At 26.1% G+C, this 57671-nt stretch carries 55 protein-coding genes (1 of these 55 running past the window's edge); 2 read left to right on the top strand and 53 right to left on the bottom strand.

The features are described from left to right. Nucleotides 1–123, top strand: partial view of a helix-turn-helix domain-containing protein gene (locus ACH2BC_RS01365; RefSeq protein ID WP_395052158.1) — the final stretch only. It extends 261 nt beyond the left edge of the window; only the last 123 of its 384 coding nucleotides appear in the window; the start codon falls outside the window, past its left edge; it ends in the stop codon at nt 121–123. Nucleotides 124–218: 95 nt separating this feature from the next. On the opposite strand, the gene ACH2BC_RS01360 is transcribed toward ACH2BC_RS01365, so the two are convergent. The 20 genes from ACH2BC_RS01360 to ACH2BC_RS01265 form a co-directional block, all read right to left on the bottom strand. After that, nucleotides 219–1025 carry an FkbM family methyltransferase gene (locus tag ACH2BC_RS01360; protein WP_395052156.1) on the bottom strand — a complete coding sequence of 269 codons (807 nt, stop codon included), beginning with the start codon at nt 1023–1025 and terminating at the stop codon, nt 219–221. 66 nt (nt 1026–1091) lie between these two features. Further along, nucleotides 1092–2213 (bottom strand): UDP-N-acetylglucosamine 2-epimerase, encoded by a 1122-nt coding sequence (neuC, locus tag ACH2BC_RS01355; RefSeq protein WP_395052154.1) that lies wholly within the window; start codon nt 2211–2213, stop codon nt 1092–1094. A gap of 13 nt (nt 2214–2226) precedes the next feature. After that, on the bottom strand, nt 2227–2949 hold the full coding sequence (locus tag ACH2BC_RS01350) for an FkbM family methyltransferase (RefSeq protein ID WP_395052153.1): 723 nt from the start codon (nt 2947–2949) through the stop codon (nt 2227–2229). Between the two features lie 4 nt (nt 2950–2953). Continuing rightward, nucleotides 2954–3937, bottom strand: a complete 984-nt coding sequence (locus tag ACH2BC_RS01345; protein ID WP_395052152.1) for a glycosyltransferase family 10 domain-containing protein — start codon at nt 3935–3937, stop codon at nt 2954–2956. 3 nt (nt 3938–3940) lie between these two features. Then, the gene (locus ACH2BC_RS01340; RefSeq protein WP_395052150.1) at nt 3941–4531 is read right to left on the bottom strand and encodes a hypothetical protein; all 591 of its coding nucleotides are present in this window, start codon (nt 4529–4531) and stop codon (nt 3941–3943) included. Then, entirely contained in the window at nt 4531–5574 is a 1044-nt protein-coding gene (locus ACH2BC_RS01335; protein ID WP_395052149.1) for an N-acetylneuraminate synthase family protein, read from the bottom strand. Before ACH2BC_RS01335 ends, ACH2BC_RS01340 begins: the two co-directional genes overlap by 1 nt. 48 nt (nt 5575–5622) lie before the next feature. Continuing rightward, a complete protein-coding gene (locus ACH2BC_RS01330; RefSeq protein WP_395052147.1) occupies nt 5623–6288 on the bottom strand; it encodes a cytidylyltransferase domain-containing protein in 666 nt (221 codons plus the stop codon). Next, a complete protein-coding gene (locus tag ACH2BC_RS01325; RefSeq protein WP_395052146.1) occupies nt 6278–7183 on the bottom strand; it encodes a glycosyltransferase family 2 protein in 906 nt (301 codons plus the stop codon). Before ACH2BC_RS01325 ends, ACH2BC_RS01330 begins: the two co-directional genes overlap by 11 nt. Nucleotides 7184–7212: 29 nt before the next feature. Next, nucleotides 7213–8460 carry a UDP-glycosyltransferase gene (locus tag ACH2BC_RS01320; protein WP_395052145.1) on the bottom strand — a complete coding sequence of 416 codons (1248 nt, stop codon included), beginning with the start codon at nt 8458–8460 and terminating at the stop codon, nt 7213–7215. Between the two features lie 12 nt (nt 8461–8472). Beyond that, nucleotides 8473–9423, bottom strand: a complete 951-nt coding sequence (locus ACH2BC_RS01315; RefSeq protein ID WP_395052144.1) for an NAD-dependent epimerase/dehydratase family protein — start codon at nt 9421–9423, stop codon at nt 8473–8475. Nucleotides 9424–9480: 57 nt separating this feature from the next. Continuing rightward, nucleotides 9481–10599 carry a hypothetical protein gene (locus ACH2BC_RS01310; protein WP_395052143.1) on the bottom strand — a complete coding sequence of 373 codons (1119 nt, stop codon included), beginning with the start codon at nt 10597–10599 and terminating at the stop codon, nt 9481–9483. A 15-nt stretch (nt 10600–10614) separates the two neighbouring features. Then, entirely contained in the window at nt 10615–11661 is a 1047-nt protein-coding gene (locus tag ACH2BC_RS01305) for an NAD-dependent epimerase/dehydratase family protein (RefSeq protein WP_395052142.1), read from the bottom strand. 2 nt (nt 11662–11663) lie between these two features. Next, the gene (locus ACH2BC_RS01300) at nt 11664–12815 is read right to left on the bottom strand and encodes a glycosyltransferase (RefSeq protein WP_395052141.1); all 1152 of its coding nucleotides are present in this window, start codon (nt 12813–12815) and stop codon (nt 11664–11666) included. Beyond that, nucleotides 12797–13690, bottom strand: a complete 894-nt coding sequence (locus tag ACH2BC_RS01295; RefSeq protein ID WP_395052140.1) for an NAD-dependent epimerase/dehydratase family protein — start codon at nt 13688–13690, stop codon at nt 12797–12799. The genes ACH2BC_RS01300 and ACH2BC_RS01295 overlap by 19 nt, the downstream gene beginning before the upstream one ends. A gap of 13 nt (nt 13691–13703) precedes the next feature. Next, nucleotides 13704–14798 (bottom strand): acyltransferase family protein, encoded by a 1095-nt coding sequence (locus tag ACH2BC_RS01290; RefSeq protein WP_395052139.1) that lies wholly within the window; start codon nt 14796–14798, stop codon nt 13704–13706. Continuing rightward, nucleotides 14795–15958 carry a glycosyltransferase family 4 protein gene (locus ACH2BC_RS01285; protein WP_395052138.1) on the bottom strand — a complete coding sequence of 388 codons (1164 nt, stop codon included), beginning with the start codon at nt 15956–15958 and terminating at the stop codon, nt 14795–14797. The genes ACH2BC_RS01290 and ACH2BC_RS01285 overlap by 4 nt, the downstream gene beginning before the upstream one ends. Before the next feature lie 2 nt (nt 15959–15960). Next, entirely contained in the window at nt 15961–16758 is a 798-nt protein-coding gene (locus ACH2BC_RS01280) for a TylF/MycF/NovP-related O-methyltransferase (protein WP_395052137.1), read from the bottom strand. Next, nucleotides 16755–17399: an acyltransferase gene (locus ACH2BC_RS01275; protein ID WP_395052136.1), complete on the bottom strand. Its 645-nt coding sequence runs from the start codon at nt 17397–17399 to the stop codon at nt 16755–16757. The genes ACH2BC_RS01280 and ACH2BC_RS01275 overlap by 4 nt, the downstream gene beginning before the upstream one ends. Continuing rightward, on the bottom strand, nt 17384–18670 hold the full coding sequence (locus ACH2BC_RS01270) for an ABC transporter ATP-binding protein (protein ID WP_395052135.1): 1287 nt from the start codon (nt 18668–18670) through the stop codon (nt 17384–17386). The genes ACH2BC_RS01275 and ACH2BC_RS01270 overlap by 16 nt, the downstream gene beginning before the upstream one ends. Next, the gene (locus tag ACH2BC_RS01265; protein WP_395052134.1) at nt 18670–19539 is read right to left on the bottom strand and encodes an ABC transporter permease; all 870 of its coding nucleotides are present in this window, start codon (nt 19537–19539) and stop codon (nt 18670–18672) included. Before ACH2BC_RS01265 ends, ACH2BC_RS01270 begins: the two co-directional genes overlap by 1 nt. Before the next feature lie 141 nt (nt 19540–19680). Between ACH2BC_RS01265 and ACH2BC_RS01260 the strand changes: the two genes are divergently transcribed. Beyond that, complete coding sequence (locus ACH2BC_RS01260; RefSeq protein WP_395052133.1) at nt 19681–20418, top strand: tyrosine-protein phosphatase; 738 nt, start codon at nt 19681–19683, stop codon at nt 20416–20418. A gap of 2 nt (nt 20419–20420) precedes the next feature. Here the strand turns inward: ACH2BC_RS01260 and ACH2BC_RS01255 are convergent, their stop codons facing one another. From ACH2BC_RS01255 to ACH2BC_RS01095, 33 genes are all read right to left on the bottom strand, one after another. Then, entirely contained in the window at nt 20421–22796 is a 2376-nt protein-coding gene (locus tag ACH2BC_RS01255) for a GumC family protein (RefSeq protein ID WP_395052132.1), read from the bottom strand. Nucleotides 22797–22800: 4 nt separating this feature from the next. Then, a complete protein-coding gene (locus ACH2BC_RS01250) occupies nt 22801–23562 on the bottom strand; it encodes a polysaccharide biosynthesis/export family protein (RefSeq protein ID WP_395052130.1) in 762 nt (253 codons plus the stop codon). 63 nt (nt 23563–23625) lie between these two features. After that, nucleotides 23626–25620 carry a polysaccharide biosynthesis protein gene (locus tag ACH2BC_RS01245; protein ID WP_395052129.1) on the bottom strand — a complete coding sequence of 665 codons (1995 nt, stop codon included), beginning with the start codon at nt 25618–25620 and terminating at the stop codon, nt 23626–23628. A gap of 52 nt (nt 25621–25672) precedes the next feature. Next, the gene (locus ACH2BC_RS01240) at nt 25673–26812 is read right to left on the bottom strand and encodes a DegT/DnrJ/EryC1/StrS family aminotransferase (protein ID WP_395052128.1); all 1140 of its coding nucleotides are present in this window, start codon (nt 26810–26812) and stop codon (nt 25673–25675) included. Further along, nucleotides 26805–27425 carry an acetyltransferase gene (locus ACH2BC_RS01235; RefSeq protein WP_395052127.1) on the bottom strand — a complete coding sequence of 207 codons (621 nt, stop codon included), beginning with the start codon at nt 27423–27425 and terminating at the stop codon, nt 26805–26807. The genes ACH2BC_RS01240 and ACH2BC_RS01235 overlap by 8 nt, the downstream gene beginning before the upstream one ends. After that, nucleotides 27415–28017, bottom strand: coding sequence for a sugar transferase (locus ACH2BC_RS01230; protein ID WP_395052126.1), 603 nt, complete (start codon nt 28015–28017; stop codon nt 27415–27417). The genes ACH2BC_RS01235 and ACH2BC_RS01230 overlap by 11 nt, the downstream gene beginning before the upstream one ends. After that, nucleotides 28010–29164, bottom strand: a complete 1155-nt coding sequence (locus ACH2BC_RS01225; RefSeq protein WP_395052125.1) for a glycosyltransferase family 4 protein — start codon at nt 29162–29164, stop codon at nt 28010–28012. The genes ACH2BC_RS01230 and ACH2BC_RS01225 overlap by 8 nt, the downstream gene beginning before the upstream one ends. Before the next feature lie 30 nt (nt 29165–29194). After that, complete coding sequence (locus tag ACH2BC_RS01220) at nt 29195–29869, bottom strand: class I SAM-dependent methyltransferase (RefSeq protein ID WP_395052124.1); 675 nt, start codon at nt 29867–29869, stop codon at nt 29195–29197. A 39-nt stretch (nt 29870–29908) separates the two neighbouring features. Continuing rightward, nucleotides 29909–30907 (bottom strand): glycosyltransferase family 2 protein, encoded by a 999-nt coding sequence (locus ACH2BC_RS01215; RefSeq protein WP_395052122.1) that lies wholly within the window; start codon nt 30905–30907, stop codon nt 29909–29911. Continuing rightward, on the bottom strand, nt 30885–31862 hold the full coding sequence (locus ACH2BC_RS01210; RefSeq protein WP_395052121.1) for a DUF6625 family protein: 978 nt from the start codon (nt 31860–31862) through the stop codon (nt 30885–30887). Before ACH2BC_RS01210 ends, ACH2BC_RS01215 begins: the two co-directional genes overlap by 23 nt. Further along, on the bottom strand, nt 31863–32789 hold the full coding sequence (locus ACH2BC_RS01205; protein ID WP_395052120.1) for a glycosyltransferase family 2 protein: 927 nt from the start codon (nt 32787–32789) through the stop codon (nt 31863–31865). It lies immediately after the preceding gene. Then, nucleotides 32789–33808 carry an EpsG family protein gene (locus ACH2BC_RS01200; RefSeq protein ID WP_395052119.1) on the bottom strand — a complete coding sequence of 340 codons (1020 nt, stop codon included), beginning with the start codon at nt 33806–33808 and terminating at the stop codon, nt 32789–32791. The genes ACH2BC_RS01205 and ACH2BC_RS01200 overlap by 1 nt, the downstream gene beginning before the upstream one ends. 82 nt (nt 33809–33890) lie before the next feature. After that, nucleotides 33891–34802: a hypothetical protein gene (locus ACH2BC_RS01195; RefSeq protein WP_395052118.1), complete on the bottom strand. Its 912-nt coding sequence runs from the start codon at nt 34800–34802 to the stop codon at nt 33891–33893. Further along, nucleotides 34802–36232 (bottom strand): MBOAT family O-acyltransferase, encoded by a 1431-nt coding sequence (locus ACH2BC_RS01190; protein WP_395052117.1) that lies wholly within the window; start codon nt 36230–36232, stop codon nt 34802–34804. Before ACH2BC_RS01190 ends, ACH2BC_RS01195 begins: the two co-directional genes overlap by 1 nt. Next, complete coding sequence (locus ACH2BC_RS01185) at nt 36222–37151, bottom strand: hypothetical protein (RefSeq protein ID WP_395052116.1); 930 nt, start codon at nt 37149–37151, stop codon at nt 36222–36224. The genes ACH2BC_RS01190 and ACH2BC_RS01185 overlap by 11 nt, the downstream gene beginning before the upstream one ends. A gap of 151 nt (nt 37152–37302) precedes the next feature. Next, complete coding sequence (locus tag ACH2BC_RS01180) at nt 37303–38505, bottom strand: glycosyltransferase (protein ID WP_395052115.1); 1203 nt, start codon at nt 38503–38505, stop codon at nt 37303–37305. Further along, nucleotides 38502–39602, bottom strand: coding sequence for a glycosyltransferase family 4 protein (locus tag ACH2BC_RS01175; RefSeq protein WP_395052114.1), 1101 nt, complete (start codon nt 39600–39602; stop codon nt 38502–38504). Before ACH2BC_RS01175 ends, ACH2BC_RS01180 begins: the two co-directional genes overlap by 4 nt. A gap of 23 nt (nt 39603–39625) precedes the next feature. Beyond that, a complete protein-coding gene (locus tag ACH2BC_RS01170; protein ID WP_395052113.1) occupies nt 39626–40567 on the bottom strand; it encodes a glycosyltransferase family 2 protein in 942 nt (313 codons plus the stop codon). Further along, the gene (locus ACH2BC_RS01165; RefSeq protein ID WP_395052112.1) at nt 40564–41211 is read right to left on the bottom strand and encodes an acetyltransferase; all 648 of its coding nucleotides are present in this window, start codon (nt 41209–41211) and stop codon (nt 40564–40566) included. The genes ACH2BC_RS01170 and ACH2BC_RS01165 overlap by 4 nt, the downstream gene beginning before the upstream one ends. After that, entirely contained in the window at nt 41205–42284 is a 1080-nt protein-coding gene (locus ACH2BC_RS01160; protein WP_395052111.1) for a DegT/DnrJ/EryC1/StrS family aminotransferase, read from the bottom strand. The genes ACH2BC_RS01165 and ACH2BC_RS01160 overlap by 7 nt, the downstream gene beginning before the upstream one ends. A gap of 1 nt (nt 42285) precedes the next feature. Further along, nucleotides 42286–43551 (bottom strand): ABC transporter ATP-binding protein, encoded by a 1266-nt coding sequence (locus ACH2BC_RS01155; protein WP_395052110.1) that lies wholly within the window; start codon nt 43549–43551, stop codon nt 42286–42288. A gap of 3 nt (nt 43552–43554) precedes the next feature. Further along, nucleotides 43555–44415 (bottom strand): ABC transporter permease, encoded by an 861-nt coding sequence (locus ACH2BC_RS01150; protein ID WP_395052109.1) that lies wholly within the window; start codon nt 44413–44415, stop codon nt 43555–43557. A 241-nt stretch (nt 44416–44656) separates the two neighbouring features. Continuing rightward, entirely contained in the window at nt 44657–46096 is a 1440-nt protein-coding gene (locus ACH2BC_RS01145; RefSeq protein WP_395052108.1) for a T9SS type A sorting domain-containing protein, read from the bottom strand. Between the two features lie 18 nt (nt 46097–46114). After that, nucleotides 46115–46708: a hypothetical protein gene (locus tag ACH2BC_RS01140; RefSeq protein ID WP_395052107.1), complete on the bottom strand. Its 594-nt coding sequence runs from the start codon at nt 46706–46708 to the stop codon at nt 46115–46117. Nucleotides 46709–46847: 139 nt separating this feature from the next. Then, nucleotides 46848–48245, bottom strand: a complete 1398-nt coding sequence (locus ACH2BC_RS01135; RefSeq protein WP_395052106.1) for a T9SS type A sorting domain-containing protein — start codon at nt 48243–48245, stop codon at nt 46848–46850. Nucleotides 48246–48648: 403 nt separating this feature from the next. Continuing rightward, nucleotides 48649–49602 (bottom strand): hypothetical protein, encoded by a 954-nt coding sequence (locus ACH2BC_RS01130; RefSeq protein ID WP_395052105.1) that lies wholly within the window; start codon nt 49600–49602, stop codon nt 48649–48651. Nucleotides 49603–49608: 6 nt separating this feature from the next. Next, nucleotides 49609–51045, bottom strand: a complete 1437-nt coding sequence (locus ACH2BC_RS01125) for an MBOAT family O-acyltransferase (RefSeq protein ID WP_395052104.1) — start codon at nt 51043–51045, stop codon at nt 49609–49611. Between the two features lie 114 nt (nt 51046–51159). After that, nucleotides 51160–52329 (bottom strand): glycoside hydrolase family 88 protein, encoded by a 1170-nt coding sequence (locus ACH2BC_RS01120; protein ID WP_395052103.1) that lies wholly within the window; start codon nt 52327–52329, stop codon nt 51160–51162. Between the two features lie 62 nt (nt 52330–52391). Then, nucleotides 52392–53582, bottom strand: a complete 1191-nt coding sequence (locus ACH2BC_RS01115; RefSeq protein WP_395052102.1) for a glycosyltransferase — start codon at nt 53580–53582, stop codon at nt 52392–52394. Beyond that, the gene (locus ACH2BC_RS01110) at nt 53575–54768 is read right to left on the bottom strand and encodes a glycosyltransferase (protein ID WP_395052101.1); all 1194 of its coding nucleotides are present in this window, start codon (nt 54766–54768) and stop codon (nt 53575–53577) included. The genes ACH2BC_RS01115 and ACH2BC_RS01110 overlap by 8 nt, the downstream gene beginning before the upstream one ends. Before the next feature lie 4 nt (nt 54769–54772). Continuing rightward, a complete protein-coding gene (locus ACH2BC_RS01105; protein ID WP_395052100.1) occupies nt 54773–55927 on the bottom strand; it encodes a polysaccharide pyruvyl transferase family protein in 1155 nt (384 codons plus the stop codon). Nucleotides 55928–55937: 10 nt separating this feature from the next. Then, nucleotides 55938–56960: a glycosyltransferase family 2 protein gene (locus tag ACH2BC_RS01100; RefSeq protein WP_395052099.1), complete on the bottom strand. Its 1023-nt coding sequence runs from the start codon at nt 56958–56960 to the stop codon at nt 55938–55940. A 22-nt stretch (nt 56961–56982) separates the two neighbouring features. After that, on the bottom strand, nt 56983–57671 hold a 689-nt coding region (locus ACH2BC_RS01095; RefSeq protein WP_395052098.1), incomplete at its 5' end, for a hypothetical protein.

Here is a 57671-nt window from a genome sequence, read left to right as displayed (position 1 = left end):
GTTGTAAATAATTCTACTACTCCTGAAATTATTGAAGTTATAATTGAAACTCAGAAAAAAATTTCAGATTTAATCCAAATTCAAAATAATTTCATTGTAAAATTTTTTGAAAAATCTAAATAGTAATGTTTGAAATTTATATGTGGTAAATATTTATATTTTTGAAAGAATTAAATGTAGATACTAATCCTCATAAATTATTTTATAATTTGTTAGGATTAAAAGTTCAAATTTGTACCTGCAAATGTTATTGTTTCATTTTTCTTAAAAGTAACTGTTTTGTATGAATAATTTAGTTTTTTAAAAAAATCTTCTACTTTTATATAGGTTGGCTCACCGTTTACAATATGATATGAAGCAATAGCAAAATTGGGTTTCAAAGATTTAATTGTTTCTACACAACCATCTAATGCCTCAATTTCTGCTCCTTCAATATCCATTTTAATAAAATCTAATTTTTGTATATTATTATCTTTTACCCAATTATCAATTGTAATAGTTTCTTTTTTTACAACTTTGGCGTTTCCAGAAAACCAAATTGCAGATGATCCTTCACAACCAGCTTCCTCAAAATCTATTGTTGTGTTTGAATCCCAAAGTAATAAATCTGAAATAAAAATGTTATTTTCAATATCTAAATTTAATTCCATGTTATTTTTCATATAATCTATATTAAACTTATCTGGTTCAAAGGCGAATATTTTACCATATTTTCCAACTATTTTAGAAAAAAATATACTTATTACACCAACATTAGCTCCAGCATCTATTATGTAATCATTTTTTTTAACTTTATAACAATGTTGGTATAATTTAAAATCATGAACTACAGGATATAAAGCATCCTTTGTAAACATCACAATTTCATTAAAAGTAGTTTTATGATAAACCAAACCATTTTTTTTAACTAAATTATAAGTTACATTACTGTCTTTAGTCATTCTGTAGTAAAATAATTTAATTCTTTCTTTAAGAATTCCTTTTGGTAATAAATGACTTATTATTTTTTTTATTTTCTTTTTCATGTATACTATTATAAACAAAAATACTTATTTTTTCTTAGTTAATTTAAAATTTCAAATTAGAGAAAATTAAAAATCTCTAAACTGTTTTTGATGATTTATTTGCCAAATATCATTACATTGAATTGCTTTTTCAAATAATTGGGTACTATTTCCTTCACCAAAATTTAAATTAGAAACCAAAACTTTATGCGTATTTATACTATGCAAAGCTGTTGTTATGCTTTCTTGTGAATAATCTACATTTATGATATCGGCATGAACTGCTCTATTTTGTTGGCGTGTTCCTATATTTATGATTGGTATTCCGTAATATGGTGCTTCACGAATACCTGCGCTACTGTTACCGATTATAAATTGAGCATTTTTTAATAAAGTTAAAAAATATTCAAATCTAACGGAAGGAAAAATTCTAAATCTTTTATTATTATTTAATTTTTTATATTCTTTAATGATGTATTTACTTCCCAAATCGTTATTTGGATAGATTATAATATAATTATGATTGTCTTTTTGTAATGCTTCAACAAAACTTTTGGCATAAGCTTCCATTTCATTAGCTTCGGTTGTAACAGGATGGAACATTGCTATTGCAAAATTGTCAAAATTTATTTCATAATACTTCTTAACTACTTTAATTTCTGGTAATTCATTAGAAAACATAATATCAATATCTGGCGAACCAATGGTGAAAATTGATGATTTCATTTCTCCCATTTGCAATAATCTTTTTGCAGCTTCATTATTGGAAACAAAGTGAATATGACTTAACTTAGAAACGCTGTGACGAATTAATTCATCTACAGTTCCAGATAATTCTCCACCTTCAATATGAGCAACTAAAATATTATTTAATGAACCTACAATTGCTCCAGCAAGCGTTTCAACTCTGTCGCCATGAACAATTATCATATCTGGATTTAAGGTTTTACAATAGCTTGATAAACCTTCAATGGTTTTAGCCAAAGTTAAATCCATAGTAGTTTCGTGCGTGTGATTTTCAAAAGTATGAACATTTTTAAAATTGCACCGTTCAATTTCTATTAAAGTATATCCGTATTCTTCTAGCAAGTGCATTCCTGTTACAAAAACATAAACTTCAAAGTTTGGATTTTCATCTACTATTGATATTAACGATTTTATTTTACCAAAATCGGCTCGTGTGCCTGTTAAGAATAAGATTTTTTTCATTTAAAAATTTCTTTTATTTTATTGTTCTTAAAATTTTAGAAACAACTCTTTTATAAAAATCTTTTAATTTCCATCTAAATAATCTTTCTTTTATACCAAAATTTAAATTTTGATTATTTACATAAATATCATCTGTATCTAATTTAAAAATTAATTTAAAGTTACTAGATTGCAAATAACTACTTATTCTATTATCATTATAATTGTTTTCAATGACTAAACATTTAACATTTAGCAGTTTAAAATTTATTGAAGTTACAATATCATATTCATTTCCTTCTGTGTCTATTGAAATAAAATCTATATCATTATTTTTTGCTTCTTCGATTGTGTCTAACGTTATCATATCAATCTCAATCTCAGATTTTATTCCGCCTTTTTTTGAAATTAGACTATCAATTCTCTCCACATGATTGGAATGGTAATTATCGGTTATACCACTAAGCATTTCTGAATATCCAGTAATTTGGGTAAACATTACTTTTTTATTTTCGTTACCTATACATTTATTAATGTTTATAGCTTTTCTATTTTTTACAAGTTCTTTATACACATTAGGGTTAGGTTCTATACATATTCCTTTCCAATTTCTATATCTCTCAAAAAATAATGAATTATTTATATTGACTCCATCATGCGCACCAATATCAATAAAAAAACCAAATTTTTTATTATAAAAAATAACTTCATTAATGAATTTATCTTGTTTGAATTGAGAAAAATAGTTTTCTTTCATTAGTTTATTTTTTATGTAATGTATTATGAAATTTCAATTTTACTTTTGACACTAGTTTTACAAAGTTTATATATTTTGGATAGTTGTCAAAATATTCATTTTTGCCTTTAATAAATACCAATTCTTTATTGTTTTTTTTATAGTTTCCGTTTATTGACTCTAAAGATTTTATTTGATTGTATAAAAAAGGAAAAAGTTGATATTGATTTAATATTAATTCTCTTGCTTTACAAATTTCATCCAAATTTTGTTCCCATTTATTTGAATCTATAATTTCTTTTAAAAATAAATTTATATGCTTGTCTTTGGGATCAATTTGAATAAAAGAATTTTTAGGGAAAAAATTTTCTATAGATTCACATCCAAAATATAGTGGCATTGAATAGCTTAAAAAACAATCAATTATTTTTTCTGTCCAATAATAGTCATTTTTAAAATTTTCATAAGCAATAACATATTTATACTTTTTTAATACTTCAAATTTATCTTCTATTGGATTTATTCCTCGTCCAAAACAGTTAACAAAATCTAATTCATTTATTTTGTCTAAGAAATTCATTCTATCTTTATGACCTTTTGTACCTCTTTGATTACTTGTTATCCAAGCTATTTTATTCTCTTTTATTAAATCTTTACTTTTCAGGTTTGTTAAATAATCATACTCTTTATTTAAATGCCAAGGTAAAGCTCCATGAGACAAAATATTATTGTTTTTTGTATCGAATTGATTAAAATTGATAGTAACTTTTTTATTAGCATATTGTCTATAAATAGACATTTCATTGGGTGGTTCTAAACATAAATTAATGATGTTGTCTTTATTTACTTTAATAGAAATATCTTCTTTGGGATAGTCTAATATTACTAAATAATCGCATTCATCAATATTCTCTTCTGTAAATGTAAATTCTTTCCATTGCATAGAAGAATTAGGAGTTTGTTGCTTAATGTTGGGATATTGAAAATATCTTTCAATTTTAATAATCATTATTTATTCTTTAATATTTTTTTCGCCGTTTTGTAAATTAGCAGTTACAATTGTATTGGAATTTATATTATTTGTAATTAAAACATGAGCACCTATAACTACTTTATCGCCAATAATTAATTCCCCAATTATTGATGAATTGCAGTATAATGTAACATCATTTCCAATTAAATTACCATTTCCAATACCGTTTTTTTTATGACCGATGGTACAACCTTGATGAATTTTAAAACCTTTGCCAATATTATTTCGGCTTCCAATTACAGTTCCTTGTCCGTGAATTACATAAAACCCTTCATCTATCTCATTGTTAAAATAAATTTCACAGCTACATAATTCTTTAAGTAACCAATGAATTTGAAATTTATATTGATCTAAATTATTTATGTGAAATTCATTTCCTAATCTAAATAAAAAAATTGCTAATTCGTTGTTGTTTGTAATTATTCTATTTTCAATTTCTACAATAGAAATATTAGGAAAATGATATTGAATATCTTTACAGGTTTTTAAAAAAGCATTTTCAATATAGTTTTCTGGCACTTCTATGCTTTTATAAACTTTCGATAATAGAAAAATTACAAAATCTTTCATTATTTTATATGTTCTGGTTCTAATTGTTCGTCATTATCTATATCTCTACTTGCTATTTTTCCTAATACATCATTAAATTTTTCTGAAAGAATTTTTCCAGTTCCTGGACGTTTTACCCAAATATTTTCTTTAGTAAATATATCTCCTTTTTTAATACTTGAAATTGAACATACAGTTGCAAAAGCAAAATCTATAGTTACTTGTTCTTCTTTGGCTGGTTCTTTAATTCCTCCTCGCATTTGCCATATTTCGTTGGAAGAAATTATTAACTCTGAAGTTGCTTTTTCGTCCATACTACAAATAATATCTGGACCAGAACGTTGCATTGTATCTGTAAAATGGCGTTCTAAAATACTTGCTCCAAGTGCAACAGCTCCAAGGCAAGCGTTATTATTTAATGTATGATCTGAAAGTCCGAAAACTTTATCAGGAAATGCTTCGTGAAGTTGTGTCATTGCACCAAAACGCACTAAATGAATTGGTGTTGGATATAAATTGGTTGTATGTAAAAGTGCTACAGGAATATTGTATTTATCAAAAATTGCAACTGCTTTTTTTACACTTTCTATAGTATTCATTCCTGTACTTAAAATTACTGGTTTTCCAAAAGTACAAATGTGTTCTAACAATGGGTAATTATTGCATTCTCCTGAGCCAATTTTATATGCAGGAATATCAAATTTCTTTAATCTGTTGGCAGCAGCACGAGAAAATGGTGTTGATATAAAAATCATTCCGTTGCTTTCTACGTAGTTTTTTAGTTCTAGTTCGTCAGCTTCATTTAGTGAACAACGTTCCATAATTTCGTAAATAGAAACTGTTGCATTTCCTGGAATTACTTTCTTGGCTGCACCACTCATTTCGTCTTCAACAATGTGTGTTTGATGTTTTACAACTTCTACACCAGCGCGTTTTGCAGCATCAACCATTTGTTTTGCAACTTCAAGTGAACCTTCGTGGTTGATTCCAATTTCGGCTATTACTAATGGTGGAAAATTGGGTCCAATTTTTCTTCCTGCAATTTCTATATAGTTTGATTTCATAATTAATTTAAAATAAAGCAATTTGAAAGTGCTTAGTTTAACAATAAATTAAAATTTGTTTAGTAGATATTCTGCATAATCAAAATCTTCTTGGGTATCAATATCAACTTTTGCAAAAATATGATTTACTAAATAAGGATATGCGTTTTGTGTAATAATTTTATCTTCTAATATAGATTTGGCTTTTGTAATATATAGCAAACCGTTTTCGTTGAATAAAGGTTCTAAATCTTGGCTTCTTTGACCAATTTCATAATTAAAAGGAATAAATATGTTGTCTATTATTTTACCTAATTTATGCTCATTTTTAGACACTGTAAATAAACTATCAGATTGTAAATCAATAAATTTTTTGTAACAATCTTCTAATAAATTTTTTGTTCTTAATGGATTGGTTGGTTGTAATAAAATTACATTTTCAACATTTTCTTCAATTGACAACAGCACGTGTTGCAATGATGAAATTGTTGGTTCGTTATCTCCAGATATTGATTGTGGTCTTATAATTACTTTTGCACCAAATTCTAATGCTATTTCTTTAATTTTTTCATCATCTGTAGAAACATAAATTTCATCGATAATATGAGTATTATCCTTAGCATATAAAATACTGTGTGCTATTAATGGTATTCCTCCAAATGATAGCATATTTTTATTTGGTAATCTTTTAGATCCGCCACGAGCAGGAATAATTGCAATTGTTTTACTCTTCATCTTCTGGTTTCCAATAAATTTTATTTAAGGATAATTTTAAAATTTCTTGATATTCTTCATTAGATAATCTATTACTTTGTTTGACCAATTTAGGAATATTTATTATAACATCCAAAACTGCTTTAAAAATACCTTTGGTTGCTTTAAAATCTCCTTTAAAAGTTTTAGTTTTTAATTGAATCCAAAGTGAATATATTATTTTTCTGGGAATTGTTTTTATTGGATAAAAAAGAAAATATAAATACCATCCAGATGCTAAACTTCGTCTTACTCTAATACTGTAATCATTATTACTTTTTCTAGACTTAACTTCTACTCTATGATGCACTAATACTGTTGGTAAATAATGAATTTCTTGATTAATTTTAAATAATTGGTAGGATGCAAATTCTTCTTCTCCATAAAACACAAACCATTCTGGATAATTAGGAACTTTTTTCCATGCTTCTATTTTCCAAACGTGTCCGCAACCTACAAATCCTTTTACTCTTTGAGAATTCTCTTTAGAATTTGTAGTAATTGGAAGATGTATTCCCCAAAAAATTCTAAACGAAATTAGACCACAATTTGGATTTTTAATAAAATGATTTTCTATTTCTTCTAATGGATTTTGCGATAAAAAATTAGCATCATCGTCTAGTGAAATTGCGTATTTTGCTTTGGTTTCGTTAAGCATCTTATTTCTGCAATATAGATATCCTTTAGAAATTTCGTTACGCTGAAGTATAACATTTGGAAAATTTTGCTTTACTTTTTCAAAAGTTCCATCAGTAGAACCATCATCGAAAACTACAATTTGAAGTTCATCATTAGATTTTAATTCATAACAACTTTCTAAAGTAAAAAGTAAATCTTCTACTCTGTTTTTAGTTGAAATAAGAATTGCGAATTTCAAATTGGATATATTTTCTTTAAAATTCAAAATTAAATTGAATCGAGAATTTTTTTCAAATTTTTCATTGAACAATAGTCAATTAAATCAGGTCGATTTAATTTTAAAGACTCTTTATCAATATTCCATTGATTGTATAAATTTTCTATACTTGCTGCTATTTTTTGTATATCGTCAACTTCTGACCAATATTGATAATCGTTACCCAAAAGTCGTTTTGTTTCGCTATAATATGGCGCTAACAAAAGAAGTGGTTTATTTGCTTCAACACAATGCGGAAATTTACCTGGTAAAAAAGGGCTAATTTCTGCTTTGGATTCTAAAATTATATTAACCGAAACATGTTGTTGCAATTTATATACAATTTCAAATGGTACATTGGCGTTAAGAACAAAAATTTGTGGAATTAAGTTACTATATTTTTCTAAAATTTTAGCATGAAATGTTGCTGGACCTAAAAGTATAAGTTTGGTGTTTACTATTGCTATTGGATTTCTTTTAAGAAAAAGTTTAAATCCTTCAATTAAACCTTCTGGCGATCGTTGCTTCATTAAATTACCAGCATGAAGTAAATTAAATTTAGATTCATCAAAGTAATTTGGCAAAGCAACATTTTTAATTTCTTGATTAGCATTTTGATGAGGAATTACCAAACCTGTTTGAAGAAAATGAGGAAAATAACTTCCCATCCATTCCATTAGTAACTTACTTGGAAAAGAAGCATGATGAGCTTTTTGAGAAATTGCTTGAAAGTATTTTTCTTTAATAGCATAACCTGGTTCAACCCAATTGTATGGTCTTGGATTATAATGAAATGGATATGGGTCATGAATATTAGCAATCCATTTATGATGAATTTCAGGGAATGACAACAAGGCATAATGTGGGCGAAAACTTGTTCCTTTACTAACTGTAAAAACTAAATCTGGATTAAGATTAATAACTTCTTTAACAATTTTTTTAATTGAGTTTACATCATTAAAAACAGTAAATGAAAATCCAAATATTTTTTCTAAAAAAGTATGAAATTCAACTTTGAAATTTCGTTGAATTACTCTTTGAAATCTACTTAAAAAATAATTTATACTAAACTTTATTTCTTTAATTTCTCTGCAATCGATTCCTTCAAGCAAGGGTTTTTTATGTCTTGTATAATGATAAACAATAACTTCAAACCCAGCATTTTTGGCGTTTTGGATTAAAGCAACATTGCATTTTGAACAGCTACTATCGTCCTTGTCTATTGATTCAGCAATAAATACTATTCTTTTTTTTGTCATAACAATTTTAAATTATTGTTTTAACTTTTCTTTAATCCAATTAATGGTTTTGGTAAGTCCTTCTTCAAAATCATGACTTGGCGTATAACCTAATAACTGTTTAGATTTTTGTATGTTAGAACATCTATCTTTTACATGATCCCAATCTCTAGGTTTAGTTATAACAATTTCAGATTTAGAATTAGTAAGCTTTACAATTTTTTGAGCAAGATCTAAAATTTTTAATTTTGTTCCTGTTCCACCATTAAAGACTTCGGCATTTTTAAAACTAGATGTTGCCATTTTAGATAATAGATAAACAGTATCTAGAACATAAGTAAAATCTCGAGTTTCGTTTCCAGTTCCTGTTATATTTATAATATCATTATTAAGTGCTTTTAAAATAAAGTTTGGAATAACATTTCTATAATTTCCTGGCATTTCACCAGGACCAAAACTATTAAAAATTCTAGCGCTTACTACAGGAACTTTATGAATTTCTGAATAATATTTACAATACAATTCACCAACATATTTATTAATTGCATATGGTGTATCGTATGGAGAAACGTTTAAGTCTTCTGTCATTATTTCGCTATTTCCATAGACACAACTCGAACTTGCAAAAATTATTTTTTTTAATTCTGAGTTATTTTTTTGAGTTTCAAAAAGATTTACAACACCTATAACATTAGTATTGACATCTGAAATAGGATGATCAACGGAGTTTTGATTAGCAAAATGTGCTGCTAGATGAAATATAAAATTTGGCTTGTAAGTTAAAAAAAATGAATTTACTTTTTCTGTATTTGCAATATCAATATATGAAAAAGTGACTTTATCAGAAAAATTTACATGTCCTGCGCTAAAATTATCAATAACATGAATATCACAATTATAATTTTCTAAGAGGTATTGAATTAAGTTATAACCCAAAGCACCAAAACCACCAGTTATTAATATTTTAGAATTGTTAAATGTCATAAAGCAAAGATATTATAAAAGGTTAATTTATCCTAAATGAAAATTTGATTAATTTTATTAAAATTTATTTAAAATTGTATCGTAAAAATGTTTTTGAACTATTTTTTGAGAAAATAATTTTTGTTTAGCTAACTTACAATTTTGTTGAAAATAACTGTAATTAGATTGTAGTTTTACAAATGCCTCATAAAGTTCTTCACTGTTGTTATTGTCAATTATAACTCCGACTTCATATTGATTAATTAAGTCACCAACAGTAGAGTTTTTAGGTCCATGATATACAAATGGAATTGAAGCTCCGATGTAAGTTATTATTTTGGTAGGCAAAGAAAGTTGTGCGAACTTTAGATTTTCGGGTTTTAAATCATCGCAAGCATAACCAAAATCAACTGTCTTTAAAATATTATTAAATTCATTTTCAGAAACTAAATCGTGTACTTTGATATATTCATTTTCAAATTTTCTTAATTTTGAATCAAATAAATGAAGCTTAAAACTATTAGAATTATTTAATTTTTTAATTGCCTCAATTAATGGATTTGGCCATGGTGGCGAAGCGTTTCCATAACCTCCCATTAAAATAGTTTTATAATTATTGTTAGTAAAATTATTTTGTGGAAAATCATCGGCAATACATCTTGTAATAACTATAGAATCTACGTAATACTCTTTTTTATATTGTGCTTGCATTCTAGCTGAAATAACGTCAATAGTGGCAGCTTGGCTTACTATATTTTTAAATAATGATGTTGCTTTTTTCTTTTTATCATCTTCTATTTCTAGTATTGGGTCATCGTGAATTGAAATATGATACTTTATTGAAATTGTTTCAGATAGTTTATTTATTCGATATAAATGATCATATGAAGTTCCTAAAACAATCCATACTAAATCAATTTTATTTTGTTTTATTAGTTTATTAAAATTAGTAGCAAAAATCTTAGACTCAATATTTAAAATTGTACTTGAGATTCCTCTTCCTCTAATATATTTTGTTTTAAATTTTAATACTTCTATACCGTTACAAGTCTGTTTTTGCTGATCTTTATTTACATTAAAACTTGTCCAAAAAAATTTACACTCTTCTGGATAATTTTTTGTTAAACTTCTTATAATTACGCCTCCACCCCAACCAGTATTGGGTAATGAACAAGATAAAATTAAAATATTTTTCAAGTTTTGGTTTTGATATTATTTACGTTTATCCCAGTTTTCAATAATTTCTTTAAAAACCGTTGGGATGTCTTTGGTTATTTTCCACATTGGAAAATGTTCTTTTATTTTGGTTAAATCCGAATAATAACAAATATGATCACCTTCTCTATTTTGGTTTAAATATTCATACTTCATTTCTTTACCAGAGATTGAAGAGACTAATTTAAATGCTTCAAGAATTGATATTGAATTTTCTTTTCCACCGCCAATATTATAAACTTCTCCTTTTCTAGGATTTTGAATAAAATAATCAATAAAAGTTGCTACATCATACGAATGAATATTATCTCGAACTTGCTTTCCTTGGTAGCCAAATACTTTATAGAGTTTACCGTTGAGATTGGTTTTAATTAAGTAACTTAAAAAACCATGTAATTCAACTCCTGAATGATTTGGTCCAGTTAAACATCCTCCACGTAGACAGGCAGTGTACATCCCAAAATAACGCCCATATTCTTGAACCATGATATCTGCAGAGAGCTTTGAAGCGCCAAAAACAGAATGCTTACTTTGATCTATTGTAAAGTTTTCAGAAATTCCGTTTATAAAATTATCATCATTAAAGTCCCATCGCGTTTCCAACTCTTTTAGTTGAATAGTATTTGGTGCATCGCCATATACTTTATTGGTAGACAGGTGAATAAATGGAGATTCTAAACAAAACTGTCTACATGATTCTAGTAAATTAAAAGTTCCTAAAGCGTTTACGTCAAAATCATCAAATGGTCTTTTGGCTGCTAGGTCGTGACTTGGCTGTGCGGCTGTATGAACTATAACATCTGGCTTTTGATTCTCTATAAATTGTAAAACTTGGTTTCTATTTCTTATATCAATTTCAAAATGCGTGAAATTTATATAAGACGATTCTAAACGTTTTTGATTCCATCTTGTATCTCCATCTGGACCAAAAAAATCGGCTCTCATATTATTATCTATACCAATAACATCATGATTACGTTGCGCAAAATAATTTACCACTTCGCTTCCTATTAAACCACTTGAACCTGTAACTAAAATTTTCATTTTTAACTATTTATTATGTCATTAGCAATTTTAATAAACTCATATCCAAAATTTTGAGATTTTTTTTCATAATCAAAATCTGGTTTTTCATATTTGTTTATATTAAATTTAAGTAAAATTTCAGCCAATTGATTTTCATTGCATGGATTAAAATAATATCCTTTATCTTTAAGTTGTTCTTTATGTACATTTAAATCTGACACAATACAATTTTGATTCATACTTTTTGTATCCTCTACTACTGTACTCCATCCTTCAAATAATGAAGGTTGAATTATTGCTAAAGAGTTTTTCATTAAATATAATTGTTCTTCCCTATCAATAAATCCTAAAAAAAGTATATTTTCTTGAAGATCATTTTTTATGGTAAAATCTTTTAATTCTTGAAAATATTCTGGATTTCTGTAATCATATTCTTTGCCTGAAAATGCTACTGTAAAATTTAATTTATTTTTATTTTTTAATATTACTAATGCCTTTAATATTATTATTTGATTTTTATGTTTCCAAAATTGATTAGGTGAAAAAAAATAATTTTTATTATTTAAATTATGTTTTTTTAAGATTTCTTGATTTAAATTATCATATTTTGGATGAAAAACCGAAAAATTTAAAACATAATTTTTTGTGTTGTTTTCTTTAAAAAAAAAATTATAATCATTTAATGCATCTTTACTACTGAATACAACATTTTTTTTTGATTTAGAGAAAATCTTTCTATTGGATTTTCTTTCTTCTAAATTTGCATTTGGGTAAAATTGTGGTAAATGAAGTTCTTGAAAATCGGGTATCCAAAATAATTGTTTTTTTATCCAACTTAAACTCGCATCACCATTAGAAGGAAACAATAAATCTATATTTGAATCAATATTTTTAATGATGTTTCTTTTAAAAATTATTTTTCTTGATATTTTATTAATTATTTTTGGTATTAAATTTTCCTCATGGTTTATATTTTTATAATTTATATAAGGATAATTTAATTGTTTTATTTTGAGAAAATCTTCTTCATTTTTTGAAATAATTATTAATTTAGGTAACGATTTATCTTCTAAAAGTTTCAATGATTGTATTAAATTCATAATATAGTAACTTCCACCAATCCATTTTTCGTCGTAAGAAAATAAAAGTCCAATTATAATTCTTTTATCCATTGTATGTAGTTGTTTATACCATTTTCAATACTCACTTTTGATTTATATCCCATAGATTCTAATAAATTAATATCTGCTTTCCAATTGAGTGGATCACCTTGTTTTACAATATTATTAAATACAATTTCTTTATTTGTTTGTAAGCTATTTTTAAAAATTTCAGAAATTTCACCGATTGTATATTCTTTACCATTTGCAATATTAATTTTTTCAGCTTGAAAATTACTGTTATTTATTACAAGATGAATAGCATTAATAATGTCGTTTACGTGAATAAAGTCTCGAGTTTCTTTGCCAGTTCCAAATAATTCAATAACACTTTTGGTATTAAATTTTTGGTATAAATCCCAAAATAATTGTTTTTTTAATCCGTTTCCATAAGCAGAAAAAATTCTTAATGAACAAGTTGGTATGTTGTAAAAATCATAAAATTCTTGACATATTTCTTCACTTTGCAATTTGTGAATTCCATATGGTGATAGTGGTTTTAAAAATGAATTCTCTTTTATTGGTAAACTTGCAGGATTTCCATAAACTGCTGCACTTGATAAATTAATAAATTTACAAGTTGGTTGATACATTTTTATTGCTTCGAGAATTTTAAAAACATTAACTGTATTTAAATTAAAATCTCTTAGCGGAAAATTTAATGATAATGGAACGCTTGCAGCTCCAGAACAATTTATACAAACATTTATTTGATTGTTTTCAAATAGAAAATGATAATCCGAGTTGGTTGCTTCAATTTGAAAATAGTTTTGATCTTCATAATCGGCTATAACATCACAGCCAATAACTTCAAATTTTAAAGATTTAAAATAATTATAAGTATAACTTCCAATAAAACCTTTTGAACCAACTACTAAAATTTTCATTATTTTTATAAATTTAATTATATATAAAATTACTTTTTAATTTATTTATAGGTTTTTCTATTAAAAACCAACTTAAACTAGCTATTAATATACTAATCATTACAAATAATAGAGCTTTAAATTCCATATTGAATGAAAGTTCTAATTTTCTTAAAATTAAATTACCAATGTTAAGTACAAAATAATGATATAAATATAAACCGTAACTAATTTTTCCTAGATATATTACTATTTTGTTTTCTAAAATATATTTTATAATTCCTTTGTAACTAAAAGTTATTGACCAACCTAAAATCCAAAAACTCATTATATTAAATAAAAATCTCATTATAACTCCTGAATAAAAATTGTATTTTAAATCATTATCGTAAATTGAATAACTAAATATCATAACTATTAAAAAAGCAAAAATAGAAGAAATAAACAGCATTTTATTTCCAATTATTTTTTTTAAAAAACTTTCTTTATATAAACTTAAATACCCAAGAATTCCACCAATTCCAAGAGAATCTAATGCACTAATAGTATGGAAATTCCATAAACCGATATTAAGTGGATTGGAAAAATATAAAAACATACGTCCAAATAAACCAATAAAAACAAGGCCTACTAAAAAACTTAAAATATATTTTTGTCTTATCGCAAAAATAAAAATAGGAAATAGAATATAAAATTGCTCTTCAATAGCTAAAGACCATAAATGACTGTAACTTCCTGCTATTGAAATATCGCCACTATATCCAATAAACAAATTAACTGAATATGTAATTAGCCATGTAAAAATTTCTCTGCAAGGATAGTAATTTATTAAGAAAAGAAAAAACAAAAGTATATAGTAAACTGGAAAAATTCTTAAAGAACGTCTAGTGTAAAACTGTTTTATAGAATGTGAATTTGATTTTTTATTATTTATATTTTTTATTTTGGCATTTAATAAAATTCTTGTTATTAAAAAACTACTTAAAACAAAGAAAAACATAACTCCATACCCAAGTGGTAATCTTGTAATAAATCCTGTATTAATAAAATGACATAACATTACTGAAATAATTGAGAAAAATCTAAATCCATCCAATTGATTGAAATATTTCAATTCTGTTTTATTCATAATTGATTTTTAATTTTTTTTATAAATGCCACTCCTTTTCTTACAATCTTGTAATCAAAATACATTCTAATAAAACGTTTTATGTTTAATATTCTATTTTTTTTAAGTTTTTTATAATCATAATATAAATTAAAGTATTTCTCAGCTTGTTTTGAAATGTCAAAATTTTGTTCAATACTTTTGATACATGCAATACTTCTTTTTTCTAATTCATCTCTGTTTCTTGATAAAAATTCGATTTTTTTAGCAAAAGTATTTATGTCGTTTTTATCTATTACAAATCCTATATCAATAGTGATAACATTTTTTATACCTTCACTAAAATTGTAAACCAATGGTACGCAACCAACGCTCATAGATTCTAATAATGAAACTGGCAAACCATCTAGTGATGAAGGTAAAATATATAAATCAATTTCCTTTAAAATAACCATTATATCTGCTGTTGTTTCAGGAATAAAGAAATTAAAGTTATCTCTATGCTTAACTTCATTTATAAAATTCTCTCTTTCTTCTCCATCACCTAAAATTGTCCAATCTACTTCTATATTTAATTTTTTTAATTGGTCATCAATTTTAGGTAAATCATATATACCTTTCTTTTTAACATGGCGTGCTAAAAAAACTAGTCTTAATTTTTTATTTTTATTTATTGCTTTCTCAAAATTTTGAACTGTTACTCCATGTTGTATAAAATGAATATCTTTTTTTCTATTGGGTAACATTTCACAAATTTCATTGTAAACTGCAATATTATGAGCTATAATAACATCAATAATATGACTGTATGTTTCTGCTAAATGAATATAGGCATCATCTTGACAAATAAAGAAAATTGTTTTTTTATATTTTCTATAAATTTCTAATGTTGCTAATTCTGTTTGAAAATTAGTAAGTACTGCTCCTTCTTTATTAGAAATTAGTTTTTCTAATCTTTTTGAAATTTCTTTAATGGGTTCACTAGAAAAATCAAAAACTTTATTATTCTCATCTATTATTAAATTTTCTAATCTTTTAGCTTTCCAATGTAATGGATTGAGAAATATACATTTTATGTTAAAATTATCATTTGGTCTATTGTCTATCATATTTCTATGAAAACTAGCTCCACCACCCATTAAATAAATGCTAAAAACTACTAGCTCTGGTTTTTCTGACATTATTATTTTTTTATTATAATTCCTTGTCCTGTTGGCAAACTTAAAATAGAAACATTTTTTTGTTTAGCAAATTCATCGAAAGCATACTTTTGTTCTGTATGAAGAGAAAAACCATAATCATCTAAAACCACAACACCGCCTTTAACTATTTTATCCCAAAAATAATTAATAGCAGCTATTTCTGGAGCAACAGCATTCATATCGATTGAAAAGTAAGCAATTTTAGTTGCATTACAAACCGATAAAGTTTCTGGCACTTTTCCTTTAATTATCTTTACATTATATTGGCTAAACGTTTTTTTAACTGCTTCGTAAACATCTTCATAATGAGTTTCATATACCGCAATACCAGCTTTTTTCTCTTCTAGAGTTATTTGTTCAATAGGAAATCCATCAAAGGTATCTAACAAATAAAATGTTTTATCAAGTTTTTGAAAATCAATGTAATCAATTACCGCTCTAGAATATGCACCAGTGTTTACTCCACACTCAACAAAATCTCCTTCAAGATTTTTTACCAAATCTGCAAACCAACATACAATATAAGTACGCCACTGTAAAGTAAAACCTTTCCAAGGTTTAGTATCTAAAGCTGTTTGATAAGCTTTTGCAAATCTTTCTTCTTTGATAAAATCGCAATTATTACTAGTTGTTAAACTATCAGTATCATATGTAATTGGCCCTAAATAATGAGTTGATCTAGCTCCAATATTAAGTTGACTTCTAAAATTATTAATATTTTTAAAATTAGATATAAACCATTTTATTTTACCTAATTCTTTTTTTATTTTTTTTATCATTTAGAATATTTTATAATTTTCATAGGATTTCCTACACATACGGCAAAATCTGGAACGTCTTTTGTAACTAAAGTATTTGCTCCAATAATAACAGACTTTCCAATAGTTACTCCTTTCAATATTGTTGAATTAAATCCAATCCAACAATCATCTCCAATTATAACTTGTTTCTCATTCAAATCATTTATTTTTTGCAAACCAAGATTTTTTATGTGTTTAAAATCTTCATGTCTTAAATTTTTATCCGTTGGATGAGAATTATTATCATGAATATTTACATTGTGAGAAATTAATACTCTGTTTCCAATTACTATTTTTTTTGCTGACCATATTTTGGAGTTTTCTCCAACAAAACAGTAATCACCAATTATAATTTCACCAGCATGACCAAATAACATTAATTCGCCTCTAATATCTGTATTTTCACCAATAACAATTTTAGTTCTGTCGTTAAGATGATTACAAATTTTGGCTTCTTCAAAAATTCTAGTATGTATACCTATTATTGCATTTTTATGGTTAAAATTATTGATTTCTATAATTTTATTTCCCATTAAAACCTCAGTATTTCTAACATGTAATTTATATGAAAAATCAATAACTAATTTTTTAAAAAAATTCATATTTAATTTATTTCCCATTTTGAATCAATAATTACATTTCCATAATCAATACCTTCATACTTAGAGTAAATTGTTCCTGTATCATGAATTTTTATATTGCAAACATTGTCAACAATATGGTGTATTTGAGAACCGTGTTCATATAATGCAAATATAAAATTATATACATTAGGTGCAATTATATTTTTTGGGATAGTAACTTCAATTTTAAAAGTTTCTTTTGTATTATCAATAATTATTTCATTTAAATTATTAATGAATGTACAAACTCTATTATTAAATTTATCTTGAATTCCAACACCTAAAATTACGGTTCTATAATCACCTTTTACCGATATTGTTAATCTTACTTTTATCTCTTCATCAAAACCAAATGAATCTACATTTTGATTTTTTGAGTTTAAAGTTTCTCCTTTTAAAAAAAAAAACTGCTTATTTTTGGTTAAGTTAGTATCTGATAAATAAATATTTTTTTCCAAATCATTATTTTCTGAAACAGGAGTTAAATATTTTTCAATTATTTCTGTAGATGTTCCATAAGCTGATAATTTACCATTATTTAGCAACATTCCTTTATTGCATAAACTTGCAACTGATCCTAACTGATGACTAACAAAAAGCACTGTTCTACCTTCTCCTTTAGAAATATCGCCCATTTTACCAAGACACTTCTTTTGAAATTCTGCATCACCAACGGCTAAAACTTCATCAACTATTAAAATTTCGCTTTCTAAATGAGCTGCTACTGCAAAGGCTAAACGTACATACATTCCAGAAGAATACCTTTTAACTGGAGTGTCAATATATCTTTCAACTCCAGAAAAATCTATAATTTCGTCAAGTTTTCTTGTAATTTCCTTTTTGCGCATTCCAAGAATTGCTCCGTTAAGATAAATATTTTCTCTTCCTGATAATTCTGGATGAAAACCTGTACCTACTTCTAGTAAACTTGAAATTCTACCTTTTACTTTTATACTTCCTGTGGTTGGGCTTGTAACTCTAGATAATAATTTTAATAAGGTGCTTTTTCCTGCTCCGTTTTTACCAATAATTCCAACTGCATCGCCTTGATTTATTTGAAAATTTATATCTTTTAATGACCAAACAATATTGCTATCACTTTTTGTACTTCTATCGTTTGTTTCACCTACTTTTAAAAATGGATCTTCTTTTCCAAGAATTTTCATTTGCCAAAGCCGATCAATATCTCTAGAGATTGTTCCACTACCAATTTGTCCAATTTGGTATGCTTTAGATAAATTTTCTACTTGTATAACTGTTTGACTCATTATATTGTATCTACAAAGTTTTTCTCGGTTTTATTGAAAATTATTATCCCTAAAAATAAAATTACTAAAGTTACTACTACAGAATATCCTAAACTGTAAATAGTAAACTCACCTTTTCCAAGAAATGCATATCTAAATGCTTCAATTATTCCTGTCATTGGATTTAATTCTACAATGTAATCATATCCTTTTTCTTTAGCGTAACTTAGTGGATAGGTTACTGTTGTCGCATACATTAAAAGTTGAACGCCAAAAGTTACTAAAAACGTTAAATCTCTATATTTAGTTGTCATTGCAGTAATAATCAATCCCATTCCTAATCCTAAAAGTGCCATTAAAATTACTAAAAGTGGAAATAAAAATATACCATTTGTAATTTTAAAACTAGCTCCATCTTCTGGAAACAAATAAAAGTAAATCATCATGCATACCATCAATAATAATTGTACTCCAAATCGCACTAGATTACTAACAACTATACTTAATGGCATAATTAATCTTGGAAAATATACTTTACCAAAAATACTTGCATTGTCTCTAAAAACCGTACTTGTCTTAGTTAAACAATCTGAAAAATAGGCCCAAGATGTTATTCCTGTTAAATAAAATAGATATTTAGGTAAACCATCGGTGCTTATTCCAGCAAGATTACCAAATATAAATGAAAAAACTATTGTTGTAAAAATGGGTTGTATAAAAAACCAAAGTGGTCCAAGAATTGTTTGTTTGTAAAAACTAACAAAATCTCTTTTTACAAACATTACTAGTAAATCTCTATAACGCCAAAGATCACTAAAATTTAAGTCAAATAAAGAGGTGTGTCCTTTAATTACTAAATCCCAATCATTATTTTCTTGTTCTAACTTCATTAATAAAAATAATTTTATTCGTTGTAATTTTTATAAAACTGTTTATTTTAAGGCAACAAATATAACAATTTGAGATTATTATACTTGTAATTTCTAGGTTTTAATTATTATTTGTTACTTTGTAAAAAAAAATATTTTCAATTGTATTTCTTCAAAAAAAAAAAACCTTTTTTAAGCGATTTAATCAGTAATGGCTATGTTGACATTCACTCGCATTTACTTCCAAATATTGATGATGGTTCTAGTTCTTTATTAGATACTATTTCTATGATTAAAGCTTTAAATAAATTAGGGTTTTCTCAGTTTATTACAACACCTCATATTATTAATGGCATTTGGGAAAATACTAACGAAAGTATTGCACAAACTTTAAAAAACACGTTAGTTGATTTGCCTAGTGAGTTAAAAAATATTCCATTAATTGCAGCAGCTGAATATATGATGGATACAAATTTTATTAACCAATTTAAAAATGAAAAACTTTTAACCCTAAAGGAAAACTATGTACTAGTTGAAATGTCTTATATAAATGCACCTTTAAATTTATATGATATAATTTTTGAACTTCAACTTGAAGGTTATAAACCAGTTTTAGCTCATCCAGAAAGATATAATTTTTATCATCCTAACTTTGATGAATATAAAAAATTAAATAATGCAGGATGTCATTTTCAACTTAACTTGTTATCTACAGTTGGCTATTATGGTCCAAAAATTGCAGAGATTGCAAATAATTTATTAAAAAATAATTTAATAGATTTTGTTGGTTCTGATGTTCATCATAATAAACATATTGATTTTTTTAACAAAAAAATTGTTTTGAAAAACCACGAAAATTTAAAAGTGGCAATTCAAAACAATCAATTTTTTAAAATTTAATTTTATTTATCCTTTTTAAAGAAAGAGGTTATTTTACTTTTTATAGATTTCTTTTCATTTTCAACTCCGTAACCGTAACCGTATCCATAACCATATCCATAACCGTATCCATAAGTCTTACTTTTCTCAGCATCATTTAATACTAATGCCATATTTGGCAATTTATTTTCTTTGTATAGCGCTTCTGTAAATTTTAACATTCTCTTATCTAGATAATTTGCTCTAATAACATAGATAAATGTATCTGCATTTTTAGCAATTAACAAAGTATCTGTTACCAAACTAACTGGTGCTGTATCTACAACTATATAATCAAATTGTTTTTTTAAGTCGTCAAACATTATATTTAACTTGTCATTCATTAACAATTCTACAGGATTTGGTGGAATTACTCCTGATGGTAATGCATAAAAATTATTAAAGGTTTTAACCTGAACTATATAATCATTAATATTTTCATCACTTTTAGATAAAAAATTAGTTAATCCTTTAGAAGGAAGTGAAATATATTGATCTAATTTAGGATTTCTAATATCTAAACCTATTATTAATACTTTTTTTCCAGACAATGCTATTGTTGTTGCAAGATTTATTGCACAAAAAGTTTTTCCTTCTTTAGGAATAGAAGAAGTTACAAATATGGTTTTACATTTATCTTTAGGCACATGAGACAACATAAATTCCATATTGGTTCTAATCATTCTGATTGCTTCGGCAGAGCTAGATCTACTATTAGATTTAATTATTTCATCATTAGTTTCTGATTTTGGTAAATCTCCTAAAAATGGTATTGAAACTTTTCCTTCAATATCTTGTCTTGATTTAATTTTTGTGTCTAGAATATCCATTAGATATAGAATTCCAAAAGGAACTAATAAACCTAATAACAGTGCAGCTAAGTAAAAAACATTTCTGTTTAAAGAAACTGCACCAGTTAAATAAGCTGTATCAATTACTTTAGCTTTTGGTGAAGTAATAGCTAATGAAATTGCAGTTTCTTCTCTTTTTTGTAATAGATATAAATATAAAGCTTCTTTAATTCCTTTTTGACGTGTTATTTCATTATAAATTTTTTCATGGGTTGGCACTTGACTAACTTTACCGTCAAAAATATTTTTTTGTTTTGTTAAGTCTGTTCTATTTATACTTAAATCATTTTGTCTGCTGTATAAACTTTCTGTAATGTTAGATTTTAATGCTGGTAATTGAGCATCAATTTCTTCTATTTTTGGATTTAAAGTAGTTCCACTCTTAGACAATCTTCTTCTTTCTATAATAAAGTCATTATATTGTCTAATATAATCACTGGATGTTTCTGTACCACTTATTATGTTGGTAGGAATTAATTCATCAATAGTTGTGCTTTTAACTGCTTCAATCATATACTTCCCAACTTTTAGTTGAGTTTCAATATTATTTAAAGATTTGTCATATTCTGATGCTGTTTCTAGTTCAAGTGCAGCATCATTTTTTAAGTCTGTTAATCTAAATTTCTTTTTATAAGTTTCTCCTGTAGTTTCAACACCACCAAGTTCTTTGGCAATAATTTCTAGTCTTTCATTGATGAAATTTAATGTGGTTTCTGCAACTTCATTTCTATCTTTTATTGCATCTACATTATATTCTTTTACTAATTCATCAATATAATCTATACCTCTTTCATAAACTGGATCTGTTATAGAAAGATTTATAATATTAGTTTTTTCTTGACTTGAAATGTTTACTTTACTGCTAAAATTTAATGATTTGGATTCTAAAGAATTTTTAGTGATTACAATAGTTCCTAATTTTTCTGTTGATGAATTATTGTTTAAAAGTATAACAAACTCTCCAAAATTTACTTTAATTTTTTGACCAAATAAATATTTTTTTGGTTTGGATTTAGCAACATCAGATATTGTAAATTTTTTACCCTCAATATCATAAATTATAAATGTAGAATCTTTTAAACTGTAATTTTTAGATTTTTTTGTAAATAGAACACGAATTGGAGAAGTTTTATATAAATCTCTAGTTACAACTCTACCTTCACTAAAATAGGAAATATCTAAGTCTAATTTTGCAACTGCATTTTGAGATAAAGTTCTAGATTTTAAAATTGCAATTTCGTTATCAACATTACTTCTTCCTGAAAAAATTGCTAAATCACTAAATGCCGACATTTCGCTAGAGCCACCTTTTTTTTCGTCTTTTATTAAAATTGTTGAAGTTACACCATATTCTGTTACATAATATCTTAAGTAAATAAATACTAAAGAAAAACATAAAATTACACTTAATAAAAACCATTTCCAATAGTAAAGATATTTAAAAATCTGATCTTTTATATTGAAATCGTTACTGCTATTATTTTCATTATCTGGTAATGGATTTAACATAGAATTATTTTATTATTATAAAAAGTGTAGTTAGTGCAAAACCAAGTATTGAAATTATTGAAGTAACATTAGAACCAATTGCTGTAGAGTCTATTTTAGATTTTCTTGGTTCTACATAAACAACATCATTTTGATCTAAATAATAGAATGGTGAATTTACAAAATCGGCTTTAGTAATATCAATTCTATTAAAAGTTTTTATTCCTTGAAAGTCTCTTATTACTAAAATATTGTCTCTTTTACCATATAATGTTAAATCTCCAGCTTTGGCTAATGCTTCAATTAAAGTAATTCTTTCGCTATCAGCAATAATAGTTCCTGGTCTTAAAACTTCACCAAGTATCGATACTTTAAAGTTCATTATTCTAATATTAATTACTGGATCTTTTAAATATATGGCTAATCGTTCTTTTAATAAATCTTTTAAACCTTTTACAGAAAACCCTGCTACTGATAATGTACCGATTACTGGAAAATCAATATTGCCAAAGTTGTCAACTAAATAAGTTTGCTTTTGAACACCAAAACTACTGTTTGAACTTCCTTCCAGTGAGAGATTATCTAAATTAAATGGTTCAGCAGCTTTAGGTTGTTTGGAAGATATATTAATATATAATACATCATCATTTTGAATTAGAGGTTCATAATTTGAAGAAGAGTTATTAAAATTTTGTGCGCCTTGAAAATATACTATTTCTTTTTTTGGAACACAAGAAGTAACCATTAACATTAAAGTAATTAGTGTATAAATTTTATTTTTTTTCATAAAATGCTAAAGTTTCTTTATTTAAAGATTTGCAAAGATATTAAAAGAGATTAAAATAACTATTTATTTGGTATAAACATAAGATTCCTTAACTTCAATATCTAACATTTGAAAAACAGAATTAAGACTTTTAAATTCTGGCACTAACTTCTTCATCTTAGTTACAGTTTTATCATTATTAGTTTCTTTGGCAGATACAATTAATTCGTCAATTCTTTTACTGATAATTTCAAATTCGTCACATACTTCTTCAGATATCATTATTTTTTCATGATGTGTGCTTAAATTCTTAGCAGAATCATTTAATAATTCTTCATACAATTTTTCTCCAGGTCGTAAACCTACAATTTTAATTTTTATATCTTTTTCTGGTCTATAACCTGCTAGACGAATCATTTTTTTGGCTAAGTCTATAATTTTTACTGGTTTTCCCATGTCAAAAATATATACTTCACCACCATTTCCCATTGAGCAAGCTTCTAGAACTAGTTGACAAGCTTCGGGAATTGTCATAAAATATCTTATAATTTCTGGATGAGTAATAGTTATTGGTCCACCTTCCTGAATTTGTTTAGTAAATAAAGGTACAACAGAACCATTAGATCCAAGTACATTTCCAAATCTAGTAGTTATGAACTTAGTATATCTTTCAGAGTTTAATTTAATGTGTTTATAGTGTTTAGATTGAACATACATTTCGGCTATTCGCTTACTTGCTCCCATAACACTACTTGGGTTTACAGCTTTGTCTGTAGAAATCATTACAAATTGTTCTACGTTATATTTTTGAGATAAATCGGCAACGTTTTTAGTTCCTAATACATTTGTAAAAATAGCTTGCGATGGATTTTCTTCCATCATTGGAACATGTTTATATGCTGCTGCATGATAAACTACATCTGGTTTTTTAGTTTTAAATATTTTTTCTAAAACATCAAAATCTCTAACATCTGCAATAACATTTTTAACATTAACACCATTGTTTAAAGCACTAAGTTCTAATGAAAGACTGTGCAAAGGCGTTTCTGCTTGATCTAGAATAATAATTTTTTTAGGATTAAAGTGCATTACCTGTCTAACTATTTCACTTCCTATTGAACCAGCAGCTCCAGTAACTAATATAGTTTTTCCGTTTAATCTAGAAGATATTGCTTTGGTATCAAGAACTATAGGTTTTCTTTCTAACAAATCTTGAATTTCAAAATTCTTTATATTTTTGGAAATTTCATTTACATCATCCCAATCAGAAACAACAGGAAGTGTGTAAACTTTAAATCCATATTCTATACAGTCATCTACAATATTCAATCGTTCTTCTTTAGACAAACTTTTATCTGCGAGTATTAATGCTTCAACTTTCATGTATCGCATTAAAACTGGAATGGTTTTTTTTATTTGTAGTATTGGTAAATTCAAAATTCTTTTGGTAGAATTTTGATTGTTTTTATCTATAAAGCCAACTAAAGTAAATCGTGCTGGAGTTTCAGATTTTAAGGCATTGGCAACTGCAATTGCATTGGCTCCAGAACCATAAATTATTGCTCTTATTCGTTTATTTGATTCGGTTTCAGTAAAAAATTTTTCAAAGGATTGCTTAACGATTATTCTGTAAAAAAACAGCAAACTAAATGATAATATGGCATTTATAAATGAACCTGTTGTTAAATAAATTTTATTTTTATTTAAAATTAAAAATAAAACATTTATAAACAATAAGACTATAAAGGTTGAAAACTGAGAGAAAAAAAGTTTTAAAGCATCAATATAAGAGGAATGTCTAATGATACCAGAGTAGGTTCTAAACAACCAAAAGAAAAAAACATTTACACTTAAATAAAATAAAACACCAAAATATCGATGTTCTTGTGGTAGGTAATTAATTTTTAAACCTTGTAATAAAAAATAAGTAATTACACCAGAAATAACAACAATTACCATGTCTAACATTAAAATTATCCATCTTGGCAAATAGCTTAAATTACTAAAGCTAAATCCAAAATTTACTTCTGGAAAACCTTTAAAAAATTTATACGGAAATTTTGTTTTGTCAGTATTCATCAAATTGTAAAAACCATTTAGGGAAGTAAAAATAATAAAAAAAAGTTGTTAATTATATCTTAAAAGAATTTATTGCATTTTGAATTCGCTCCTTTTCATCATTCTTAAGATTTGAACCTGATGGTAAACATAAACCTATATCAAATAAATTTTCGCAAACTGAACTACCATAATAAGGATAATCTTTAAAAACTGGTTGTAAATGCATAGGTTTCCACAATGGTCTACTTTCTATATTTTCTTTTTCTAAATGTAATCTTAAATTTTCTCTATTTTTTTCTGAATTTTTTTTAGAATTTATTGTTATTGAAGAAAGCCAATGATTGGAAAAATAATCAGAATTTGGTTCAGAAAATACTTGAATTTCTTCATTTTCTTGAAATAATTCAGTGTAAAATTGATGCATTTCTCTTCTTTTTTCAATATGATTGTCTAAAACTTCCATTTGTCCGCGACCAATTCCTGCACAAATATTACTTAATCTATAATTATAACCAATTTCAGAATGTTGATAATGAGGCGCATTGTCTCTAGCTTGAGTTGCTAGAAATATTGCTTTATTTTTTCTTTCTAAATTTTTAGTTACAATTGCGCCACCACCAGAAGTTGTAATAATTTTATTTCCGTTAAACGATAATACTCCAATATCGCCAAATGTTCCACATTTTTGACCTTTGTATGTACTTCCTAATGCTTCGGCACTATCTTCTAGTATTGGAATTTCATATTTAGTTGCAATAGTTTTAATTTCTTCTACCTTGCATGGCATTCCGTATAAGTGTACTGCAATTATTGCTTTTGGTTTTTTACCTAATTTTATTCTGTCTTTTATTGCTTCTTCTAATGCATTTGGGCAAATATTCCAAGTTACAGGTTCGCTATCTACAAAAATTGGTGTTGCGCCTTGATACGCGATAGGATTTGCAGAAGCAGAAAAGGTAAACGACTGACAAATAACCTCATCGCCAGCTTTTACATCTAATAAAATTAAACCTAAATGTAACGCTGCAGTACCAGAACTTAATGCGGCAACAAAAGAATTATTACCAATATAATTTTCTAAATCTTGTTCAAATCCTGTAACATTTGGCCCAAGTGGAGCAACCCAATTGGTATCAAATGCTTCATTTACATAGTTTAATTCATTTCCGCCCATGTGTGGAGAGGAAAGCCAAATTTTAGAATTACTCATTATTTGTCTTGTATTTTATTATTTTTCCTGGATTGCCCACAACAACTGCATAATCTGGAACATCTTTTATAATTATTGCACCTGCTCCAACTGTTACCCATTTTCCTATTTTAATTCCTTGAATAATTGTGGCTCCAATTCCAACATGTGAACCTTCGCCAACAGTTACATTTCCTGCTAAAGAAACTCCTGGAGAAATGTGAGCAAAATTTTCTATATGACAATCATGTTCAATAATTGCTCCAGTATTTATAATGCAATGTTTATCTATTTTAGCTTCTGGATTTATAATTACACCAGCCATAACAACTGTTCCTTCGCCAATAGTTGCAAATTTAGAAATTATTGCTGTTGGATGAATTGCTTTTAAAAAAATGGCATTTAATTTACTTGACAACACTTTTCTAACTCTATTGTTTCCGATAGAAATTATACAATTATTCAAATTTTTTAAATCGAAATTTATTGTTTTAACAATTGAAATTCCAAGAATGGTTTCATTTTTAGGATTGTCATCAATAATTGCATCAATGGTTACAGAATTACTTTTTAGTATGTCTATAATAACTTTGGCATGACCACTTGCTCCATAAAGAGTAATTTTATTTTCCATCAAAAGGTTCTATTGTTGCAGCATTTTCGGCATTAATTCCATCACTTTTTACAACTTTTAGTATTGTTTTTAAAATTATTTTAACATCCAAAATAAAGGAAATATTATCAACATACCAAACGTCGTATTCAAATTTTTTATCCCAAGATATTGCATTTCTGCCGTTTACTTGTGCCCAACCAGATATTCCTGGTTTTACTTCGTGTCTTCTATTTTGAAAATTATTGTATAAATGTAAATAGTTTGTAAGTAATGGTCTTGGTCCAACTAAACTCATATCGCCTTTTGCAACATTTATCAATTGCGGAATTTCGTCTAATGATGTTTTTCTAACAAATTTTCCAACTTTAGTTAATCTAGCAGCATCTGACAATAAATTTCCGTTTTTGTCTTTCTTATCGTTCATGGTTTTAAACTTGATAATTTTAAAAACCACACCATTTTTTCCCGGACGAAGTTGAAAAAAAAATGGTTTACCATCATTAGCAATAAAAAGTAAAATTGTAATTATTATAAAAACTGGAAGTAGTAAAACTAGACCAATTAGACTAGAAGTTATATCAAAAAAAGGTTTTATAAAACTTTTATACATTTTTCAATAACGTATTATATTCGTTTAAAATTTCATTCCAAACTAATTTTTGATCGTATTTACTTTCTATATTTTCTCTAGCATTATTTTTCAATTTTTTATACAAATCTGTATTCTCTATTATTAAATTCATCGCTGCAAAAATAGCATTTTTGTCTTTGACAGGTATTATTAATCCGTTATGATTGTGTTTTATTATTTCATTACAACCATTAATATTACTAACAATACTTGGTAAACCCATTGCTCCAGCTTGTAAAACAACATTGGGAAATCCTTCTCTATAACTTGGAAAAACCAAACAATGTGCAATAGCTAAAAATGGTCTAATGTCTTCTTGGTAACCCAAATTTCTAATATTAAAATTAGTAAAAATTTCGTTAACCGTATTTGGAAAAACTGGATTTAATTGTTGTTCAAATGGTCCAACTAAAATTAGTTTTACATTTTTTCTTTGCGATGTTACATTTACAAATGCATCAATTAATTCATTTAAACCTTTGTCGGCAACTAATCTTCCTATAAAAATAAAAACAAAATCTGTGTCTAAAATATTTATTAGTTCTTTGGTCTTTCTATTATCTTGGTAAGTAAAATTATTGGTGTTAAAATAATCTAAATCAACTCCATTTACATTTCCGTTGGCAATAATATTTAGCGGTTTTTTGGTGATTTTATATTTTAACAAATCATTTTTAACTCCATTTCCTTCTGGATATACATTGGTTGCAAAGTGACACAAAATTTTATCCATTGCAATTAAAAGTTGTCTTGAAAATCCTGTTTTAGTTGGAAAAATTAATCCAGTAAAAGTGTGAATTCTAACTGGAACTCTGGCAAAATAGGCAGCAATCATAGTTAATAAACCAGCTTTAGGTGTAATTGAATGTACTAAAATTGGTTTTTCTTTTCTAAAAACATTGTATAATTTAAACAATGAAACGATATCTTTTAAAGGTGCAATTTGTCTTTGTAAAGCAACTTCAATAGTTTTTACTTTTTCTCTTTCTCTAACTTCTTTTAAATGTTTGTCTTCTCCAGAAACGGCTATTACATTAAAATAATTGTTTAAAAAAGACAATTGTCCTTTTAGCAATACATCTAATGAAAGTGCTACAGTTGCGGTTCGGATGATTTTTTTTTTCATTAAAATTAATTTTTATTGTTTAAAAATTAATTATTTTGCATGAACCATTAAAGAATAACCACCCATAAATCTTGAGTTAAAATTTTTGCCCAATATAAAATCAAAAAATATTCTTGCCGGCAATAAAAATCTGTTTACTTTGGTTATTGATTGTAAATATCCTTTGGTAATTTTAAAATTAACAATTTCATATCCACAATCTTCTAATGTTGCAATTGCTGTAGATTTATTGAAATAATGTAAATGTCCAACACTTCTTCGCTTTTGTGGATAATTATTAGTAATGTCAGATAAAGCACACATATCTAAAGGAATATGAAAAATAAAATTTTTAGCAAATGGTTTTAACTTTCTTAAAAAATCATAATGATTTTCTACGTGTTCAAATACATCAATTAAAAGTAATACATCATAATTTCTTGTTGATGTGAAAAAATCTTCATTAGAAAATTTAATTTTTTTATCTCTTTTTGCCCAAAGGTGATGAACATTTTCTGTAATATCAAATCCAAACAACTCTGCATTGGGATAATTTTTTCCAATATTTTCTAAAATTTTTCCTGCACCACAACCAACATCAACTACCGATTCAAATGCAAATTTCTCTAACATCATTTCCATTTGTTTAAATTTCCAATCGGAATCATTTTCATGCCAATTCGGATTTTTATCTAGATATTCTTCATTAGTGTATATTTCTTTCATATAATAATTAATGCGTTTGATAGTTTGTAAAAATAGTGATTATTTCAACTTTTCCTTGAAATTGTGCAAAATTGTAATAATTAATGCTGTAAAATCTAATCCAAAAGTTACTTGTAACATTCTTAAAAGTTTTAATTTCTTAGATTTAACATAGCTTGTAACTTTAAAACTGTTGTCAAGTCTAGCTTTAAATTTTATTTTTTCTTCTTTTGGAAGTTTGTAATATAATAAATGTGCTGTAAAATAATAATACCCTAAAATGTGTAATAATGAATTGTTTAAAACTGTAGTATTACTCATTAATTTATCTTGCCATTTTTCTATAATATACAACAAACTATTTACACCGAGAACTCCTGCAGTAGCAGTTACTGAACTTGGCTGATTTTTTCTATATATATAATTATGATTATTTACAGCATCGATTTTAGAAATAGTAGTAAAAACTTTTAGTATCCAATCTATATCTTCGGCTATAATTTTAGTTTTAAATTCTAATTTATTATTTTGTATGATTTTAGATTTGGTTGCAAATATCCAAGCTGAACCTGGAAACAAATTATTTTGAATTAAATATTCTATTGTTTTATCAAAGTTAAATTCTTGAATTATCTCAAGATTATAGTTTTCTCTGTAGGTACTTTCTTTGTTAGTTTTTATGTCAAGACTTCTTCCTGTATACAAAATTAAATCGGCATCATTTTTTTCTACTGCACTATTTAAATGAAATAATAAATCTTTGCTTTCTAAATAATCATCGCTATCAATAAATAAAATATACTTTCCTTTAGCATTTTTTATTCCTTCATTTCTTGCAGATGATGCGCCGCCATTTTCTTTATTAATTACAATTACTCTATTGTCATTATTACTAAAAGTATTTGCAATAAATAAAGAATAATCTACAGAACCATCATTTATTAACAGTATTTCAAAATCTTTAAAACTTTGATTTAGAATAGAATATACGCATTGTTTAAGATGCATTTGTGCATTATAAACAGGAATAATTATACTAAATGTTTTTATTTTCTCCATAAAAATAGTTTTTATGCTTTAATTTATATTTTAAACTATTCCATTTTACTTTTAAAAATTGTTTATTATACCATTTAGGTTTGTAGAATTTATTAAAATTAGCAATAGTAATTTCTTCATTTAAAGGTAAAAACTCGTTTTGAGAAATAAGAATTCTATTTGGAAAAACGTCTTTAAAGTTTTCAATCATAGTTCGTTTTTGCAAATGAATATATAAAAATTCTTGCTTTTCAATTGTGTTATTATTAAAAATATATCTAAAAATTGATCCATCTTCCCAAGTAAAAAGTTGCTTTTTTATTCCATCAAAATAGTAATTATTAGTTTCATAATTATAAATTGATAATCTAAAATTGGTATGATACGAATCTATATCTGCAGCTACATTTTGCAATAGCATTGAATAATTATTATTTTTAAAAATAATATTGATACTTTTATTGAACTTTTCATCAAATGCAAAACCTATTGGATGTGTAAATACAGTTTTATAACGTTCTTGATTGTTTATTTTTTCAAGAAATCTTACATTATTTTTTTCTTCATTTTTATATAAAGTTAAATGACCAAAAGTAAATACTTTATCATAGTTATTTATTACATCAATAAATATAAAGTTATCAAATTTTCCCCAAAGAATATCTGGATCACAATGTCCCCAAAAATCATATTCTTTAATATATTCTTGAAATACTAAACCAAACGAAGGACGAAAATCGCAAAGTTTAAATGGTGTTTCTAGACTAATTTTAAAATCAAAATTAAATTGAAATTGCTCTTGTATTTCTTGAAAAGTTTTGTAAATTAAGGTTACATTTTCTGGATAAATATAGTTTGTTTTATCATCTGTAATCAATAACCAATGAATATTTTTATTGCTTTTGATGGTATTCAAATGCAAATTGAAATAGTTAGGAAATTTTCCAAAATAAGGTAAAATGAGTACTATTTTCATTTATTTTCTCATTCTAGTTAATTGATTGTTTTTATAAATTGTTAAAAAATATAATGCTATTCCAAAAGGAATGGCAAATGTTACTAAAAATTTATTAGAAACATTTTTCCAAACATTAAATTGTTTTAAAATTAAACACGAATTAATATAATGAACCGATTGTGTAAAACGAAGTTTAAAACTTGGCGCCATTTGCAACATCAATTTTCTTAAATGCTGAAAACCTTTTGGATTTTTAATGTATTGACTAAACATTGATGCACTAGATCCATTTGGAAGATATTCTACAATACAAACTGGTTCATTTAGAATTAAAATGGTATAATCTCTTTCTACAAAATGTTGTTTGTAATATAAAGAATAGTATTTTTCGTTTTCAAAAACTGGAATTTTTGGATATTGATTAAGAATTTTTGTAACAGAAATAAATTTTTTATCACCTTTAATAGTTACCGTTTTCTGGTTATTTTCTCCATAAAAAATAGTTTTGCAACCCCAACCTTTAAAAGATTTTAAATCGTTTGGAAATTTTTCTCCAATAATTTTTCCTTGTTTGTCTATATCTAATGCATAAATTCCGCCACAGGTTTCATTTCCATTTTGCTTCCAAAATTCTAGAATTTTTTCAACTCCATCATCGGTCATCATATCGTCAGAATCTATACAAACATTTAATTCTGTTTTTAAATAATCGTAAGCTGTGTTGTGAGCAGTATGCATTCCGCCATTTGGTTTAAATACATACTGAATTTCAACTTTGTTTTCATCAATCCAAGTTTGTACTAATTTATCTGTAGCATCAGATGATCCATCATCAATTATTAACCAGCAAAAATCTTTATTATCTTGTCTAACAAGACTTTGGTACAAATCGCAAAGACAAAATGCTCTATTAAATGTTGGAGTAAAAACAGTTATTGTTTTCATTATTTTTCTAAAATTACATTTAATAAATAGGTAAATGCGAAGTATGCTAAAACTATAAAACCAACAATTCTATGCTGATTCTCAGAAAATTTACTTTTTAATAATGGATAAATTATTACTAAACCTAATAAAAACCATGATAAATAAGCAAATCTGTTGCTGTATGATGCTCGAATTACTAAAATCCAAAAAGCATTAGCAATTATATAGGTATTGCAAATTAAAATATAGGTTTTATCATCAAATTTTCTTTTAATTATATAATACCAACCGGCAAAAATACCCGTTGTACTATACAATAAAAAATCCCATCTAAAACCTGTTACTAATTTTACACCTTCACTAGCTTGATTTATTCCACCTAAATATCCATCTAGCTTTTCATCTCCAAAACCTAATCCTAAAAAAAAAGTTTCCCAAAAAGATCCTAATACTAATGACAATGGAATTGCAAGAAACCATCCCAATAAATAAAGTTTAGTGTTAGAAAATTTTGAAACAATTATACAAACTATTATAGGAATTATTAATGATTTATGAATAAAAATCATAATTACAAATAGTACTGATTTAGAAAGCCATTTATCTCTTGATACAGCAAAAATAAATAATGAAGTTGCAATACCATTTCTAATACCATTTACACCATAAGCAAGAAAGGAAAACGAAATTACAAGCATTAAAAAACCATAAAACCAGAATTTTTTAAAAAGTTTTTTAGATGCATAATACAATGGCAAAACATACAACAAAATACACACAAAGAAAAAAACTGATGCAGTTGAAAATTTAGCGAAAATATATTTAAAACATTCAAAAATAAAATCTTTTTTTCCATCAAATGAAGCTCCAGTTGCGTAACGTTGAAATTCATTATAATAAATTACCATATCGCCAAAGCGGTAATTTAATGGTCGCAAACCAATAAATAAAATTAAAATAATCATTAAAAAAACTCCAAATAAATTTTTCCAACTAAGATTATTACTGTTTTCAATATTAGAGCTAAGACTTTGCATAAATACTATAATTACTACTAACAAAATAAAATTGTAGTATAATGAATTAAAGTATTGTATAGGAAAAAAAGTATTCACGTTTTTAATTATTATTTTTAATAGAATCGCACAATGCTTTGGTAAAAATTACACCTCCAAATTTATCAATGTGATTTCCATCATAGGTTGGATAAATATTATTTTTAGAAAAATTAAAATAAGAAACTTTTTCTTTTTTAACAATTTTTTCAATATCTGTATCAAAGTTAGTCCAAAATTGTTCTTCAAGATTTAATAATTTAGAATCTACCGGCATTCTCACTAATACTACTTTTCCGTGAGATTTTAAAAATACTATAAGTTTTTGCAATTCTTGCATTCTATATTCACATTTTTTCCATCTTATAAAGAACCCATTATAAATTTTTATTTGATTTTCTTTCCATCGATTTAGTGTTATAGTATCTTTAGGAAGATTTTTTTCTTCCATCCAGCCATCTTTGTGTAGTTCTGAATTTTGTTTTATCAATGCTTTGAAATGAAAAAAATTAAAATTTTTAAAGAAATATTCAAAATTTGGATTCATAGATACAAAGTTCATATTGTGTGGTGGATGATTAGCTTCTGAAAATATTTTTTTTTCAAAATTATCATTTTCTCTTTGTGCCAACAACCAAGGATGAACAGTTAAAATATATAGTCCATTTTTAGTATCTAATTGCATTTTGTCTTTTATACTTTGAGTATACAACTCGCCATAAGTTGATTGTGAAATTGTAAAACTGTAATTAAACATTGGTAAATTAAACTCGCCATTATTAAAGTAATCGTCAATTACTTTAGGTTGAATACCTTGAAAACTTCTAGAATCGCCAATAATAAAAGAGGCTTGTTTAGGTGTTGTAAATTTTAAATAAAAATAGTCAACATTACCACCATATTGTATCAAAATAAATGATAAGATTGCAGTTAGCAAAAATGAAAAGAGTACTAATTTATATAGAAATTTTTTCATTAAAATTGAAAATAGATAAACGAATCAGAATTGGCACCAAATAGTAAAATTATAACAAAAATAAGCAAGTAGATAAACCATCTAAAATAAGTATTGGTAACATTTGAAAGTTCTAAACCGTGTTGCTTTTTTCTTTGAATCCACTCTACAACTAATAAAATAATGATAAAAATAAATGGTTTTACATCTACTTGCGGCATTCCATAATTAGATAAATCAAATAATTTTGCAACATAATAGAATGCTTCTTTTACTGTTGCTGACCTAAAAAATATCCATGCGATAGTAGTCACTGAAAAAGTAAAAAGAATTTGTAAAATTTCTTTTATTGAAGGAAAAAAGGAGTTTTCGGCAACAATATTGGTGTTTTTTCTATTTAATTTAAAAATTACTAATGGTAAAATAAATAATGCATTTATGGTTCCCCAAATGATAAAAGTCCAATTGGCACCATGCCAAAAACCACTAACGATAAAAATAATTAGCGTGTTTTTAACTTGCATCCACATACCACCTTTGCTTCCACCAAGTGGAATATAAAGATAATCTCTAAACCAAGTAGAAAGTGAAATGTGCCATCTTCGCCAAAACTCGGCTATGTCTCTTGAAAAATATGGAAATGCAAAATTTCGTAATAATTCTACTCCAAATAAACGTGCTGTACCTAATGCAATATTAGAATATCCTGAAAAATCTCCATAAATTTGAAAAGCAAAAAATACTGCTCCAATTGCCAATGATGTTGCATTGTGATTTTCTTGATTTTTAAAAACTTCGTTTACAACAATGGCACAATTATCAGCCACAACAATTTTCATAAATAATCCCCACAATATCTGGCGTAGACCATCTACTGCTTTTTGATAATTAAAAAAACGCTCTTTCTGGATTTGTGGTAATAAATGGGTCGCTCTTTCAATTGGTCCAGCAACTAAAAGTGGAAAAAAACTTACAAAAACAGAGTAGTCTACAAAATTTCTTTCTGGTTTTATTTTATCGTTATAAATATCAATTACATAAGATAGTCCATGAAATGTGTAAAATGAAATTCCTACTGGAAGAATTATATTTAGTGTTGTAAAATTGGCATTCATACCAAATTCTGATAATAAAGTTGCAAAAGATGCTATAAAAAAATTGTAATATTTAAATACTCCAAGAAAACCTAAATTTATTGAAATACTAAGCCAAAACCAAAACTTTTTTAATTGTGGTGTTTTAGCTTCGTGCATTTTTATGCCTGTAAAATAATCTAAAACAGTAGAGAAAACTAATAAAAATAGAAAATGCCAATTCCATGATGCATAGAAAAAATAACTTGAAACAAGTAAAAGTATATTTTGATATTTACTATTGCCTTTAGCTACAAACCAGTATAGTAAAAATACAATTGGTAGAAAAAGTAAAAAATCAAACGAATTAAAAATCATTATTGTAGGTTTTTATTTTAGAATGTAATTTTAGTTTTAAAGTATTTTTAATCATTTTGGTAAACACTTTTGCACCTTCATGATTTAAATGAACATCATCGGCAAAAAATTTTTTTTCCATTAAATAATTTGAATAATTAAATAACGTAGCATTAGGAATTTCTTCTTTTGCAAAAGTTATATATTTATTTAGATAGGGTTTATCAACACCAACAACTTCTTGATTAAAAGGAGTTGCTATCAATATAATTTTTATTTTTTTATTGGTACAATAGTTATAGATTTTTTTTAAATAATTTAAATCTGTAGTGGCATATTGTGTTTGTTTTTTTTGCAAAATCGAAGCAGGTTTTTCTGTATTACTTTCTCCTAGCTCGTGAAATAATGCTTTATAACCTCCAATTCCAAATTTATTAATTGGATTTTTTTTGTAAATTCTAAATAAATGAGAAGCATTTTTAGCAACTACTTTCGGATAATTTTTTATCAACTGTAAAGGTGCAATTTTGGCAAAATTAAATAGGTCGGAAGATTCAAAAAGAAAGAAATGTAAGGGTAATTTAAATCCATTTATACTTTCATCAACCAACCAATTATCTTGAGTTTTAGTTACATTGTGCGGTGCATAAGCTAAAAATAAAGTATCAATTTGTGTGTTATGAGGAATTATTTTTTTTAATTTTAAATAAGAATAAAAATAGGTATCTGCACTTTCTGAAAGATTTATTGCATTATTAAAAACTGTATCGTTAAGAGCACATTGCGTTTGAGAATCGCCCAGAATTAAAATGTTTTTCTTTGAACTAAAAGTGTAATTAATTTTAGAATTTATAATAAAATTTGAGACTAAAATTACTACAATTACACCAGAAGCAATTATAAAACAAAACAATAAAAAACGTTGTAAAAATGTTTTCATTTATTAATTCATTATTCTAAAATAAAATTAAATAAATCTTTTTATCATTTAGTAAAGCCATATTTTAGAGAGTAGTTAAATTAAAAAAAATATTAACAAATTTTAACAAATAAACAAAATTTCAAATTAAAAACATAATTTAAGCAGTTATTTAGCTTAAATACTGCTTTGCAACTTGCTCTAAGTTAAATTTTGAAAGCAAAATAGTACTACTTTCAGTTAGTTTTTGTTTAAAAACCGTATTCTCTAAAACCAATTTTAATGCCTTAGAAAAGGTAATTTCTTCATAGGTACTTGTTTCATCAGTAGGAATTGATAATTCTCCTTTAAAAAAATTAGGCGTAATAATTCCACTTTCTGTATAAATACAATTTTCTATATTTTTTTTTTCAAAAGCACTCATTAACTCTATAATTCCATCGGTACAATTGGATGAAACAATTGGCGTATCTGTTGCAATTGCTTCAACAATTACATTAGGTGTTCCTTCATAATAAGAAGTTAAAGCCAACACTTTTGCACGTTTTAAGTACTGGTATGGATTGGATTTTCGACCAAGAAAAACTACACTAGATTTTATATTTAATTTTTCTACAAGAGATTTAAGATACTCTGTAATTGACTGATCACCATCGCCAATTAAAACTAATTTAATTTTGTTATTTTTATTTTCTAATAAACTAAATGCTTTTATCAAATGCCAAGGTGCTTTTTGGGTTGACATTCTTCCAAGAAAAAGCACAACATCATTAGTAAACAATTCGTTTTCTATAGAAGATTCTATTGGAATTGTGGCTAACTTTTCTATTTCTGCAACATTGTGTGGATTGTAAATTACTTGCAATTTATTTTTAAATTTATATCCGCAGTTTTGTATTAAATCAATTTTAATGGCTTGACTGATGCAAACCACTTTATCAAAAAAGAAATAACTACTTTTAAATGCTAGTTTAAAAACCGTATTTAAAAATGATTTACTTACAAATTCTACACTTTTTAAGGCATGAATACTGGCAATTTTAAATTCTGATGTAAAACTTAACGAGCTAAAAACATTAGCCATATCACCAAAAGCAATAGAATGTGTACACTTATTTTGTTTTATTATTTTACGAATTAGAAACGGAATTTTAATGTAAAACCAAAATCGTTTTGCAAACGACATTTCATAAAAATCGATAGTAGACAAAGCAATTTCGTCTTCACTAAAATAAATTATATCAGATTTTAATTGAATAATTTTTATTGCTTTTACGGTATAACCTTGTGCTTTATAATGTGTATAAAAATTTAAAGCCAAGCGTTCCATACCACCAACGCTACCGTAAGGCATTATTAAAAGAATGTTTTTCATTGTAATAATTCTTTAAATAAATTATCCCATTGTGGCATTATGTTTTCTGGCAAATAGCGTTTTACATTTTGTTTAGCAGTTTTACCCATTTCAATTCTTTGACTTTCATTTTCAATTAAAAATAATAATTTTTCGGCAAAAGAAGTAGTATTTCCGTTTTCTACTAAAAAACCATCTTCATTATTTTTTATTATCTCACTTGGACCACACGGACAATTAAATGATACACATGGAAGTCCGCATGCCATTGCTTCTATTAAAACCATACCAAAACCTTCAAATCTTGACGAAAATGCGAATATTGATGATTCTAAAAATTTCTCTTCAATGTTTTTTACTGGTTCATAAAAACTCACAGAATTTTGTAATTGTAATGTTTTTACTTGTGATACTAAATCTCCAGAAGTTTCAAAACTTCCATAGATTGACAATTGCCAAGAAGGATGTTTTTGATTTACAATTTGCCAAGAATTTAACAATCTATCATATCCTTTTTGAACGCCTTGTTTGCCAACAGCAATTACTTTTTTATTTTGCAATGTTGATGATTCTTGCGGATAAAAAGATAATGGATTGGAAATTACTATTAAGTTATCCAATTTCCATTCTTGCATATTATCATTGGTTAACACTACAAATTTATCAAAACTTTTAGCTAAATAATTCATCGCTATAAATTTAACTTTAGAAGATATTAATTTAAAAATTGAAGGATTTAATCCAAGTTCTATAATTTTAGAAACGTGACGTTCATAAATAATTGGAATTTTTTTATTGATAATTTGTGGTAAAAAAAAAGCTTTTAAACCATCATCGCAAACTGATATTACATCTGGTTTTACTATAGAAATTGTATCTTGTATACCTTTACAATATTTTTTTAAATACTGAAATGAATTTCCTGTTACTGAAATATCGTGAATACTAATTTTTGAACTAAAATTGTAAAATACAGATGCATTATTATGGTTTAAAACTAAAATATGAACATCATAATTTAATTGTTCTGCAAGATAACTTGTTTTTATTGCAAGAACACGTTCTAGTCCGGCAGCACCTTTTATTGCGTTAGTTATATAGAGTAATTTAGTTTTCATTAATTCATTTTAATTAAACTAATTTATGATTTTTTTAAAACAAGATTGAAATAATAATTAAAAAAATCATAACTAGCTTTTAACATTGAATTTAAGGAAGGTTTATATTTAACAACTATTTTGACATATAATTTTAGCGTTCTTGCTGGATACTTAATAAACTCAAAATTTAATTTTATAAAAACTCTTCTAAATAACATTGATTTATATAAGGTAAATTCTCTTTTATTACAAGCAATAATTTTATAAAATTTTAATGATTCATCAATATGCAAAATTATTTTTTTGTAAGCATTGTGTTTTGTCCAAATTCCAAAGCCATTATTTCTATATACAGATGTAATGTCTGGTAAAGATTTAATTTTTCCTTTTTGAGAATAAAAATAACTATATAGTTTATCTGCTCCAAAACTTCCTAAGTGTTTGGTGTAGAAATCTATAAATTCATTTGATAAATTTTTTGAAATAATAGTTTGGGTTGGAGGAATTATACCATTAATAATATCTAAAGTTGTCCAATCTTTAAATTCATATATTTCTTTGGAAATTACTTTTTCATTTTCATCAATAACATTTCTTGATGTAAAACATAAACTGTAATCTTTATTGTTTTCTAAAAAACTTACTTGATTTTGAATTTTATTTTTATCTATCCAATAATCATCACCTTCACAAATTGCTATATATTTACCATTACATTTTTGAAGTGCAAATAAAAAATTGGGCATAGCACCTATATTTTTTTCATGATTATGATACTTTATTAAAGAAGATTTAGGGTGATTTTTAAGAATACTTTGAACTTTATCTTCTGTATTATCTGGCGAATTATCGTTACAAACAATAATATTATATTCAAAATCACATTCTTGCATTAAAATACTTTGTAATGATTTTTCAATAAAATATTCGTGTCCGTAAGTAATAACACATACACTAAGAATAGGAGTTTTTTCTATTTTCAAAAGAGTAATGGTTTTAATTCTTTTTTAAATACAGCAGGAACACCTACTACTAATGAATTGTCTGGAACATCTTTTATAACCACCGATCCAGCTCCAATTATTACATTAGTTCCAATTGTGATTTTTGGTAAAATTGTGGCATTAGTACCCAAAACGCAATAATTTCCTATAATGCAATTACCTGAAACATTAACTCCAGGAGACATTTCTACAAATTCTCCAATTATACTATCATGTCCAATTGTGCAATTTAAATTTATTAAAGCTCCTTTTCCTAACTTCACATCATTGGTAATTCTAGTTCCGGTCATTATATTACATCCATCTGATATTGTATTTCCAAAATGACCAATTGAAGATAATGGACTAATTGTTGAATTAAATTTTCCTCCAATAGAAATAAATTTATCATATAATTTTTTTCTTAAAAAAGGATTGCCAACACCAATTGTAAAAATTGGTTCATTATCTTTAAAAAATAATTTTGCTTCTTCAATAGACTTCAGTATTTCAAATTCACCATATAATTTATCTGGCGAATCAATATTTACATCATCATAAAAAACAACATTTTTATGAGATTTTAATTGATAAAGTACTTCTAGTATCTCTTTAGCAAAACCTTTAGCTCCAACTATTAACATAATAAAGAATTAATAATATTACAAATTTTATTTAACTCAGATATCTCTAACTCTTTATATAATGGTAAACAAATTATTCTTGAAGCAATATCTTCTGAAATTGGCATTTTAATATCAAGGTTAACGTAATTTATTGTATTTAAAGATGGATAAAAATAGCGTCTTGGGAAAATTTGTTCTTGATTCAAATGTTTTTGAACTTTTAATAAAGTTGCTTCGTTTTCAAATATTATTGGATAATAACTATAATTCCAATCTGTGTTTTCTCTAATTCTTATACTTTTAATTTTATCGAAAATTAAATTGGTTTGATAATAAATAACTGCATTTCTTCTACAATTTAATATTTCATCAAAATGAGGCAATACAGTTAAACCCATTGCTGCTTGAAGTTCAGAAATTTTACCATTAATTCCAAGTCCATAAAAACCTAAAGGTCCATTATGTCCAAAATTATGACTGTAGAAAAGTTTTTCAAATAATTCTTTATCATTACAAAAAATCGCTCCACCTTCGCCTGTATGAAAAAGTTTGGTTGCATGAAAACTACATGTACTTACATCTCCATATTTAAAAATAGATTTATTTTTATAATTTACTCCAAATGAATGAGCTGCATCATAAATAACTTTTAAATTATGTTTTTTAGCTATTTGCTCAATTGCTTCTACATTACATGGATTGCCAAAAACATGAGTTGCTAAAATTGCAGTAGTTTTATTTGTAATTGCTTGTTCTATTTTAGTTTCGTCTATTGTTAAATATTCTGAATGAATATCAACAAAAACTGGTTTACAGTTTTCCCAAAGTATAGATGAAGTAGTGGCTATATAACTAAAAGGTGTTGTAATTATTTCTCCATTATTTGCTAAAATTTTTAATGCTATCTGTAAAGGAATTGTACCATTAGTCATTAATATAATGTGGTTAACATTTAAAAGATTTTTTAATTTATCTTCTAATTCCAAAACTAATTCTCCGCGATTAGTTAACCATTGGTTCTCCCATATTCTTTTTAACTGTTTTTGATATTCCTCAATTGGTGGGAAATAAGTTTTAGTTACATTAATCATATTATATATTTTTCCATTCAAAGGTTGGCCTAATAAATCCTGGTTCACGACCCATAAAAACACCTAAATCTTTATTTCCATTAACAATGTTAAACGAAAATACACTTTTTTCAACAAATATTGGTACTCTTTTATCAAACACAATAAAAATAGATAAAAAGAAACTTCCTGATTGAAAGAAAGATTTTGGAAATTTACAAATTAAATTATTTTTTCCTGATTTTAAATTTACATTTGATGTGCTAGTAATTGAAAATAATGCTTCTCCATATTCATTTAATAAATGATATGTTAAATGATATTTTTCAGATTCATTAGAGTGCATAAAAATTTCTGTACATATTTCTATTTCTTTATCTTCAAAAATTAATTCTTCATTTAAATTATCAATACATTGAATTGAGATTTTATTTAACTTAAAAACATTTGGAACATTTATATGATCATAATAAACTGTATTTAATTGTTTTTCAAGTCCGCCATTTAAATAAATACTGACGCACTCATCAACATTACCAAAAGTTTCAATTTTTCCTTTGTTTAATAAAATACCATTATTACATAAACTTTTAACTGCACCCATGTTGTGACTAACAAATAATACTGTTCTACCTTCTTTGCTACTTACATCACCCATTTTACCTAGACACTTTCTTTGAAACTCTGCATCACCAACGGCCAAAACTTCGTCAACGATTAATATTTCAGATTCCAAGTGAGCTGCAACTGCAAAAGCTAATCTAACATACATTCCAGAAGAATATCTTTTTACAGGTGTATCAACATATCGTTCTACACCAGAAAAATCAAGTATCTCGTCAAATTTTCTATTAATTTCCTGTTTACGCATTCCCAAAATTGCGCCATTTAAGTAGATGTTTTCTTTACCTGTCATTTCTGGATTAAAACCAGTACCAACTTCAAGTAGTGATGAAATCCTTCCATTCACTTTAAAACTGCCAGTTGTAGGTTTTGTTACTTTGCTTAAAAGCTTTAGTAAAGTACTTTTACCTGCACCATTTCTACCAATTATTCCAACTGCATCACCTTGATTAACTTCAAAATTAATATCTTTTAATGACCAAACATAATCTGAAGTTGCCTTTAAATTTCTATCATTTTCAACACCAATTTTAAGATAAGGATCTTCTTTTCCGCGAATTTTGTTTAAAAAACGATTTAAATCATGCGATAAAGTTCCTGTTCCAACCTCACCTAATCTATATTGTTTAGAAATGTTTTCTGCTTTTATTGATAATTTACTCATAATTTATACTGTATCCATAAAACTTTTTTCAACTTTATTAAAAATTATTACACCAAATATTAATAATGTAAATATTGATAATGTACTGAAAATTAAATTACTTGGATTAAAATTTCCTGTACCTAAATAAGCATACCTAAAACATTCAAATATTCCAGAAAGAGGGTTATAATCATTTAAGAATTTAAATTTTTCTGGCATTGCAGATGCTGGATATACAACAGGTGTTGCATACATAAAAAGCTGAATTCCGAACGTTAACAAAAAAACTAAATCTTTATACTTTGTTGTCAGTGAGGAAAAAATCATTCCTAGACCTAAAGCAAAAGTAGCCATTAAAAGAACTAATAAAGGAGTTAAAAAAATCCAAAGATTTGGTCTAATTTGATATTCAACAAATGTATAATATAAAATTATTAATATAAATAACCCAAATTGTATTCCAAATTTCATTAATCCTGAAAAAATTATTGATAAAGGCATTATTAATCTTGGAAAATAAACTTTTCCAAATACACTCGCATTATCTTTAAACACAGTAGAAGTTTTAGTTAAACATTCTGAAAAATAATTCCATATTGTGATTCCGCACAAATAAAATGGAATTTGTGGCATACCATCTGTAGATAATTTTGCAACTTGACCAAATAGTAAAACATATATTAACATAGTTAGTATAGGTTGAATAATAAACCATAAAGGACCTAATATTGTTTGCTTATAAAATGTTATAAAATCTCTTTTTACAAGCATATACAATAAATCTCTATAGCTCCAAACTTCTTTATAATTTATTGAGAGTAAAGAATTTTCAGATTTTATTTCTTCTGTCCAAACCTGATTTTCGCTTTCATTAGTAGCCATATATATAATAAGTGAATTTAAAAATAATAAATTTGATAACTTAATATTTACATTTCAAAAGTATAGTTTTAAATTTACAATTTATCATCCTACCCAAAAAATATAAATTTATACAAATTAAGTAAATTTATTTTAAAATATTATTTAATTTTAATCATTAAACAAATATATCTAAGCAAAATTATTATCATAAAAAAAGGATGTTTAAAATTTAAACATCCTTATTAAAAATTGCTTTTATTTATTTTTTTATAATTCTTTGGGTAAAGATATTATCAGAGCTAGAAATTACTATGTTGTAAATTCCAGAATTATAATTATTCCCAATTTCTAAATTTTCTATTTCAGAATCAATAATATTAAAGCTATCAACTAGTTTACCAAACATATCATATATTTTAAATTCAACGGCCTCATTGTTCAGGTTTGCCAGTTTTAAATTAAAATTATTTGTAAATGGGTTTGGATTTGCAATTGCAAAATTATTTATTGTATTGTAACCGTTGTAAACTGATAATTTATTTACATTTCCAGGAGTTGTTATTGAACATTCTGGACCATAATTTCCTATTTGTGTATTATTTATTATTAGAGCAACTGATATGTTATACTGAGTTGAAGGTAACAAAACGTTTATACCGCTAGGATCTATAAAAAAGCTTGACTTTAATTGACATTGAGCAAATCCTATAATCCCATTAGTGTAAAATAGATCATTCGAACCATTTCTTCTCAATCTAAACCTATAATTAGTATTAAATGGACTCGGTTGATTTGTAACAGCTTGGCCAGGATTTGTCGTTAAATAAATATTACTACTTGTGACAATTGTACAATTTACATTAGCAATTGGAATAGATGGTGTTGTTACATTACATATTGGTCCATAAGGTTGCCAAATACCATTTATTCTTGAAGCTGCTTGTACTTGATAGGTTGTATTATATAACACATAACCAGAAGCCAGATTTTCTAACTCAGTAAATGTAAAACGTCTTAGTAGAGTTTCTAACTGCGTATTAGGTAAATTATTAGGACTTACAAATCGCCATCTATATCTATTTGCGCCTGAAACGTTGTCTGCAAAAACTTCAGTATTTATTTTAGCTATTGTTACACCACATTGAGACGCTTGCAATTGTGTTAAAATTGCTTTAAATACAACTCTAAATCTTGTAACATTATTAGACTCTGCTACGCTTAATGTGAAAGTATATGGCAATGAATTAATAGAATTATTAGATGCATCAAATATAAAATATTGAACTGCGCCTTGACCACCATTAAATAAACCATCACCTATTCCTGTAAAAGTATGTGCTCCTGCAGGTGCAGAAAATCCCAATTGAAAAAAATCATTAAAATTAAAACTTGATAATAAGTTTTTTCCTTGAATGGCTAGTTTTGTAGTAGTTGCTGGCGCAATAGAATATACATCAATAATTGAGTTTGTAATTGGGGTTATTGCTGGTGAATCAAAATTTCTATCGGTTGCTCCATCAGTTGCACCAGTTGCATAACCTAATAATGTTTGTTTTAATGGAGCCGTTAATGAAGAAATATCAGTTCCTTGTTGAAGACTAATCCAAATTCTACTTCTTGATGGCGGTGTTATTAAAGATTGAATGGGATTACCTTTAAAAGATTGCTGGTCTGCTGGATTTACATTTGCCAAACGCATAGCATTAGTAAATTGTGCTTAACCACCGCCAGTTCCTACAATAAAAAAACCAGTACCAAATTGTAATTTACCATTAGGTATAAAAGAGTTATTAGTATCATTAATATTAGAAAGCGAGACATTATTTCTGCCAGCTCTAACGCCACCAAGAATATTATAAATAGCATAATCACTTGTTGAAAAATTTAGTGGCGATGGTCCAGGATTAGAACCACTTGCATTGGTATTGTGAGTCCATAAATAAATACTACCATTAACAACATTTAAATTAACAGGATCTAATAAAAATGAATCTAAATCTAAATGATCTGGGTATGGATTGCCCAATAAATTTAATTGATTGTTACCCACAATTGGTACAGTAATAGTTCCATTATTCTGTACACCTGCATAAGTTTGTTTATATTCAACATTAGGAAGATTTTGTCCAAAATTACCATTTCCACCAGTAGTTTCAATATAGCCAATTCCTGGCATCATTATTTCAGATTCTGGTATTAGCTCATATGCTTGGGTAGTTGTATTCCATTTATATTGCCTGTAAGCTTGAGCAGGTAAATCTGGACCAGTATAGGTACTTCCAATAGCTTGCCCAGCAACTGGTGATGACATAAAAATGTTGGAATATTGACCACAAAAATAGCCATCTCTAATTAAATTTTGGGAAAACAGAAAATTACATCCAAAACATAACAGAACAACAAAAATCTTAATTTTTAAATTTACTTTCATATTTATTAATTTTAAAGGGTTACTTTTTAATAATTTTAGTATTTATAATTTCGTCATTATAATTAATGGTTAGTATATACATACCAGCATTAAGCTCTGAAACATCTACTTCTAATTCGTTATTATTTTTTAAAATACTATTTTTTACAAGTATAGTTTTACCTAATAATGTTGTTATTTTTACAATAACATTAGCATTTATAGTTTCGTTAAAAGTAACTTTAAAGGAGTTAATTACAGGATTTGGGTACAGTGAAATTTTATTATTCTCATCAAAACTTGCATTATTTAATAAACATTCACTACCTATTAAAGTGGGTACATATTTAACATTAGTGGTATTGTTATCAAAAACATTAGCTGGTTGTAAACCCCAAGAATATAAGGAGTTGTTTTGTTTAATCGCTGAACGTACATATTCAGATTGTTCAAAAATTTTTAACCAATTGGTATCTGTACCTACTTGAATGGGTACATAAGAATTAGTTGTGTTGTTATTACCAAAATTACCATAACCGTTAGTGCCCCATGACCAAAGCGTACCATTATTTTTTAATGCTATAGTATTAAATCCGTTAGTTTCAACATCTAACCAATCTGTACTTGTGGTTATTTGTATTGGATTTAATGCTACAAAATTACCAGCAACACCATTTGCTGCCAAGCCATGATAATTTTGACCCCAATACCAAAGCGAATGGTTGGTTTTGAGTGCTGTTATGTGTGCTGCATTATTTGATATTTTTTCCCAATCAGTGTCTGTAGTTGCCTGTAGTGGATACCCAAAATTTTGCTGTCTTAATGTTAATTGCGTATTACCCCAAGACCACAAGGTGTTATTGGTTTTTATACCAAATGAAACGGTTTTGCCAGCATAAATTTTAGCCCAGTCTGTAGCTGTGCCTACTTGTATTGGTGTGCCTTGAAAAAATACAGTATCATCATTAATTCCTAATGTTTGATTTATATTATTTCCCCAAGCCCACAAAGTACCATTAGACTTTAAAGCTAATGAGTAAACACCTCCTGTTGAGACCGCAACCCAATTGGTATCAATACCAACCTGTGTTGGTGTAAAAATGTTAATATCATTATCTAAGCCACATTGTTTAGAAGTATTCTGTCCCCAAGACCATAAAGTACCATTATTTTTAATGGCTAATACATGATCTGATACACTGAAACTATCACTCCAATCATTGTCTGTTCCTATTTGAGTATAGGAATTATAAGTTGTTGATGCAGGTACATTATTTCCTAATACACCAAATTGGTTATTGCCAATAGCCCATAGTGTTCCATCTGTTTTTCTAACAATTGTAACTCTAAAAGTTGTAGAACCACCACTTGTGTAACATTGTGAAAATGATACTAAATTGTAAATTAGTAATAAAACTATAAAGTATTTTTTATACATGTTTTTTATTTTTAAATATTCTTACTTTTAAACAAATCATACAACTGGTTTTCAGTTTGTTAAAGTTATTTAAAAATAGTTTAGTATTTTAACTGTAAGAAAATAGTTATTAACAAAAAATGCTTTCGTGTTTTGGGTTTTTGCCACTATGTCGCTAAGGCACAAAGTTTATAATTTTTTTTTGCAAAATTGAGAATTGTATTGTTAGGTAATAGTATTCTCGCAAAGACGCAAAGCCGCAAAGTGTAGAATTAATTATAAAAAAAGTGAACGTTAATTTAATATTTCTACAGAATTAGCAGTAAAATTTTCAGTAGTAGAATAATTAGAAGCAAAGATTGCGGTGGATACTTTAGTAGGAATTTAGAATTTTTTCAATAATTTATAAGAAGTTATTTAAACATTAATACTCTTTTAATTTATCTATTTCATTATCAATAACTTTTTGAGGATTTTCATTTATTAATAAACCATTTTTAAATAAAGTGTTTAAAAAAATAGAAAATTTTAATGCACCATTACTATTTAAGTGATCAAAATCGCCAAATTCATTATTTTTTAAAGGAAAATTATGAAAGTCTAAATAAGGTATTGTTCTATAGTTACTCGTTCTAATTTTTTGAAATTGAACTTCATTATCAATTTTAAAATAATCTTTTTGTATTGGAAGTCTAATTAAATATAAATTGACATGCTTGTTTTTACAATATTTTATTATTGAATCTAAATAGATTAAATTAATATTTGAAATTTTGTTTTGCGAATTTAACTTTAACTTTTTTAAGTATTTAATTTTTAATAATGAATCTACTTTGTTTCTTTTTAGCGGTAAATATCCACCCCAATTTCTGTTTTCAAAAATATTTTTATTGGATGAACTCAGTAATTTTAAATTAGAAATGAACGCTTTATTTTCAGAATAAATAAAGGTTTTAAAATTGTTTTTTATCAATACATTTATATCGTCTTGTTGCATCAAAAAATTGTATTTAGAATAAAAATTAGGCATGTAATTTTCACCATAAGTCCAATTATCCATTTCTTTTTTAACTTGATTATTAGAAAAAGAAAGTATTACTTTATTGACATTAACATTTTCCTCTATAATTTTTTTTAATTTAAAATAAGTATAAAAATAAGATTCTCCACCTTGGGATAAATTTTTAATAGAATTTATTTTTGTATCATTAATAGCACATTCTGGCTGGGAATGACCTAATACTAGAATTTTAATAGAATCGCTTAGTTTATAAACACTTTTATTTTTTACAGCAATTTTGGCATAACTATTTAAAGATACATACAAGAGCACAAATATTGATAAAAAAAAGAATAATTTTAATATAAACTTTTTCATAATTATTTAAAATTGAAAATATATAAATTCTTGTTCTTTACCCATAAATACTAATATTAAAACAATTAATAAATAATAAAATGATAAACGTAGTTGTTTAGGCCAATTAAATCCCAGTTTTGCCAAAGCATATTGTTGTTCTCTTCCCATCCATTCAATTAATATAAAAAACAATAGTAGTATAAATATTGAAATTGGAAAATAAGATGGTTTAGAAAATAATGATGGTTTAAAAATATCACTTAGGTAAGTTAGTGCATGAGTAACAGAATTGGCTCTAAAGAATATCCATGCTAACATAGTTAAAGTAAATGTAATTGCCATACTTGTAAACTCTTTAAATGTTGGAAAAAAGTTACCTTCGGCCACAGTACCAATATTGGTTCTATTAGTTTTTAATAATAGTAATGGTAAAAAATAAATAGCATTTAATAAACCCCAAATAACAAAGGTCCAATTAGCACCATGCCAAAAACCACTAACTAAAAATATAATAAATGTATTTCTAACTTTCATCCAAGTTCCACCTTTGCTTCCTCCAAGCGGAATATATAAATAATCTCTAAACCAAGTAGAAAGTGAAATGTGCCATCTACGCCAAAACTCGGCGATATCTCTTGAAAAATAAGGAAATGCAAAGTTTTTTAATAAATCTATACCAAATAATCTAGCAACACCCAAAGCGATATCTGAATAGCCAGAGAAGTCACAATAAATTTGAAAAGTAAAAAATAAAGCACCAAGAATAAGAGTACTTCCAGATTGATTGGCTGAATCATTAAAAATTAAATTGGCATATTCTGCGCAATTGTCTGCAATAACAATTTTTTTAAACAAACCCCAAAGTATTTGTCTTAAACCATCTACGGCAGTTTGATAATTAAACTTTCGTTCTCGCTGAATTTGTGGTAACAAATGTGTTGCTCTTTCAATTGGTCCAGCAACAAGTAGTGGAAAGAAACTTACAAAAACTGAATAATCTATAAAGTTTTTTTCTGGTTTTATTCTATCATAATATATGTCTATCACATAAGACAATCCATGAAAGGTATAAAAAGAAATTCCTACTGGCAAAATAACTTTTAATGTCCAAATGTCTATATGTAATCCTAAATTAGCAATTGCTTCTGTAAATGATGTTATAAAGAAATTATAATATTTAAAAAAACCCAAAAAACCTAAATTAATACCTATACTTAGCCAAAACCAGAATTTTTTTAATTTAACATTTTTTGCTTCAAACATTTTTAAACCAGTAAAATAATCTAATAATGTTGAAAAAACTAATAAAAATAGAAATCGATAATCCCAACAAGCATAGAAAAAATAACTTGAAACTAGTAATAATATATTTTGACTTTTGTAATTATTATTGAAAACAAACCAATATAATAAAAATACTATTGGTAGGAAAATTGCAAAATTTATAGAATTAAAAAGCATTTGTAAATTTTAGAAAATTTTAACAAATATATTTATTTAAAATTGGTTTTGTAAAAAAAAAGATAATAACTTTTAAAAGAGAAATTCTAACACAGAAGTTTAAAAAATAAAAATTTATTTACAAGAAACACGTAAAGTAAAACCTTGAGTAAAAGGTAAAATATTAAATTCTTGCGAATGAATTCCTATTGCTTTTGTATCTCCTTGAGAAAAATCTATAGCGCCATCTCTTCTTGTTACTTGCATTAAGTATTTAATTGCTTTGTTTTTAGCATTTTTACAATCTAAAGAAATTTCTTCTATTGTTGCAGCATTTTCTAAAAACCATGCCAATGTTGCTGTTGTAGATGAATCTTGTCTAGATTCATTTTGAGAAACAATCCAAGACCAGCTTCCGTTTTCGTTTTGAAATTGTATTGCTGTTTTTGCAAATTGAACAATACTTCCTTCTAATATTTTTTTGTTACTATTATTAGTTGGTAAAGCTGTGTAAGAATCTATAAGTCCAATAGCATACCAACCCAAACCTCTTCCCCAACCAAATAATCCAACTGGTAATTTTGAATTTATATTATAGGTATGACAAGGTAAAAAAGTATTTTGCAACATTCCTAAATGGTTATAAGTAGTAATTTGTTTAACGCTCAACTCTACAGCTTCGTTGTTATTAAATTTAACACCATAATTAATTAAAAAAGGACAAATAAATCCAATTGTATCTACAAATCTATAATTGGTATTGTGTTTTTTGTAGGCAACTGTTCCATCAATTCCTTTTAAATTCATAATTAAATTATAAATTACATCATAACTTTGTTTGAATTTTTCATGATCTATCCAAGGAATATTTATAATTGCATAAGCTAAAATTACTTCGTCAATTTCTGTGGGTTGCTTTTTCCAATTTCCGTTGGCATCAATTTTAGAATTTACAAAAGTGTCTATTTTTGTTTTGGTCTTAGCATTTTTAGTAGTTTTATAATATGCTGTTAATCCTAATAATAATGACGCTTCTTGCCAACTTTGAATTGCGGTTCGTTTATAATTTCCTTTAAGAATATCAATAATTATCAGTCTAGAATTGTCAGTAAGTTTTATTGTTGGCATAGCTGTTATCCAAGCTAGCGACTTTTGCATTATTTTATTTTTCCAAATTTCTTTATCAGTAATTCTACCAATATGGATGCGACTTTGCCATGTATACAATTGTGGAAAAATATCAATTAAAACTATAATAAATAGTAAAAAAATTAGAATTAGTAAAAGTAGTGTTGGTAGTGTCATTTTATAAAAATTATAAAAACCATACAACTATAGAATTTAATTCCATAATTGTAAAAATTTTATCATTTAATTAAAGTATAAATTTTTTCAATTTCAGATTCATTACCCATTTTTTCTTTAGATAAATTTTCAATAAATTTATTTTGAAGGTCACCATCGTTTTGCAATTTTAAAATTCCGTTGGTAATTGCATCCGAATTCATTGCTACAATTAGACCATTTTCATTAGAAATAATTTGATCTTTAGCCGTAGAAAAATTGGTAACAATTATAGGTTTATGCAAAATTTTAGCTTCGTCAATTGCTAACGATTTTCCTTCAAATCGTGATGGTTGAACGTAAATATCGGCTTGTTTTATATAGGGATAAGGATTTTCTTTTAATCCTAAAAAAACAATTTCATCTTGTAAATTAAATTTTAAAATTTGAGAATTTAACTCCTCTTGCAATTCGCCAATTCCTAAAATATACCATTTAAAATTGATGTTTTTTTGTTTTAAAATATGGGCAGCATCAACTAATAAATCATATCCTTTTTGTGGTGCTAATCTTCCAAGAGTAATTAACTTTAATCCAGAATGTAATGGTTCAATAGTTTCATCTGCAAGTTTTAAAATTAATCTTGGTGTAGAAATATTTCCTATAACTAGTAACTTATCTAAATAATTTGGAAAACTTCTTTGTAATGCAGCCAAACATTCTTCAGATACTGTTGCAATATAATTAAGTTTATTAAAACAATCATAATCAAGTTTGGGATTCATTTCTAGTTTTTCATAATCGTTGTTTACAAAACCTATTTTTACTGCAGCTGTAACTTTATCTGCACAAAAATAATTGGGTGTTTTCTCTAAAAAACCTATTGCCATATCATATTTTTTACAAACTGGACTTAAACATTTTCCAAGAAACTTCCAAAGTTTTTGTTCTCTAATGGCTACGTTTTTTTCAGTTTTAAATAAATAAGCCATTGCAATTCTGTTAATTACAATATCAAATCTTAAAAGTTTTAAAGCGTTTAAAATAGCTTTTATAAATGACATATCGAAAAATTTATATTCTGATGGTTCCTCTAAAATTGCAACTTCTTTAGGAACTTGATTGAGAAACAATCCTTCTTTTTTAAACAATAATAAATCAATATTATACAATGAATAATCAAATGTTTGCAAGAGAGAAATTAATGCTTTTTCTGCTCCTCCAACTCGCAAATTATTCATTATAATTATAATATTTTTTTTGTTGTTACTCATTTATAATTTCATATAACTTATTAATTTCATCTTCTGTACCCAATCTTTCTTTAGACAAATTTAAACTTAATTTTTCTTGCAATTTTTTATTTTGCAGTACTTCTAAAATTTCATTTGCAAGGGATTCTTGATTCATTTGTGCTATAATTCCGTTTACAGAATTATTTATTTGATCTTTGGCAGTTGTAAAATTAGTAACTATTATTGGTTTACAAAGAATTTTGGCTTCTTCAATTGCCATTGATTTTCCTTCATATTGTGATGGTTGTACATATAAAGTACACGATTTTAAATAAGGATAAGGATTTTGCTTTAAGCCAATTAAATAAAAGTGATTTTGAAGATTATAGGATTTAATTTTAATTTCTAAATTTTCTCTTTCTTGTCCATCGCCAATTACAAACCATTTAAAATTTAAGTTTTTTTCTAGTAAAATTTTACTTGCTTCTACTGCTAAATCAATTCCTTTTTCTGGACTTAATCTGGCAACGGTTACAATTGAATTTTCAGAATTTAAAAATAGTAAATCATCATTATTTTTATCAGATAAGTTATGAATTGTTGTTGAAGAAACTATGTTGTAAATAGTTTTAAATTTGTTTTTTAATGTTGGGAAATTATTTTTTAAATCGGCTTCACAATCTGGCGAAACTGCAATAATTGCGTTGCATTTTTCAAAATAAAGCATATCAAATTTATAGTTCATTCCAGAGCTAGAATAAGTTGTATGAATCCAACCTATTTTAACCTTAGCATCAATTTTATCAACAGTAAAATAGATGGAAGATTTTTCTAAAAAACCAATTGCTGCATCATATTTATTAGGCAATTTATTTAAAGATTTTTGAATGTTTTGCCAAGAATTTTGTTCGGCAACAGCTTTATTTTTTTGAAATTTATTCTTTGCAAAAAATAAAATTCTATGATAGATTAAACTTAATTTTCCTTGAATTAAAAAGTGGAAACAAGAGATAATTAATTCTTTGCAAAATGTTTTATAATTAGAATTCAAATCTAAAACGGTAACCTCTTTTGGAAGCATAGAAAGAAAAATTCCTTTTTTATGAAGCAATACTAAATCAACATTATAGTTAGAATAGTTTATAGTATTTAACAGATTCACTAAGCTTTTTTCTGCGCCACCAGCAGTAAGACTTGGAATTACAAATACTATATTTTTTTTCATTATATTAAATTTCAAAAAGATACTGCGCCGCTTTTTTAGACATTTTTTTAATTTCTGGAATGCTGTTTGCCAATTTTAAGATGAGCTCTTTTTCTTCACGCTTCATTTCTTCAAATTTTTCAATCATTTTTTTACTGTCTGAAATGTCTTTAATGCTTAAAACTAATTTTTCTTCGCCAAAAATATCTTTAGAAATCCCTTTAGATTTTATGCTGTAACCTAAAACCATTGTTGGAATTAATGATGAATAAGCAGCTATTGTAGCATGAGTTCTTGCTCCTATAAAAAATCGCATTCTGGCAATATAACCTTTGTATTGAATTGCATTAAGATTATTTGGCAACAATAAAACTCTTTCTGTTGCTTTAAAGTGATTGTAAAATTCTAATAAACATTGGTAATCGTCATTTCCTTTTTCAATTACATGAGGTGTAAAAGCAATTGTCATATCGGTTGTATCTAAAATATGTTGCACTAAATTGAATGCTGCATCTCTAGAACCTTTATTTTTATTATAAACTAAAGGACTAAAATTAAAGCCCAAAGTGTTAGAAACTTGCCAACCATCAGGCAATGGTAATTCTTCTTTTTGCATGGTAAAAGCTCCATCTGCGCAAAGCTTAACATTTTCTACACCATTTTTTTTTAAAATTTCGAAGGTTAAACTTTCTCTTGCAAGTATTAAATCAAACGATTTTAAATCTTCTATTTTAGTAGGTGATAAATCTTCATCGCCAATAGATGCACCCCAAAGTACTAATTTTTTTCCTGCTTTTTTTATGCTTCTATCAATTTCATAAACGCCAGGTTGTTCTCCATAACAATAATTATCGCCACCAATAGAAAGCATAATATCATAGTTGGGAATGTGTTTTATAATTTCGCGATGCACTTGTTGAAATGCATACCGTTCATTTTTAAAAATTTTTATTTGTAGCGCATTTACAAACCATTTTGCAGAAAACTTTTTTATAGGTTTGTATTGATCAAAATAAATGTTGTCTATAAGTGGAATTATTGTATCGGTTTCTGGTTGCATTGATGCTAAATCTACAATTGCATTTGGATTTTCATTTTTAATTAATGCAACGCCAGATCTTACTATTGCTTCGCAACCTCTATTTAAACTTCCGCCATGGAAAAACATTAAAATTTTCATTAGTGCTGAATTATTTATTTTTATAATTGCTGTAACTTATTGCTAAAAAAAGTAAAAGTACTGATTTATTTTTGATGCATTTTAACAAATATTTGTTGTATTTATTTTCACTAGAATACAGTATTTCCCAATAATTTTTTATCGCTAATTGTACATTATTATTGCCAATCATCGAAGCGATATATTTGTATTTAAATATAAAAGATTTTTTAGAATTAAAATAAATAGGAATTAAAGAAACCACTGTATTTATTAATCGTATAGATTTATATTCTAAAACTTCTGTTTCGTTTACATTTACATTAAACTCTTTTTTATAATTGATATTAAATTTTTCTAAAGCTATTTTAAAATAATCAATTTTAATACTGTTTCTAGTAGCGCTATTGGCAACTTCTCTATAAAAGTAACCGTTATAATCTAAAAACAAAACTGATTTAACTTTGTTAAATGCTTGAATATTAAACAATCCGTCTTCTCCATTAATAACATTTACTGGAAATTTAATGTCATTAGATTTAATAAAACTGGTATTGTACAAATTGGTGCAAGCGGTATTTAGTAAATCTTTTTCTAAAAAATAGGGTAAAATTATAGTTTGAATTTCTTTATATAAATAAATTTTATCAATCCTAAAAATAGATTCATTTTTAGTAATTATTTCGTTTTTATCGATACTCATATTAGACACTACGATATTGACTTTAGATATATCTACCATTGTGTAGAGATAATTTAGAAAATTTTTATTAATATAATCATCTGCATCAATAAAACTTAAATAAGCGCCAATTGCCTTTTCAATTCCAGCATTTCTAGCGCTACTAACACCTTTATTTTCTTGATTAACTATACTAATTCTATTGTCTTGAGCTTGAAAAGATTCAATAATTTCTTTACTTTGATCTGTTGAGCCATCGTTAACAAATATAAATTCACATCTAGTTAAGGTTTGCGCCAATAATGATTTTATACAATCTGCAAGATATTGTTGAGCGTTGTAAACCGGAATTATTACTGATATTAGAATCATTTTTTTAAGAATTTAGAATTAATTATTCAATTACAATAATTTTTTTAATGCCAAAATATTCTTCTTGACGTTCTCTAATCCATTTGGTATTATTAATTTCGTGCAATTGAAAATCGGTAAATATGTAACAATGATTTAATAAATTTTTATCAATTAATTTTATTGCAACTTCTTTATTTCTTGCATTTTTTAATTTTTTTTCTCTTAAAACAATTGTAGATTTTAAAATTTTTCCAGAATTATAATCAGTAATTGTAACTGATAAATTAATTAAAAACAAACCTAATACAACAAGTAAGAAATTAATATTATTAATTGCATTTATATTATTAGTAGTATTAAAAATAATTTTATAAAAAAAAGTTACTATAAAAATTATTAGAAAATACATAAAGAATATTGAAGTTCTTGGAGATACTAAACTTAATGCTAAAATAAATGGTAAAATTGTACTAAATGCTACTAAATGCCATTTGTAGGTTTCAAGAAATAAAATAAATTTAGTTTTAGAGTTTGGAAAAATAATGATATTTTTAAAGTTGAATTTTATTGCTTTATTTAAAGAATAACCAAGAATTAAAATGGCTGCAATTGATAAAATTATTAAATATCTAGACCATATTATATAACTTTTTAAAGTTAAAATTATTCCTCTAAGTATACCATAAAAAGACATGTCAAAATGTGTCATTCCGTTTACTTTCATTCTAA

The sequence above is a fragment of the Flavobacterium sp. genome, from assembly GCF_043760115.1.
Taxonomy (GTDB): domain Bacteria; phylum Bacteroidota; class Bacteroidia; order Flavobacteriales; family Flavobacteriaceae; genus Flavobacterium.
Note: the sequence above shows the minus strand (reverse complement) of the source record. Positions and strands in the feature narration are given on the sequence as shown.

Coding starts and splice junctions, on each gene's coding strand:
- ACH2BC_RS01360 (WP_395052156.1), bottom strand. CDS start 1,025: ATGAAAAAGAAAATAAAAAAAATAATAAGTCATTTATTACCAAAAGGA.
- neuC (WP_395052154.1), bottom strand. CDS start 2,213: ATGAAAAAAATCTTATTCTTAACAGGCACACGAGCCGATTTTGGTAAA.
- ACH2BC_RS01350 (WP_395052153.1), bottom strand. CDS start 2,949: ATGAAAGAAAACTATTTTTCTCAATTCAAACAAGATAAATTCATTAAT.
- ACH2BC_RS01345 (WP_395052152.1), bottom strand. CDS start 3,937: ATGATTATTAAAATTGAAAGATATTTTCAATATCCCAACATTAAGCAA.
- ACH2BC_RS01340 (WP_395052150.1), bottom strand. CDS start 4,531: ATGAAAGATTTTGTAATTTTTCTATTATCGAAAGTTTATAAAAGCATA.
- ACH2BC_RS01335 (WP_395052149.1), bottom strand. CDS start 5,574: ATGAAATCAAACTATATAGAAATTGCAGGAAGAAAAATTGGACCCAAT.
- ACH2BC_RS01330 (WP_395052147.1), bottom strand. CDS start 6,288: ATGAAGAGTAAAACAATTGCAATTATTCCTGCTCGTGGCGGATCTAAA.
- ACH2BC_RS01320 (WP_395052145.1), bottom strand. CDS start 8,460: ATGACAAAAAAAAGAATAGTATTTATTGCTGAATCAATAGACAAGGAC.
- ACH2BC_RS01315 (WP_395052144.1), bottom strand. CDS start 9,423: ATGACATTTAACAATTCTAAAATATTAATAACTGGTGGTTTTGGTGCT.
- ACH2BC_RS01305 (WP_395052142.1), bottom strand. CDS start 11,661: ATGAAAATTTTAGTTACAGGTTCAAGTGGTTTAATAGGAAGCGAAGTG.
- ACH2BC_RS01300 (WP_395052141.1), bottom strand. CDS start 12,815: ATGGATAAAAGAATTATAATTGGACTTTTATTTTCTTACGACGAAAAA.
- ACH2BC_RS01295 (WP_395052140.1), bottom strand. CDS start 13,690: ATGAAAATTTTAGTAGTTGGTTCAAAAGGTTTTATTGGAAGTTATACT.
- ACH2BC_RS01290 (WP_395052139.1), bottom strand. CDS start 14,798: ATGAATAAAACAGAATTGAAATATTTCAATCAATTGGATGGATTTAGA.
- ACH2BC_RS01285 (WP_395052138.1), bottom strand. CDS start 15,958: ATGTCAGAAAAACCAGAGCTAGTAGTTTTTAGCATTTATTTAATGGGT.
- ACH2BC_RS01280 (WP_395052137.1), bottom strand. CDS start 16,758: ATGATAAAAAAAATAAAAAAAGAATTAGGTAAAATAAAATGGTTTATA.
- ACH2BC_RS01275 (WP_395052136.1), bottom strand. CDS start 17,399: ATGGGAAATAAATTAAATATGAATTTTTTTAAAAAATTAGTTATTGAT.
- ACH2BC_RS01270 (WP_395052135.1), bottom strand. CDS start 18,670: ATGAGTCAAACAGTTATACAAGTAGAAAATTTATCTAAAGCATACCAA.
- ACH2BC_RS01265 (WP_395052134.1), bottom strand. CDS start 19,539: ATGAAGTTAGAACAAGAAAATAATGATTGGGATTTAGTAATTAAAGGA.
- ACH2BC_RS01255 (WP_395052132.1), bottom strand. CDS start 22,796: ATGTTAAATCCATTACCAGATAATGAAAATAATAGCAGTAACGATTTC.
- ACH2BC_RS01250 (WP_395052130.1), bottom strand. CDS start 23,562: ATGAAAAAAAATAAAATTTATACACTAATTACTTTAATGTTAATGGTT.
- ACH2BC_RS01245 (WP_395052129.1), bottom strand. CDS start 25,620: ATGAATACTGACAAAACAAAATTTCCGTATAAATTTTTTAAAGGTTTT.
- ACH2BC_RS01240 (WP_395052128.1), bottom strand. CDS start 26,812: ATGAGTAATTCTAAAATTTGGCTTTCCTCTCCACACATGGGCGGAAAT.
- ACH2BC_RS01235 (WP_395052127.1), bottom strand. CDS start 27,425: ATGGAAAATAAAATTACTCTTTATGGAGCAAGTGGTCATGCCAAAGTT.
- ACH2BC_RS01230 (WP_395052126.1), bottom strand. CDS start 28,017: ATGTATAAAAGTTTTATAAAACCTTTTTTTGATATAACTTCTAGTCTA.
- ACH2BC_RS01225 (WP_395052125.1), bottom strand. CDS start 29,164: ATGAAAAAAAAAATCATCCGAACCGCAACTGTAGCACTTTCATTAGAT.
- ACH2BC_RS01220 (WP_395052124.1), bottom strand. CDS start 29,869: ATGAAAGAAATATACACTAATGAAGAATATCTAGATAAAAATCCGAAT.
- ACH2BC_RS01215 (WP_395052122.1), bottom strand. CDS start 30,907: ATGGAGAAAATAAAAACATTTAGTATAATTATTCCTGTTTATAATGCA.
- ACH2BC_RS01210 (WP_395052121.1), bottom strand. CDS start 31,862: ATGAAAATAGTACTCATTTTACCTTATTTTGGAAAATTTCCTAACTAT.
- ACH2BC_RS01205 (WP_395052120.1), bottom strand. CDS start 32,789: ATGAAAACAATAACTGTTTTTACTCCAACATTTAATAGAGCATTTTGT.
- ACH2BC_RS01200 (WP_395052119.1), bottom strand. CDS start 33,808: ATGCAAAGTCTTAGCTCTAATATTGAAAACAGTAATAATCTTAGTTGG.
- ACH2BC_RS01195 (WP_395052118.1), bottom strand. CDS start 34,802: ATGAAAAAATTTCTATATAAATTAGTACTCTTTTCATTTTTGCTAACT.
- ACH2BC_RS01190 (WP_395052117.1), bottom strand. CDS start 36,232: ATGATTTTTAATTCGTTTGATTTTTTACTTTTTCTACCAATTGTATTT.
- ACH2BC_RS01185 (WP_395052116.1), bottom strand. CDS start 37,151: ATGAAAACATTTTTACAACGTTTTTTATTGTTTTGTTTTATAATTGCT.
- ACH2BC_RS01180 (WP_395052115.1), bottom strand. CDS start 38,505: ATGAAAAACATTCTTTTAATAATGCCTTACGGTAGCGTTGGTGGTATG.
- ACH2BC_RS01175 (WP_395052114.1), bottom strand. CDS start 39,602: ATGAAAACTAAATTACTCTATATAACTAACGCAATAAAAGGTGCTGCC.
- ACH2BC_RS01165 (WP_395052112.1), bottom strand. CDS start 41,211: ATGTTAATAGTTGGAGCTAAAGGTTTTGCTAAAGAGATACTAGAAGTA.
- ACH2BC_RS01160 (WP_395052111.1), bottom strand. CDS start 42,284: ATGATTAATGTAACTAAAACTTATTTCCCACCAATTGAGGAATATCAA.
- ACH2BC_RS01155 (WP_395052110.1), bottom strand. CDS start 43,551: ATGAGTAAATTATCAATAAAAGCAGAAAACATTTCTAAACAATATAGA.
- ACH2BC_RS01150 (WP_395052109.1), bottom strand. CDS start 44,415: ATGGCTACTAATGAAAGCGAAAATCAGGTTTGGACAGAAGAAATAAAA.
- ACH2BC_RS01145 (WP_395052108.1), bottom strand. CDS start 46,096: ATGCGTTTGGCAAATGTAAATCCAGCAGACCAGCAATCTTTTAAAGGT.
- ACH2BC_RS01140 (WP_395052107.1), bottom strand. CDS start 46,708: ATGTCATCACCAGTTGCTGGGCAAGCTATTGGAAGTACCTATACTGGT.
- ACH2BC_RS01135 (WP_395052106.1), bottom strand. CDS start 48,245: ATGTATAAAAAATACTTTATAGTTTTATTACTAATTTACAATTTAGTA.
- ACH2BC_RS01130 (WP_395052105.1), bottom strand. CDS start 49,602: ATGAAAAAGTTTATATTAAAATTATTCTTTTTTTTATCAATATTTGTG.
- ACH2BC_RS01125 (WP_395052104.1), bottom strand. CDS start 51,045: ATGCTTTTTAATTCTATAAATTTTGCAATTTTCCTACCAATAGTATTT.
- ACH2BC_RS01120 (WP_395052103.1), bottom strand. CDS start 52,329: ATGACACTACCAACACTACTTTTACTAATTCTAATTTTTTTACTATTT.
- ACH2BC_RS01115 (WP_395052102.1), bottom strand. CDS start 53,582: ATGAGTAACAACAAAAAAAATATTATAATTATAATGAATAATTTGCGA.
- ACH2BC_RS01110 (WP_395052101.1), bottom strand. CDS start 54,768: ATGAAAAAAAATATAGTATTTGTAATTCCAAGTCTTACTGCTGGTGGC.
- ACH2BC_RS01105 (WP_395052100.1), bottom strand. CDS start 55,927: ATGAAAATTTTAATGTTTTTCCATGGCGGAAGTTTAAATAGAGGTTGC.
- ACH2BC_RS01100 (WP_395052099.1), bottom strand. CDS start 56,960: ATGATTCTAATATCAGTAATAATTCCGGTTTACAACGCTCAACAATAT.